Here is a 57671-nt window from a genome sequence, read left to right on the forward strand (position 1 = left end):
GCTGTTGTCGGGCTTCCACGCTACGTCCCATTGTCTCTAGCTGTTTCGACTGTTCTAGCGCACGAGCCACTTTCTCTCCTTGCTCTGCTGGTAACGTACGAGTCACCTCTCTCACTTGTGGCTCTACTGCTTTCACATTTGGGGCGTTTTCGACTTGCTTCCGCACCTCTGCCACTTGTTTCAGCTGGGCTTCTTTTGTTTCTACCTTTGGTGCTGGGGTATTCGCTCGTACAGCTTCTTTTGCTGTTCGTACGACGTCCGAAACCACTTCTTCCTCCACCGCACGTAATGCTTGCACGAGCTGTTGACGCGCTTCCACGCTGCGTCCCATTGTCTCTAGCTGTTTCGACTGTTCTAGCGCACGAGACACTTTCTCTCCTTGCTCTGCTGGTAACGTACGAGCGACCTCTCTCACTTGCGAATCCACCGCTTTCACCGTCGGGGTAATTTCTGCTTGCTTCCGCACCTCTGCCACTTGTTTCAGCTGCGCTTCTTTTGTTTCTACCTTTGTCGCTGCAGTATTCGCTCGCAACGCTTCTTTCGCCTCTTGTAACACTTCAGTTGTGACTGCTTCTTCCACTACACGTAATGCTTGCATCAACTGTTGACGCGCTTCCACATTGCGTCCCATTGTCTCCAGCTGTTTCGACTGTTCTAGCGCACGAGCCACTTTCTCTGCTTGCTCTGCTGGTAACGTACGAGTCACCTCTCTCACTTGCGCCTCTACTGCTTTCACATTTGGAGCGTTTTCGACTTGCTTCCGCACCTCTGCCACTTGTTTTAGCTGGGCTTCTTGGCTGTCTACTTTTATCGCTAATGCGTTCGTGCGCAACGTTTCTTTCATTTCTACTTCTGTTCGTATATCCGTTTTTTGTCCCACTGCTCGCAATGCTTGAATGAGATCAGTTTTCGTCTTTTCTCCTAGTCGTTCTACACGTTCAATCGCTTCATATAATTCATTCGCTTCAATGCGTGGCAACACCGTTTCTTTCAACTGACGAACAGCATCTTCTATCGAGCGAGATGTGCGAACAATTCGTTTCGCTTCATCCATCGCTTGTTTTTGTGCAGCTGGAGACGGCCGTACCGACACATCTTCTGTTTTCTCAACAGAAGCAAACGCTTCAAGCAATCGCTGTTTGGCGCTAAGTGGCTGGCCTGAGCGATACAACTGTTCTGCTTCTTGTAACGCTGGACCGAGCGTTTGACGAACGACATCACTCTCTTTTGCAATAGTGAGCGCTTTTGCAACGATCGGCTCACGTTCGATTTGTTGACGTACAGTTTGTAGCTGTTTTCCTTGCGTTGTTGCTCGTTCAGTTTGTACATAATCTATTCTCTTTTCATTCGCCTCTGCCAAAGCAACAGCTTGCATGATGCGACTGCGGGCAAACATCTCGTGTCCGCGCTCTTTTAACAACGTCGCCTCTCGAACGGCTTTTGTGATTTCGTCATGTCCGTTCTCCTCTGCAAACTGCTTTGCCGATTCAATCGCACGATCAATGTTTCGCTCTCGTTGCAGTTGTGCACGTAGCTCACTGACCGTTTGCGACCGTTGCTTTGCGATTGGAGTAAATGAAAAATGTTCATCAATCGCCCGAACGATATCATGTAACGACTCGCTTAACGGCTTGCCGTGGAGCGCTTCATGAACCGCTTGTAACTGCTTCATCGTCATATCAAGCTTTTTGCTTGCTGCGATTTGAATCGTTTCTAACTTTTGTTCAACCGTTCCTTTTCCTTCTGCTAAAAACGTGCGTAACGACTCCACCGTTTCTCGAGTGAGCGGCAATTGCTTTTGTGCTACCATCGTCACCGCCTGGCGAAGTTCAGGCGTTTCAAACGTTTCAGATGATGATGTGGAGGTCGGTGTCACAATCTTTCCTTCGACAATATCCCCATCACTACCGGTTACTTGTACTTTCACTCGTCCAGACGGCGGCACGTCACCTTCAAAACGAAACCGAATATCGACACCTCGCAATTGCACGATCGCTTCTTTTTCACCTACTTGTTCTTTCACAACTGCTTCGTACACATCTCCTGCTTTTAACGTCACAGTCGTTGAAGATGACGATGTCGAGCGATAATGTCCGTATCCGCGAATTTCCATAACGACTCATCTCCGTTCTCCAATATTCCTATTTTTTATATCGACCATCGGTACGATGTTTTCAATGGGAGTTTGTTCCCAACTATGAGCGGATGAGCGTAAAAGAAGAAATGTCACGTGCCCCTGCTGCATAAAGAACGTTGGCCGCTTCATGCACCGTTGCCCCTGTCGTATAAATATCATCAACGATGACAATGCGCTTTTCGGCTACATCTTCTCCTGTCAAACAAAACTTGCGCCCGACAAAACGTTCACGCCTCGTTTTTTTCGATTGTTTTTCATCATCAATACGTCGCAAGGCAAAAATCATTGGCAATGATAGAAGCGAAGCGATTGCTTCTGCTTGATTAAATCCGCGTTCAGCTAATCGAGAAGGGCTAAGTGGAATCGGTACGAGGAACACATCGGAAGAAAAATGTTCGTTAAACACAGCACAAACATCATGGCGAAATGCTTCAACGAGCGCATAGTCTCCTCGAAATTTAAAACGATTGATCACTTCTTTCATCCAGTCGTCGTATATATAGACGGAATAGTTTTGTTTCAAGGCGCTTTTGCGCTGTTTCCACTTTATACAATCGGCACATATCGGTACGTCACTTAAACGGCTACATCGTTCACAACGATTTCCTTCAAGGCGAATAAAGCGAGCTCGACAACGCGGACAACAAACATCCGCTTGACGAAGCGTGAAAAGCATAGCAAACGATATCGGAGGCATCCATTCATCATGACAAATGAGACACTTCATTTGTCAATCAACCCTCGCTTTCGTGCTTCATCGTTCATCCGTATAATATGGCGCTTTGCTGCTACCATCGCTTTCGTTTTTCCGAAATGAAAAAAACGAACATCACCTGTTGGATATTGCGCGCTTCGACCAACACGTCCAGCGATTTGCACGAGCGCACTCTCTGTAAAAATCGGTTGCTCTGCACCTAACACAGCAACGTCAATGTTTGGGACCGTTACCCCGCGCTCTAAAATGGTCGTTGTGACAAGAAGAGGAATTTTTCCACGCCGAAAAGCAAGCACTTTTTCCTTTCGTTTCGGATCTTCAGCATGTACCCCTTCAATGTGAGGATGAAATTGTTGTAAGAATGTAACAACTTGTTGTAAAAAGTCAATGTGAGGAACGAATAAAAAGGCTTGTTTGTTTCTTTCGAGATGCTCGTTTACCCATCGAACAACACATGAAGGCAACTGCTTGTGGCGCCACTTTTTTTGCCAGTTGCCGCACCATTCAAAGGTAGGGACAGGAAGCGGATGACGATGATACCGAGCGGGAATTGTCACCGCTTTTCGTTTTCCGCTTGTTACTTCACGTTGCCATTTTTCATTTGGGGTTGCGGTTAAATAAATGAGTGGGGAGTTCGGTTTTCGGGCGCGTTCGACCGCATAGGAAAGCATCGCATCCACACTATACGGAAATGCATCGACTTCATCGACAATCATCACATCAAAAGCGCGATAATACCGAAGCAATTGATGGGTCGTTGACACCGTCAGCGAAGCGAGCTTGCCACGGTCTTGGCTACCGCCGTATAACGCTGCGATATCGACAGACGGAAAAACATTTGCAAGGCGCGGGGCTAACTCCAATACGACATCTGTACGCGGAGCAGCAAGACAGACGCGCTTTCCTTGCGACAACGCCATATTCATTCCTGCAAATAGCACTTCTGTTTTTCCGGCTCCACATACCGCCCAAACAAGCAAAGATTCGTTTTGATCAATCGCATGACAAACTTCATCGGATGCGAGTTGTTGAGCTGGAGATAATTGACCGTTCCATTGTAGCGGTGAAGAAAAAGAGATGGAAGGAGTAGAGCCAGTCCAAATGACGAGCGGATTGCATTCGCTACATCGCCCCATCATTATACATTTACGACAATACGTACATATACGTCCACAACGAGCGCACGGAAAAGAAGCAAAAAGCTGTTGGTCCTCGTTGTCGCATCGCACACAACGATAACCTTTTTTCGTTTTGACGATGCTTTCAACAATTTGAACATAGTTCTCATCATAAGGAAAAGAAAGTTCAGACTTTAGCAACTGTTTGCCTGCCATATACAAACAAATCACCCCCAACAAAAAAGAAGTGGACAAGTCGCCCACTTCTTTTATTCGCGCTAGTCAAAAAAATTCCTGTTTACTTTTTATACCAACCAAATCCCATCGCACCTTCTCCTAAATGCGTGCCGATAACAGGTCCGAAATAGCTAAGGAAAAATTCAACGTGCGGATATTGTTGCTCGAGCTTTTCTTTCCATGCGCGTGCTTCTTCTTCACGGTTCGCATGAATAATGACCGCACGCATAGGAACGCCGAGCATCGCATCTTCCGCAAATAGCTCTTCCATTCGGCTTAACGCTTTTTTACGTGTACGAATTTTTTCAAACGGAACGATCACTTTATTAACGAAATGCAAAATCGGTTTGACTTGCAGGAGGCTGCCGATAAACGCCTGTGCGCCGCTTAATCGACCGCCGCGCTGCAAATGCGATAAATCATCGACCATAAAATAAGCGCGCACCGATCGTTTCATTTCATCTAACCGAGCAATAATCGCTTCCGGATGCGCACCTGCTTGCGCCATTTCGGCTGCTTCGATCGCATAAAATCCTTGCATCATGCAGCTAATTTCTGAATCATATGCATATACACGAATGCCTTCGACCATTTGACCAGCCGCAACCGCTCCTTGATACGTTCCACTAATACCGCTTGATAAATGAATCGAAATGACCGCATCATATTGTTTCGCAAGCTGTTCGAACGTTTCAGCAAATAGTCCAATCGGCGGCTGTGATGTTGTCGGCAGTTGTTCACTCGTTTTCACTTTATCAAAAAAATCTTCTGCGCTTATATCGATTTCTTCTCGATACGTCTCCGTTCCAAAAACGACACTCAAAGGAATGATATGTATATTCAACTGTTCGCGAATATGCTTTGGGATATACGCTGTACTATCCGTTAAAATCGCCGTCTTCATCGCTTCTACCTTCCTTGTCCAAATTTTTTCCTATTTGCATTGTACTACATTACAACTACGATTGCATTGAAAAAGGTTGTCGAATCGATTTCGACAACCTTATTTCACTTCGACCCAGCCGTTTTTAATCGCAACGACAACCGCTTGGGTACGGTCGTTGACGTTTAGTTTTTGTAAAATATTGCTCACATGGTTTTTTACTGTTTTTTCACTAATATAAAGCGCATCAGCAATACCTTTGTTGCTTTTTCCATCCGCCAATAGCTGCAACACTTCACATTCCCGACGTGTCAATAAGTGATACGGACGGCATACGTCTTGTTTTTGTTTTTCTTGTCCTGCCCCTTCTTGCGCAATGAGGCGACGATATTCTTTTACAAGATTGTGCGTCACTTTTGGATGTAAATACGAACCGCCTTCTGCGACGACACGAACCGCTTCAATTAAAGCGTCGGCATCCATTTCTTTTAATAAATAGCCCATCGCACCAGTTTGCAAAGCGTGCATGACATAGCTTTCATCATCATGGATGGACAAAATGATAACTTTCGTATCCGGATACGCTTCAATGAGCTGACGAGTCGCCTCTACACCGTTTACATGAGGCATATTAATGTCCATAATGACGACGTCTGGCTTATATCGTTCTACAAGCGTTAGCGCTTCATTGCCATCGCTTCCTTCTGCAACAACTTCAAAATCTTGTTCAAAATCTAAAATACGTTTAATTCCTTCTCGAAATAACTTATGGTCATCAATTAACACAATGCGCGTTTTCATTGTTGTTCCCCTTTCCCTTCTGTCTTACGGAGCGGAATATGCATCGTAACAATCGTTCCACGTCCAAGTTGTGAGTAAATATGTAGATTTCCTTCCAGCCATTCGATACGCTCACGCATACCCATTAATCCGAACGCTTTTTCTTTTTTTTCATTCGGATTAAATCCTTTTCCGTCGTCTTTGACGACAATGAGCAGACTATCTTTTTTTAGCTCCATTTTTACTTGAATCGTCTTTGCCTCCGCATGCTTTAGCGCATTTTGCACCGCTTCTTGCACGAGACGAAAAATAGCAACTTCAAAGCGATCAGATAAACGCCTCACTTCTCCCATATATGTAAACGTAATCGTTGTTTTATGATATTCTTCGATCGTCTGTAAATATTTTTTTAACGTCGGAATTAAACCGAGGTCATCAAGCGCCATCGGACGTAAATCGTAAATGATGCGGCGCACTTCATATAACGCGGAGCGAACCATTTTTTTTAAATCGCGCATTTCACGAATCGCTTCTTCCGCACCGCGCTCACGATAAATGCGCTCAATCAAATCAGAACGCATAATGACGTTCGCAAGCATTTGCGCAGGTCCATCGTGAATTTCCCGCGACAGGCGCTTCCGTTCTTCCTCTTGCGCTTCAATAATGCGAAGCCCAAATTCTTGCTTCTCGTTGGCACCAACAATAAATTCACTCAGTTCGCGAAAATCTCCATTTAAATAGTTAAGCACAACGGTCACTTGACCAATTAAATGATCCGCTCGCTCAATCGTTTCTTTCACAGCGGCTAGCCGTCTTTCTAGGTCATCACGACGTTGCCGCAATTGCTTTTCCCTTTCTTGTGCCATAGCTAGTTCCATTTGGAGCGAATGAGCTTTCTCGTACGCTTGTCGAATTTCAGCTTCCGTATAGAGCGAGAAATTTTTGCTGACATCGGATAATCGTTGTCGCGCTAAACGTGCTTTCATTTCTAATTTATCCGTTTGAGCGATGACACGTTTTACTTCTTCTTTCGTTTGTCGCATCTCTTCAAGCAGTCGCTCATGTTCTTTTCGCGATTGTTCACTAATATGAAAAATCTCCGCTTTACTTTTGTCAACCGTTTCAATCATTTTTTTTACAATTCGGTCCAGCTCTTTTGCGTTTATTTTCTTATTGGACATATACACCACCTAAAGAAAAAATGACCAAAAGTCAATAAAAATAACTTTTCTGACTTTTATTCGAATGTTATTCTTACTTTGAACATTTGATATATCGTTTTATAATTTTTATTATAGCACGTTTCGTCTATTTCCATCAGCATTTTTCGACAACAAACGCACAACATTCCAAATAAGCATTTGAGGTGATTACACTTTGTTAGAGGCATACTATACGGTAAAAGGATATGGAGAGGCAGAAATGGTCATTGAAAAATCGCGCTTTATTTGTTATGTCGAACGAGCGACAACAGAAGAAGAAGCCGTTCGCTTTATCCAACAAATGAAGAAAAAACATTGGGATGCGACACATAACTGCTCTGCGTATATCATCGGCGAACATGACCATATTCAAAAAGCAAACGATGATGGGGAACCAAGCGGCACGGCAGGCGTTCCAATGCTTGAGGTGTTAAAAAAGAAAAAGCTAAAAGATACGGTCGTTGTCGTCACACGATATTTTGGCGGCATTAAACTCGGCGCTGGCGGTCTTGTGCGTGCTTACGGCAAAGCGGTAACCGAAGGACTAAAAGCAGCAGGCATCGTCGAACGTAAACTCATGCGCATCATGCATACAACCGTTGACTACACGTGGCTTGGGAAAGTGGAAAATGAATTGCGCGCCTCCACATATACAATTAAAAACATGCATTATGCGGAACACGTGACGATTGACACATATGTCGAGGAAAAACAAAAAGACGATTTCCGCACATGGATGACAGAGCTGACCAACGGAAAAAGCACGATTACAGAAGGCGAACACGTATATGTAGAGTTTGATGTAAAGGGATAAAAAATTTTCGTTTACGACTGCATAAAAATTTTGTAAAATGATGATTGTTTACATGTCGATATTTGTTGAACTTTTAAAAAAGGGGAACGACTATGCAAAATAGACGAGCATATATGAAAAAAAAGAAGAAAAAGCGAAAGAAAATATGGACTTTTGTGTTGCTCCCATTACTTCTACTTCTTATCGGCGGAGGAGCATACGCGACGTTTCTTTTCAATAAAGCGCAATCCGTCATCCAGCAATCATTTGAACAAATTGATGGACGCGAAAAATCAGAAAAACGAATGAAAGAAGTGGATCCAAACTCAGACAACATTTCTGTTTTATTTATTGGGGTAGACGATAGCAGCATTCGACAAAAGAAAGGAATGGGCGCGGTACGTTCCGATGCGCTTGTCCTTGCAACATTTAACGTGAAAGATAAAACGGTTAAATTGCTTAGCATTCCGCGCGATTCTTACGTTTATATTCCAATCGAAAAAAAATATGATAAAATTACGCATGCCCACGCATACGGTGGGGTAAAAGCAACAGTTGAAACAGTCGAAGAATTACTTGATATTCCAGTTGATTATTACGTTAAAATGAATTTTGAAGCGTTTGTTGATGTTGTCGATGAACTTGGTGGCATTGAATTTGATGTTCCTTATGAGCTGCGCGAAATGGACTCAAAAGATCGCAAAAATGCGATTCATTTAAAACCGGGCTTACAGACATTAAATGGGGAAGAAGCGTTAGCACTTGCAAGAACACGTAAATATGATAACGACATTGAGCGCGGCAAACGCCAGCAAGAACTGATGAAAGCGATTTTCAAAAAAGCGATGAGCATTCATTCATTAACGAAATTTGACGATATAATGGAAGCTGTCGGTAAAAATATGACGACAAACTTAACATTCGAAGAAATGAAAGGTTTCTTTGCTTACGCAACAAAAGGAACAGGGGCAAACATCGAAACGCTTCACCTCAAGGGAGAAGATGCACGTATTAGTGGCGTATATTATTACCGACTTGACGAGGTAACAGTAGATGAAATTAAACAAACGTTAAAGACACATCTCGATGTATCATCTTACCAAGCAAGAACGGAACAATTCGCGCAAGAAAAATAAGAGGGTGTCCAGCGAGACACCCTCTTATTTTTATGAAATTTTTCTCATACCACGAACCATTTTCAGTAGCGGGCGATAGTCTTTCCCGACAAGCCCAATTTTCTCAACCACAAGCTCAACGACAAGTAAAACGAACGCGATAACGAGCAACGCCCCAAACATCGTCGCTTTCGATAACACAACAGCAGATACACCGAACATCGCTGCCATACCGTAAATAATGAGCACCGTTTGACGATGGCTATAGCCAAGACGCAACAAGCAGTGATGCAAATGCGATTTGTCTGGCGCCGATAACGGCTGTTTGTTGACGATGCGTCGCACAATCGCAAACAGCGTGTCCGAAATAGGTACCCCTAAAATGAAAATCGGGATAATCAACGAAAACACCGTAACATTTTTAAAGCCGAGAAGCGATAAAACCGAAATCATGTATCCTAAAAACAACGCACCTGTATCGCCCATAAAAATTTTGGCAGGATGGAAATTATATAAAAGAAAACCGAGCGTGCTTCCGAGCAATAATAAACTCATTGCAAAGACGAACACATACGTATTCCCCATCGTCGCCGCCATTCCGGCAATCGTCACAAGCGCAATTGACGACACACCAGCGGCTAAACCGTCTAAGCCGTCAATTAAGTTAATCGCATTTGTAATACCAATAATCCAAAGCATCGTAATCGGAATACTTAATAACCCAAATTCCAAATGACCACCAAACGGCAAGTTAATGAAATCAATACGAATGCCACCGTATATCACAACAATTGCTGCAATGATTTGACCGAGCAACTTCCATTTTGGTGACAGCTCATATATATCATCAAGCACGCCCGTTAATACGATGATCGTCGCACCAATAACGATCGCTGTCGCATATGGACTAGCTGGTTGTAATACAAAATAACCGACGATAAAACTAATAAAGATCGCTAATCCGCCTAAACGTGGCATAATTTTTTGATGAACTTTCCGCTGGTTTGGCTTGTCTGTTGCACCAACACGAAACGCCAACCATTTGACAACAGGCGTAATTAACACAGCTACAACAAAACAAAGAAACAAGGTGAAATAAACCATAGGAAACCTCCCTATTTGTTAGCATTCCCGATTTTTCAATCCATTATCGTTTAAAAAGTAACACTTTCTACCATCTTTTCTCACAAACCTATCAGACATTATACCATAAATTTTAAAATCGACAAATGGAAAATAGAAAACTAGAATTTTGTTACATTTTCGTCCTTTTTGTTGAAATCATTTGTTATAATGTGAGATAGATAGAGTTAGGGAGGAGAAAATCGGTGAAAAAAAGAACGATCGTTATCATGTTGCTTGCAGCAATGTTGACCGTATCTGCATCAAAAACGCTAGCAAATAGCGAACCCGTTTTAGCAAGCGTCGAATGGGTACTATCAAAAATTAATCCGTTAAATGACCGCATCACAAAGCTTGAGCAGCGCGTTCAGCAACTCGAACAAGAAGTAGAAAAGCTAAAACAACAGTTAGAGGCGGCGAAATAATGATGAAAAGCATTCGATGGATCGTAGTCGCTTTTAGCCTGTTTCTTTTTATCCCAACATCCGTTGATGCTGCGTCATATCCAACTCCCGTAAAGGTAAAACTATTGCCGACAGCAACGTTTCTTGCAACAGTGAATGGAAACTATCAGCTTATTGATTTAAAAACGAAACAAGTCATTCCGTTTACAAATCCAATAGCATTTTCGCAAACGAATGGGGCGGTTGTTGCCACGATCAACGGTTCTTCTTATACATCAACAAGTGGCTTTTTATTAGATGAAGTGACAAGAAACGATCAACATGACGTCACAATCGGCAGCATTCAACAAGCAAACGGCACATCAGCACCTGTGAAATATCGCGGTTCTTTTGAAATTACTCCGGGGGCGACCGCACCAAACTTATTTAATACATTAGATATGGAAGATTATTTAAAAGGGGTTGTTCCCGGAGAAATGCCATCATCTTGGCATAAAGAGGCGTTAAAAGCCCAAGCTGTGGCGGCTCGCAGCTATGCGTACGCCCAATTAAAAAGATCATCGTTTTTACAAATGACCGTCGCAAGCCAGGTGTACGGAGGAAAATCAAAAGAACAAGCGGCATCAACAGCAGCAGTTAATGAAACAGCGGGCGTATATGCAACATATCAAAACGAACCGATTTCTGCATATTTTCACTCCAGTTCTGGTGGAAACACAGAAAATAGCGAAAATGTCTGGAGTAGCACCGTTCCGTACATTCGTTCTGTTTCCGATCCGTATGATCGCCATGCAAGCAACCCACATTACGGATGGAATGCAAAAGTAGTAGCGAATACAGTCTCTTCAAGATTTAAACTAACAAATGAGCAAGTTGTGTCGCTTCGTGTAACGCAAAAAACAAATGTCGGAAGCGTTCAACAAATGGAAGCGATCGTGTATAACCCAACAACAGGACAAAAACGAGTCGTACAAGCTCGCCCTTCTTTCGTTTCATCTGCTGATGCGTTTCGTTCATTTTTCGGCGTCTCATTAAAAAGTATTGCCTTTGACGTCAAAGGAAATGCAAATGTAAAAGTCAAACGAGCAGATGGATCCGAACAATCCGTTGATCATATTGCAGGTTACACGCTTCAAACAAATAGCGGTCAAACAATCATAACAAATGGAAATGTTTCGATTCGTACAGAAAACGAGACGATGTACTATCCAACCGCTCCGACTGAGTTCACATTTACAGGCGATGGATGGGGACATCGACTTGGCATGAGCCAATGGGGTGCGCGCTCGATGGCAGAAAAAGGATTTACGTACGATCAAATTTTAAAGTACTATTATAAAGGCATTGAAGTGAAAAAAATCAAATAGGCTGTGCATGTGCACAGCCTATTTGATTTGTATCGCGCGATGCATAAATGTTGCAAAATGAGCGCGCGTCGTTGGTTGCTCTGGATAAAAATAACCGTTACTTCCTTCCGCAATGCCGTGTTGGGAAATGATGCGAATTTCTAATGCACCTTGTGTCCGATCGTGAACATCTTTATACCCTGCATACGGAGCAGATGTTGCTTGCAAACGAAAAGCACGTTGAATAATCATCGCCATATGTTGACGTTTCATTGACTCTTGCGGGGCAAAACGATTGTTTGGATACCCTCCAACAAAACCTGCCTCGTAAGCTGTCATAATTTCACGGGCAAACGGATGAGAATTTGGTACATCGGCAAAAATCGATGGCTTGTTCGACAGCGGCAGTTGAAACGCCCTGACAAGCATCGCAGCAGCCTGTGCACGGGTAATCGCTTGGTTTGGAGCGAACAACCCATTCCCTACACCACCAACAATATTTTCACGATATAAACGGGTGACTGGTACATACGCCCAGTGACCGACTGGAACATCTTTAAACACTTGTGGCGATTCCGCAGCTGTTTTTATTTTTGCTAGCTGTTGTTCGAGTTGCTTCATTTTTTCATCGATTTGATTTAAACGGCTATCCGTATCTGTTAACTGTTGTTCCGTCCATGGCGCTGTTGCTATTTCTTGTTCTTCGCTTGCCCCCGCATGTTTCTGCTCGCACGCTGCTAGTAAAAGCACGCTAACAGAAACAACGGAGAGAATCCATCTTCTCACCTTCCCACCCCCTCTATTGCGATGTATAATATTTCACAATACCTTGATAAATGGCTTCTGCATATATATTTTGATACTCTGCCGACGTTAACTTGGCACGATCTTCAGCATTTGAAATAAATCCAAGTTCAACGAGCACGCTTGTCACGCTATTGTTGCGCAACACATACAGACCGCTATTTTTCACACCGCGATCAACCATATTCGCCATGCGAACAATTTCTGCTTGAATGTATTGTGCTAATTTTTTACTTTCCTCTCCGTTCGGATTCGTCGATGAATCGTAATACACTTCTGCTCCTTTCGCACTTGTATTTGTCGCTGAATTTGTATGAATGCTGACAAACATTTCCGCGTAGTTGTTTTTCGCGATATTCACGCGATCTTGCAACGTCGGATAAACGTCCGTTTCTCGCGTCATAATAATGGTTGCACCTGCTTTTTCAAGTTTATCTTTTAACAATTTTGCTACTTCAAGCACGATCGTTTTCTCGTTCGCTCCACCAGCAACTGCACCAGGATCTTTTCCACCATGCCCCGCATCGACGACGATAATGCGCCCTTTCACAGGAGAGCCTGCGATATTTCTCAATTTTAAATATGTTTTATGAACGTAAGCAAACTGACCGTTATAAACAATTTTCGCCCAATATCCGTTTATATCGTACACATCAACAACTTGCCCTTTCTGCAATGTTCCAACAAGCGTTCCCGTCGTTGACGGCGTTTGTCGAACATTGAGCGTAGAAATCGTCACCGTTCCTTGAATATTTGTTTTTCCTTGTTGAATTAAATCTGGTAACGGCAAGCGAAATTGATCGTTAATCGTCCGAGCTAACAATGTCGCAAACTCAGCACGCGAAATGGCATCTCTCGGAAAAAATTGACCATCTCTTCCGTTTGCGATGCCATGATAATATAAACGGTTAATATGCGCTAACGCCCAATGTCCTGCTGTATCTTTAAATACCGCCGCAGATTCTACCGCCGCCCCTTTACTTGGGAGCGAAAACGCATTGACGAGAACGATACTCATTTCAGCACGTGAAAGACTATCATTTGGACGAAAATTTGCCGTACCGTCTCCTCCCATAATGCCAAGTTGCACCGCCCGCGCGATCCAACCGCGCGCCCAATGATTTAGTGGAACGTCTTGAAACGGCAACGCGCCATCTTGCCATTCTGTTTGCCCGAGAGCACTTACTATCATTTTTGCTGCTTCTGCTCGTGTCACCATTTGCGCTGGACGAAACTGCACTGTTTGTCCGACTTGATAACCGTTAATAATTTGCTCACTTGCTAAAAAATCAATTTCATTTTTTGCCCAATGATTCTCCCCGACATCAACAAATCGTCCTTCTTGCTTTACTTCTGTATTTGCCCAACTGTACGAAGGAACATAAAAAAAAGCAAGAAAAACGAACAACAAACCATATACGTGACGTTTCCCCAGCATCTTCTTCTCCCTTTCGACATTTTTCTACCATTAAGCATAACAAACAATCCTAGCCTTTTCTATACCCGACAAAGCATATTTTTCTGTTCGACAAGTCGCATGATCTTTTTCGACAAATAACGACACAAAACGACAATTTTATACAACAAAGTTATTATTTTTGTAGTGATTTTTTTAAATAAAAAGGCTATACTTACTTATGCGATAAGGTTTTGGTTGCTAAGTCAGCCTCCCCGCCATTTCCCAATGGCGGGGCTTTTTTTTTACGATCATTTTGTCGAAGTTTGTCGAATAAGGGAAGAAGTGCGGATAAGTATGGCACACATTTCTGCTCTCGTGATCGGATCATTCGGACGGAAAAAGGCATGTTTCGCAATCAATCCTCGTTCCGCTAACAATTGCACCGCAATCCACACATCTTGTTGCTTCACATCTTGAAACGGATAAACAGAACGAATCTGCTCATTCTCGAGCTGAAGCGCACGCATAAGTAGTAAAGCCATTTGTCCACGCGTCAGTTGCTCGTGTAAAAATGCCCGTCCCCCATTTCCTTTCACAATTCCTTTTTCCGCAGCCGTTGCTACAGCAAGTGCATCAACTGATGTTAATGGTACATCAACAAAGGAAGACTGCAAGATGGATGGTGTCTCCCATCGAAATAAGCGGGAAAGCATCACGACACTTTGTCGACGTGTGACGGGATCATTTGGGCGGAACGTACCGTCTGGAAGCCCGCGGATAACCTGTAATTGCTGGGCTTGCATGATCGCATCATACGCCCAATACGTTTTTTTTACGTCAGAAAACGTTGTCAGACGAATGGGAACAGAATGAACGTCATAGGCGACGACCCGTTTTTGATCATCGGTAATGACAACCGCTACATCTCCTTGTTGTTTAACGATGTCAAACAAACGAAACGACATCATCTCCTCGTCCACAACAAACGAATGAGCCAGCTTTCCATTGACAAATAAATGACCATCCTTTCCAAGAAAACGGGAGGAGATGCCAAGGAAATATGTGCGGTTTTTTTCAATTGGCTGTCCTGGCTGTAAATTTAGCCAGTCAATACCTAATGGAGCGGATAACGTGATCGCTTCTTTCCATTGAATGACCCCATGTCCGGTATATATATCATATCCACGCCAATACACATCTTTTGCTGTTTTCCATAAACGTTTCCGAAACTGAATAGCATCTTCTTCTGGATACATCGCCTGCAACATCGCAAGTAATGCCGAAACGTGCGGTGCTGCCATCGATGTTCCTCGCATCGTACGATAGCCAGATAAATATGTGCTCATTAAAAAATCTCCTGGTGCGCTCACTTCCACATCCCAACCATAATTTGAAATAGAAAGCGGCATTTGTTGTCGATCAATCGCTGAGACGGTAATGACCCCCGGGTAGCTTGCTGGATAAATGTTTGTCGTCGGCATATGACTATTTCCTGCCGCTGCGACAACATGTACACCTTTTTTCACCGCTTCTTCAATGACGGACTTTAACACTTCCGTTTCCCCTTGACCGGCTAAACTTAAATTAATAACTGAGGCACCTTGGTCAAGTGCATATTTTACTCCTTTTGCAATTTCAAAATCACCGCCGACTCCGTAACGGTCTAACACTTTGATTGGCAAAATATCGATTGGCGCATCGCCAATGAGCCCCGCAATTCCTTTTCCGTTATTGACGCGCGCAGCTAAAATTCCCGTCACATGCGTTCCATGTCCAAATGTGTCATCGGCATATTGCTTCTTTTCCGCGTAATCAACGCTTATACTATATAACACATGATCGCTTAAATCTTCATGCAGCACGATCCCAGAATCAACAACCGCAACAAGAACATGGTCGACTCCTTTCACCTCAACAATGCGTGGGGCTTTTGTCCAATTTCGCGCTGTCACGTATAGATGAATCGTTGAAGAAGAACGAGGGATTCGTACATCTAAACGTGAAAGCTCTCCTTCATTTTCCCCCAACGTCGCCCCTTTTTCATCTTGTACTTCTATACGCCATGGCCCTTCCACATGATCGACTGTGACAGAAATACGAGATAATTTCTCTTCCCCAAGCGCGACGACAATATGTTCGCCGTCAAACGGCTCACCATCGTACACGTATGTTTGTCCATCGACTATCATCTGTTTACCGATTAGTCGATTCACAGATGTCAGCGAAGGCATAGACCAATGAATAAGCGGCAAAGACCATTGTTCCGAAAATAACGGATCATCAATAGCTGCTCGCTTCGCTTTATTTTTTTCCATCTTCAAAATAAACGGTAAACGTGATACCGCTTTTTGTTCCTCTTCTGTTAATGCAACTTTCACAAACGTCCCCATCGTATCAACAACGTACGGTTGAAGATATACAACGTCCGATATCCGTTGAACTTGAACGATCCACTCTTCTTTTTCACTCGCCCAAACGACTTGTGGAATAAAAAGAAAAATAAATAATATCCATAACCATCTGCTCACCCCTATCACCTCCCATGCACTTTCATTGTATCGTGCCAAACACGACATGAATAGACAAAAATCGCAACTAAATAAAATAGCAATTTCACTGAAAAATAATAGTTTTTTAATATTTTAGTAAAAAAGATTTGTAGAATTTTGTTATAATGAAGAAGATTCATAATGAAGTAGAGGAGGAAAAAAGATGTATAAAATGAAAAAATGGCTCATCGTTGCTTGTATGTTTGCTGTTGCCTTCGTTCTCCAACCGCAAACATCGGAAGCAAGCGAGCATGTGACGCGCGGAGAATTTATACAACAACTCATCACAACACTTGGCGTCGATGTCAAAAGCGAAGTGAAAGAACTTCCCTTTACAGACGTCGATCCGCAACTTGCGCCATACGTCGAAGCAGCTATTCGCCTCGGCATCGCAAGTGGAAAAACGGAAACAACATTTGCGCCAAACGAAAAAATAACACGTGAACAAGCGTATGTCTTTCTCATTCGTTCATTACAACTTCGTCATCATTACGCAACGAACGTATTTAAACTGTATAAAGACGAGAAATTTATTAAACCGTGGGCACAACAGTCACTTGCTGCATCACTTCATCTTGGTTTACTTCAAGGATATAGTGATAAAACAATTCGACCGCAACAATGGCTCACATTAGAACAAACTAAAGCAATACTTAAGCGATACGAAACAAATATTGAAAAAATTACATTCATTCATACAAACGACACGCACGGACGCATAATCGCCAACGCACAAAACGGTGAAATGGGCTTTGCTAAAATTGCAAAAATTGCCCAAGATGCGCGCCAAAAAAATAAACAAACGCTCCTTGTCGATTTAGGCGATACGTTCCACGGCACGACATACGTGAACTTAAATAGCGGGCAAACTGTCGTTGACTTGATGAATGCGATGAAATACGATGCGATGGTTCCAGGCAACCACGATTTTAACTACGGTCAAAACCGTTTGCTTGAGTTAAAACAAGCTGTACAATTCCCAGTCGTTAGCGGAAACATTTATAAAAACGGACAACCATTTTTACCTGCCTATACGATTAAACAAGTCGGCAACAAAAAAATTGCTCTCGTTGGTTTAACTGCAACAGATACAGCTGTAAAAACGAATCCTGCAGGCATTGTCGGCATCACATTCGCAGATGAAGAAGCGACATTAAAACAACTTGTAGGCGAGCTAAAAGGAAAGGTTGACCATATCGTCGTATTATCTCACGGTGGTTTACAAACAGATGAGAAACTTGCTAACAACGTATCTGGTGTAGACGTCATTCTCGGTGGTCATAGCCACGACACAATTGAAGCACCGAAAAAGTTTAAATACGCATACGTCTCCCAAGCATTTGAATACGGAAAAGCACTTGGACAAACAAACTTATTATTCTATAAAGGCAAACTTATTGGCGTCAACGGCTTCTTATATCGTGACAGCGCAACAAAGCAAGAAGACACAACTGTTCGGGCGATCGTTGATACGTACAAAAACAATATCGACGCTACTTTACAACAAGTGATCGCAACAATTGACGTCAACTTAGACGGTGAACGTGCAAACGTACGCACAAAAGAAACAAATCTTGGCAACCTCATTGCTGATGCGATGCGCCAAACGCTTCAAACTGATGTTGCCCTAACAAACGGTGGCGGCATTCGGGCTTCCATTCCAAAAGGGGATGTCACACGCAATCATATTTTAACGACATTACCATTTGCAAACACGCTTGTGAAAGTATCGATGAGCGGCGCCGATTTGAAAAAAGCGCTTGAACATGGCGTCCGCCTCTATCCTGAACAAAACGGTGGCTTCCCACACGTTTCAGGCATTCGTTTCACGTTCGATGCGACGAAACCAGCTGGCTCACGTGTGACATCCGTTCAAATTAACGGACAGCCGCTTGATGAAGCGAAAACATACACCGTCGCAACAAACGACTTTATCGCCAAAGGCGGCGACGGCTATGATATGTTCGCCGCAAGTAAAATAGAATTTGATAGCGGCGAATTATTAAGCACCGTCGTCATGAACTACTTCCAATCACAAAAACCGATTCCAACGGTAGAAGGTAGAATTACAGTAGCGAATCAATAACGACAAAGACGTCCAAACGGGCGTCTTTTTTACGTTTAATCCCAAAATACGTGACAAAAGGAAATGATATGGTATAATGTGTTGGGAAGGAGTGGTAGTTTTGTTTAAAAAAATGATTTATGTACTCGTTGCACTCATTAGTTTTTCAACGATGGCGACATCTACGGAGGCAACAAGCATTCGACCTGTGCATATCCCAATCATTTCAAATGGAAAAGCACTACAAACAGATGCGTCGCCCGTTATGGTGAACAATCGCATTCTTGTCCCATTTCGAGCGATCGCTCAAACGATGGGGGCAAATGTTTTTTGGAATGCAAACACAAAACAAGTGACCGTTCAAAAAAATAAAAAGGTTATTTTTCTTACTGTTCAATCGTCCACAGCGACAATGAATGAGCAAACCGTTACACTTGACGCCCCGCCGATCATTTACAAAGGGCGCACGTTTGTCCCTATTCGTTTTGTCGCTGAAGCGCTCGATGCTAACGTTCAATGGACAGGAAAAGATGTGCGCATCTCATGGGCAACTTTACAAACAAGTAAGGGAGCAGTATATGTCAACCAGACAAAAATTGCAAACAACACGATGACGGATGGATTATATACATACATTCCGTTAAAAAACTTATTAACAGCTATCGATGTAAATGCTGATTGGATCGAAACGGATGAATCATTAACTATGCGATTATCTCGTGGACAGCTGACCATTTTCGCAGGAAAAAAACAATTTATTGTTGATGACCAAGAGATTGTAGCACCACTGGCACCGATTCGACTGAATGATGAATGGTACGTATCAGCTTCGTGGGTGATGACTGTTTTTGGGGCACAAATGACTCGTAGCGGCAATAGCGATTTATTTTTCTCTATTCCACGAACAACGTTTCGCAGCCCATTACTGCCCGTCAATGAAACAGCCATCACTGTTCCACAGCACGTCACAACACCAAACATGACTGACGACCGTCGTCTATTACTGAGCGATAATCCAGAAGTGTTAACACCCGCTTCTGTACCAAATCAACAAGCAACGTTGGCAATTGATCACGTGCAGGGATCTATTCAAACGATGGATCATCGCGTATTCGGTTGGCACGTCAACGCCTTAGGCACTCATGCGACAGTTGCAATGATGATTGACAACCTTTCATCTAGCGATATTGTTGTAACGAATATAAGAGGAACATATCGGACAAGTCCAAATAGTTGGGGGCATTACGATGTCGGATTACCACTTGCTGAAGCAGCATTGCGTCAATCGTTCGCAACCGTCCCAACAGTGAAAGTGAAAGCGGGAACAAGCGCAGTCATTCAAGCATTTGACGTCTCAAACAATCAACTGCTCGGCTTTTTATATGACTTTACTGTGCAACAAGAAAACGGCATGGCAGACTATCGTATTCGCACAGTCGTCACCAATTCATCCGCTAATTTCTCAACGATCTCTCCAACGCTCGCACCGCTTGATTCGTATGCAACTCATCCGCGCGGCGTATGGAAAGGAACGACATTAGAAGCGACATTGCCGACATATACGATCGATAGCGAACCTGTTGCTTACAGTATATCAAACGGAAAAACGGATCATCTTCTTTCCGTTTCCAATGCATTAAGCAATCCGAACGAAACGGTGCACAACCCAGGTCATTACGGCTTAACATATCGTCTATCACTTCCAATTCAAAATGAAGCAGGAGAAATAAAGACCATTCGCCTTCGTTTTAGCGGACGCGGCGGCGCTTACTGTGGGGTCGTCAAAATAAACGGTGTCGTTTATCTCATCCCACCGCTTCAACCGATTACCCAGTCTGCCTATATCGATTACACCATCTTTTCGAATCACGACGTTCTTTCGCTTGAATTGATGCATGCAGGCGGGGCCGCACTGCCACTTGGGATTGAAGTTTCGACGGTGAGGTGAAAAAGGATGTCCGAGCTGGACATCCTTTTACTTGTGTAACAATCGCAGCATTCCATATAACATTTTTGCGGCTTGCGCTCGTGTCGCTTTTCCTTTTGGGTCGAAAACTCGTTGACCGTTTTGCATTTTTCCGTCGATAATCTGTAACTGTGTAGCCAATTGTACATCCTCACGAGCATAAGATGCAATGGTTGAAACATCAGCAAACGACACATTTCTCACTTTTCCTTCTTCTAAAATTTTCTCATCTTTATATTGAATCGCACGTACGATCATCGTTGCCATTTGTTCACGTGTAATTGGAGCATGTGGGTCAAACTTTCCTCCATTTCCACGAATAATACCAGCTGCACTAGCCGCTTCAATTTCAGCAACTGCCCATTTCAATTTTTCGCTCACATCTGTAAATGTTCCTTTATAGGATGTCTTTGGTAAATGTAATGCTCTTGCCAATAACACAGCAAACTCCGCGCGTGTCACACTTCCGTTTGGAACAAATTCATTTTCTTTCATTCCTTTAAGAACCATTCGCGATGCTAGTGACTCAATATACATTTTTGCCCAATGAGTTTTTACATCTGCAAACGTTTTGAATTGCTCGATGACCGCATATGTGGAAAAGTGAGATACAGAAACAACCCATTCTTCTCCTTTTAATGCCCCACCAACATACTCCCATTGCTTCATGTTTTCATTCCAATAATATGCTGCTGTATAATCAGCATTTTTTATTTGTTTACCAACATTCATACGAATGTCGATTGGTTTTTTAAATAAGCGATCGTATTTTTTCCCATCTACTTGAATAGAAAAATCATATGCACGGTATGCTTCACTTTTTTGCACAGGTGTGACTGTAACCGTCACATTTGCACGCACATCGAACGATTGTAAAACAGCTGGTGAAAGCGCTACCGTTGCACCACTTGCTTGAATAGCTAACGGCTTATTCGCTTTTACGATTTCCTCAACTATTGCTGCAGAAACAGTTGCTTGTTTTTCCACTTGAACCGTCACAGTTGGTACAGATGATTGCAGTTGCTGACGTACCGCCTCATCTACTTCCTCTCCATTTGACGGAACAGGTTGTGGTGTCGGTTTAGGCGTTGGAACTGGACTTGGTGACGGTGCTGGACTTGGTGACGGCGTCGGACTCGGTGTTGGCACTGCTGAGACAGAAAAACTTTTTTCTACCGATTTCCCTAACGCATCAACTTTGACCATGTAAGAACCTGTTTCAATGACACGGAATGTATGCGTATATTGACCATTATTATTTGAAAAAACATTTTCTTGCTTTAATGTTGTTCCGTTTTTCGTCCATGTCACTTGCACACTTGTACTTAGTGCTTTTCCATCTTCTTTTACTATGCCGGAAACAGTAACTGTGTCCCCTTCCACATAAGAAGAAGCGTTTAATTCTGCAGTCAATTCAATTACTTTTTCTTTTTTCGGTTCTTCAACGGCAAATGTTGTTGTCGCTTCCCCGCTACTTGCTTTTAAAATGACAGTATATGTACCATACGCTGCATGATCTCTTAATGTAAAAAACGTCTGTACAGCACCATCAGCACTAATTTCACTATCGTTCCACTGATATGTGTATTCAACCGATTGGTTAGGACCTCGCACAGTTAATGTCGGCTTCGTCCCTCTTCCTTGTACATTTCCAACAATATTTACTTTCTCCCCGCGTACATAAGCAGATTTATCTGTTGATACAGTAACCCCTGCCGCCCATGCAGGAAAAGAAGAAAAAATGAGCAACAAACATAATAAAGTTGCTATTGCTTTTTTCATCCATAAATCCTCCCTTAATTATAGCATAGAAGAATGGCTTGCTGTCTGTTCGACAGAAGCCATTCTTCGTTCATTTAAAACTCTCCTGTTTGTTGAAGTAAGCGATACAACATAACAGCTGATTCTGCACGTGTTGCATTTGCTTTTGGTCTAAATACTAGCTTGCCGTTGACAACCGTACCACGAATTAATTGTAAAGATGCGGCTAATTGAACATGCTCACGTGCATACGGTGCGATCGCAGATTCATCAGCAAACGTGATCGGCCCATTGCCTTTTGCGTGTTGATTTTTGTACGCAAGTGCACGAACAAGCATCGCTGCCATTTGTTCACGTGTAATGACATCATTCGGTTTAAAGGCTCCATTACTTCCTTGCACAATGCCAGCACGGTATGCAGCTTCAATGTATGGCGCAGCCCATTCCATCTGTGATGAAACATCTGTAAACACACCTTTGTATGAGGAAGTTGGCAACTGCAATGCACGTGCAAGCAATACCGCAAATTGAGCACGCGTGATCGCTTTGTTCGGCTCGAACCGATCTTTTGCCATACCTTGAATAATTGAGCGAGAAGCAAGGACTTCAATCTCATCCTTAGCCCAAGCTAATCGGCTTGTCACATCGTTAAACGTTTTACTTTGTTCTAACAAAACAAACGTGCCGAATGCGTGGAGTGAAACAACAAATTGTTTTTTCGACTTGTCGTATACACCGCCAACGTATTCATACGACTGACCGTTAAGGCGATATACAGCTGCTTTCCGAGCATCAACAGGTGTAGATGTGACGTTAAATGTGACTTTGATAGACTCTTCACCGAGTATATGCTGACCATCCAACGTTTTAACTGACAGTTCGTATACAGGTGCAATGACTTTGCCCTCTGTCTCTTGTTTCACATCTTTTACACTCACAGATAGTTTTACATTAGCTTTCGTAAATGATTTCAACACTTCTTTTGTTAAAGCGATCGTAGCTCCGTTCATCTCGATCGACATAGACTTTCCGCTAGCTAACAACGCTTCAGCCAACTGTTTTGCCACTTGTACACTAAGTGTATGAATGTTTTGTTCTCCTTGTTTACGTTCCACAGCAATGTTTACTGTATCAACGTTTTTCGCCATTTCTAACACACGTTCTGTAGATAATTCAACCGTCTTCTCGCCATTTTCGATCACCTCTCTACCAACACCTGTTGATGGTGCGGGTGTTGGAACAGGGCTCGGTAATCCTCCAGAACCCGGGCTCGGTGTCGGATTTGCTAGCTGTTGCTTCGTTACAAAGGTATACGTGTAATCAGTCATCGACTTCCCAGCATAATCTTTTACTTGTGAACCGATGACCACTTCATATGTCGTACTATGTTTGAGTGGTACATTTGGTTTAAATGTAAATGATTGAACGAGTTTTTTCGTTCCATCTTCAATAAACCAACCACTTTCACCTTTGCTATCTAGTAAACTACCATCTTTTTTGCTTTCATCAGACTTATATCCGTTGAAAATGCGTTCATATGTGAACGTACCGGATACTTTTGTTTTTTGTCCGTTGTTCACTTCATATACGCTCACATATTGTTCAATAGACGCTTTGTCCATTAGGCGATCAAATGTGACACGTATATGTGCATTCGTGTCTACATTTTCCGCATTCGTCGCAGGTGTTGCTGTTTCGACGCGCGGATTGCTTTGACGAACAAGTGGCACGTTCAATTGTGTTTCTGCTGGCGGAACGTTCACAATGCGCGACGTATACGTCTCATAACCTTCTTTTGAGAAAACAACACGCCATTTACCATTGATGACATCCCAACCATATCGTCCATTTTCATCTGTCACTTGCGGGTTCACCTGACCGTAAAGTTCGGCATTCCATTTCACCCACTCATCACCTTGTAGCTGTTGAACTTCCGCTATTACACCTTCTAAACGGTTGTCCATGCTACCTTCAAACACATAGCCTGATGGGTCAATAAGCACAATAATTTGCATTAGTGGGAGACGGATTTCTTGCCCCTTGACTTTAAAAATGAGCTGTAACATTTGTTCACCGTATGAGCTCCAAAAACCTAGTTTTGAGCCGCTAAACGTGAACGTTCTACCGTCATTTCCTTTTTCCATTTTGTACTGTTCACCTAAAAACTCAATCCATGCTTCATCGACTTCATCACTAAATACAATTTTCGTATCTAACGGTGTCCCTTCAACAATCGCAAACGAAGCGACGCCCGTATAAGGATTAAGCGATACCGTTCCGTTCCATCCTGCAAATACTTCTGCCTTTTCCACTTTTGGAACAGATGCATCGTATTGAACAGTGGAAACGCCAGACATGTGCTGCTGACCATTCTCTTTTACAACCGCATATAACTGGAACGTTTCTTTTTCTTTCGTGATCGGTAAATTCACAGTCGCGAACCACCAACGGCCTTCTACTTTTGTTTCGATTAGTTTTTTCCCATCTGCATATACTTCAACGACTGCGTTTGGCTTTGCTTTTCCGTATACTTTGATTTGTTTGTCTGCTGTTTGTGCTGGTGCTTGTAACGTAACAAACAAGACACTCGTTGTCGCTGATAATTCATCTCCATTTCCAACTTTTGCGATAGCACGAACGAAATCATCCGCATTGTCTTTCACTTTTACTTGGAAAGTAATAGATCCTGATTCACCAGCTTTTACTTTAGGAATGATCACTTTGCTGTCCGTTAACGTCTCTTGTTGTCCGTTTACAACAAATGAGTTACTGACAAGCTCAACATATTCTGGCAAAGTAATCTTCACAGGAACGTTCTCTTCATCTGCAGTACCGTTATTTCGATACGTTAGCTTATAATCAATTGTTTTGCCTGGTACGATCGTGTCAGCAGACGCAACGAAGCGATTTCCTTCACCTACAAAGCTTCCTGTTCCTTTTGTAAATGTAAACGTGACGGTTTGTGACTGTTGGACATCAACTTCTTGTTTAATCGTCTTTCCGTTATACCATGCTTCAAGTTTGTACGTGCCTGGTTGTAAGCCACGGATTTTAAAATAACCATCTTTATCGGTACGTGCCCAACCTGCATATTGTCCATCTGTATTGTATGCATATACATACACATGTTTGAGTGGCTTGGCTCCTTCGTACACACGTCCATCGATATACTTCGCTTTTTCTAACGTAATGATACCAAGATCCAGTATTTCACCATCATTCGCTCCATCAACAGTCGCCCTCTTTTCGACATAATCGGTTGCTGAGACGACATATGTGATTTTTTCATTTGAAGACAAACCTTTAATTGTAAATGTACCATCCTCTGCAAACGACGCGTAGCCATAACTGCTATCCGTATATGCATACATATACACGTTTGTCATTTTGTCGTAATCAGCAATTTTTCCTTTCACTGTAAGCGCTCTATCCAGCGTAATTGTCATATCATGCTGATTTTTTGTAATATCTACTTTTTGTTCTTTCGCAATATACCCAGGTACACTTGTATATAGTAAATAGCCATCTGCAACAACGACATTTGGAATTGTTACACTTCCATCTTCGTTATATGTAACTGGGTATGTCGAATGGTAAAAACCAAAATCGTAATTCGATGTGCGATATACGTCATATTGGTATAAATAAAAATACGCATTCGGTTCTTTAATGACATTTCCGTCTCTATCTTTAAACGTTAGCTTTACATCAACGACTTCAATATCTTTTTTGTTTAATGTGAGTACAATCGGTTCTTTTGCATAATTTTTTTCTGGATGAATCATGACCTTTGTTTTCAACGTTTCGTACAACCCATTTCCGTGCACGACCAATTTATACTCTCCAGCTGGTACGCGTTTTAATGCACGATCATCCCAAGAAACGAACTGCCCTTTTTGATTAATGTATCCGCTAATCCATGCGCGATCGTTATACATGTCAACATATAAGCGATCAGATACGACCTTTCCATTTTGATCAACAAAATGAATGCGCACTTCTTGTGGTAAGTGAATGGTTATTTGCTCTTTTTGTCCGTAATATAATTGAATCGTTGAAACAGCGTAGTTCCATTCTTTCCCATCATAAATATCGATACTATAAAATCCCTCTGGCAATCCTTCAAGTGTGAACGTACCATCGGATTGAATAGACGTCGTGTATGCTCCAATTTGTACTTTTCCCTTTGTTAATGGCTCACCGTTTATACGCACATCTCCTTCAACAATTGCACCAACGTACTTTCCAACGTACTCTGTTAATCCGTTCGTTTTTTGTCCTTTTCCGTCTGTAATAAACGCCACAACTTTATCAACGAACTTCATGCCTTGTTCAATTGGGAACACTCCAACGTATGCTTTTCGTTCCGCATTGTACGTTAAATCAACTTCTTTTTGTTTCCCGTCATAATATATAACCGCTGTTGCTTTGTAACCTTCTTTATATGAGCCGTATAATTCGATATGAATATTCTTACCAATTTTTAAATAGCCTTGTTCTGTATGAACTTGCAATGTCGTTGCTGCAAATTCTTCCGTTTTCCATTCTGCGATCGCTTCGCTACTATTCCCTATTTGGTCAACTGCAACAACTTTAAAACGATATGTCGTATTTGGCAACACAGGCGAATGGCGATACTCTTGACTATTCAAGCCGGACTGAAGTGTTTGCCACTCCCCACCATTCACTTGAAGCAAGACATTATAGTAAGCAACGTCTTTATCTTCATTCCAACTTACAACGAGTTCGTTATTTTCTTCTTTGATCATCACTTCAGGCTTTGCTGGCGGTGTCGTATCAACTGTAACTGTCACAGGTTTAGATGAGTGTTCACCGTCTGATACAATTAAAGAATACGTTCCATCTGCAAGTACTAGTTCAGTAGAAAAATGACCTGTTGCATTCGATTTCGTTTTTGTAGATGTAATAACTGTTTCTCCTTGTTTCGCCTCCACAGTTAAATCGACATTTGCCTTGGCGTATCCTTGAACATACACTTTATTACTACCACCAACCATTGACCCATCTTTTGGGTAAACGATGATTGGTGCTATATTTTCAGAAACAGTAAACGACGTATATGCTTTTTCACCTGTTCCTGTCACTAATTCAACTTGATATACACCCGTAACTGCTTGATTTAATGTAAACGATGTAGTGATCGAACCATTGGGTTGAATATCTGCATCGTTCCATTGATACGTATATACAACATCATTTGTTGGAGATGTGACTTTTAACGTCGGCTTCATCCCGTAACCAGCTTGACCTTTTTTACGTACGTAACCGTTAAACTTCACTTCACTATTCGGTGAATATATCGTTTGATCGGTTTGAATATGAACTTCTTTTTCTGGAACAGGTTGTGTCGTTCCATCTGATATAGTAAACTTCTTTTTCCAGTACACATAATTTCCATCTGGAAGTGTAAGTTCGTAATATAATATATATGTGCCATTTGGTAAGTTAGCAGTTTGCAATCTAGTATAATCTACCATGACATATTTTTCTTCATAAGCAACGTTATTCCCTTTCTCATCGACGATACGAATGGACGGTTTAATACTTTCATCATATCGTCCATTAATCATCTTGTTAACACTTCTTAACTTGAAATCTCCTTGATGAAGGGTGGTATGGATAAAAATATCATACCCCTCAGAATTTTTGGAATAATAAATATCCGATTTCTCAGTAGTTACATTTTCACCTAAAGATAACGTTCGAGCCGCTGAAAAATCTTGTTGAATAGATTCCATATTGTATATCCAACCTTGTTCATCAACAAACTCAAAACTTATCCTATAATTTCCTGGCGTAACATATAAGCTGGAAACATAATTGTCCCACAATCCAACATAAGAACCACTACGTTGCTTTTCTCTCCAAACAATAAAAGATCTTATTTTTTTGTCACCATTTACTTCAACCTTCGAAAGATTACTAAATGAATCTATAAATGATAACATATGGTTTTCTTGATTCACGTCAAATTGTTTGTATACAACATAACCATTATTTTCATCGTCAAATCCCCGATAACTCACAGTCATCTTTTGTGGACGAACAAATATTTTTCTTTTTATATCATATGCATAAACTGTAAAATCGCTATGTGTTGTTGATAAATAATACTCAGCCGAAGCCTCTTTAGTAATCGGGGTGTCTTCTTCTGTCACTTCGACTGGAACGAGGTCAGTCGACAAAGGTAACGTTTCTCCATTGATTAATGTCTTTAGTTGTTCATATGTCAATTTTCTTGTATCTGCATATACGGCATACTCGTTTTGTTCGTTTTTCATATCGATAGAGAAACTCAGTTCATACGTTAAATCTGGTTTTAGTTTGTCAACGGGAATAACTAAATTCGCTTGGTCACGCTCGCCATTTAGCCATTCCCAAAAAGAATAATAAGTATCTCGCTCTTTGTAACCTACTAACCAGCCACGTGCCTCTCCTGTAGGTTCATATCCATCTGGCAATTCGATTTGAATCGTTTTCTTCTCCTCTTGCGCATATACAGCAATAGAAGGAGCAAAAGATGAAAAAATAAGCAACATGGCTAGTAGCGTATATAACGCTTTCCTCACTGCGACATTCCTCCTTTTTTAGTAAGGAGGGGAAGCCCCCTCCTTTATTCTACTTGGAATCGAACTTGATCTTTGTTCGCTTCAGCGATTGCTTTTTGATCCCATCCTGACCAAACGAATGCTTCTACTGTATACGTGCCTTTCGCAAGGGATGAAAGCGGCAATTGCATACCAAGACCATTTGTTCGTTGTGGATCAAGTTGGTCGATCGTTAAGAAAGCACGTCCAACAACTCGGCGATTTGCATCAAGCACTTGTAAAATAACGAGCGGCTTGACTGGCGCATACTCTAAGTTTTGAACACGGGCCATGACGTAAGCAAAACTAGATTGATTAAATGATGTTTGTTCTTCACCGTTTTCATTTAATACTTTTACCGATTCAATTAACGTTTCGTAATTGTACACAACGAATGTATGGACTTCTGAATCAACGAGCTTACCTTCTGCATCGTACGCCTCAAACGTCACAGTATATGTGCCGTTCATCGCATCTTGTGCCACTCGATAAGAGTAAAAGTACTGTTGCCCAACTTGTTCTGGAAGTTGTTGCTCTTCACCCATTGGATTTTTCACTTTTACTTTCCATGTCACTTCTTCGGTTGCATACGCACCTATCCAAGTCGGACGATTTGCGCTCACAAATTGATTTGGCTGTACATATGTGTTTGTAATCTCTACGTTTGGTGGCTGTTCTCCTTCCGCTAAACGATAAATCGATACAACTTTTTGTGTCACATGACCACCGAGATCTTTTAATGTGAGCACGAATGTATTGAGCCCTTCTTCTAACTGTAACTCTTGCGTATACGTATGTTCATAATCTTTCATGACAAATGGGCTTTCAAAATCTACCCCATAAGCAAAGTCATCATCGACATAAAATTGCATATGACGGTAATTATCTTTTAATTTTACTTGCAAGTTAAACTTGTCCACATCATGAGTCACATACTTCGGCACACGTTCTACAAATTCAATTTCCCCCGGTGTAGAATCGACAAAAACTGTGCGATTAATTGTAATCGATTGACCTTTTTCATCCGTTGCAGTCACTTGAATATCTTTCACACCGTCACTTTCAAATGACACAACTGTAGAGAAATATTTTCCGATCATTGGGTCGTTACTTACTTTCACTTTCTCTCCATTCACAGTAACTTCAACGTTTGACACATCACTAATAGATCCAAATACGTGTACATCTTTTGAACCATACGCGCTAAGTGGTTCCGGTGAGAATAGCGAAATGACTGGCGCCTCTTCATCGGCTACGACCGTTGAAGCAAAACTGACATTTCCAGCGTAGTCAATCGCAGCTACAGTCACTTCTGCGTTCGTGTACACTTGTGGAAGTTCTACGCTTGTTTTTTCTTTTGACAACAACGTTTCACCTGCAATCGATTCACCGTTGACAAACACATCATAGCCAGCGATGCCCGCACCATTTTCAATGGCTTCCCATGAAATTGTATTTGTTTTTTCATCATAATCAACTGATAAAGTCGGCGCTAAAGTATCGACAATAACTGGAATTTTCTTTGACTGCCAGCGCGCATTTGGATAATCGATGACTGCTTTCAGCTCATACGCATATTCCCCATCTGGAACAACATGAAATTTTACTGTTCCATCCCATAAACGACCATCCATATAAGAAAACGGTCTTCCTCTGCCACCATCAAAATAGTTTTTACGCACATTATATTCAGACTTCACGCGACGAAGTTGTTTATTGTCTTTAACAATGTTATACTGCACTTCTTTTGCATTGCGTAAAAATGTTGGCAGTGGCTGAATGTAATCCATAAAGCCATCGCCATTTGGCGAGAATGCATACTTTCCTTCTTCGTTTGGCATTAAAAACGATGTCGTTTCATCCATCATCGTTGACCATCCATAAAACGATGACTCGCCTAGATCAGCAATGCCATCAAAAATATCTAGTTCATCCCAATGACCGTAAAAACCGACATATGGGATCGTTAAATCTGGCTTATTTTCGTTTTTCAACTGGACGAAGCCCTCGACAAAAATATTTTCATGAAGTTCTTTTGCCCCATCAGTTGTTGGTATTTTCGCGTTTGATAAATCAATTTTGATAGAAAACGTTTTTTTGTCGTTCGCTGGCACTGTAATGCGATCAACTTCTTTTGTAATGACCGCACCTTCTATATGGCGTGCAGCTAAAGCGTTATATTTTCCATTCACAAGATCCGTTAACACATTCGCCTTCACGTCGTATGTGACATCTTCATTTGACATGTTGTATGCCGTAAACGTCATTTTAATCGACTTTTCAGTAAAATCACCAAGCTCTACTTTCGCCTCACCTGTTGTTGTATTGACGACATATACTGGCGTTGTGACCGCTGCATACGTTTGCATCATTCCAGCCCCTTGACGGCGTGGCGAGAATGGGTAACCTTCTTGATCAGTAATGATATTTGCTGTATTCATTAGTAAAATTTTAGCTAGTTTTGCCCGCTCTTTTGTTCCCATATTCGGAAATTGTTCTTTTAAGTGTTGCATTACAAGTGCTGCACCACCTGCCACATGTGGCGCTGCCATAGATGTTCCACTCATATATCCATATTTATTATTTTGAAGCGTTGAATAAATGTTTCCACCTGGCGCAGAAATTTCAGGCTTCAACTGTAAACTTGGCGTTGTTCCCCATGATGTAAAGTCTGTCATCCGACCCATTTTTGGATCTTCTGTTTTACTTTTCGTCTCGACCGTCATGGCAATCGAACCACCAGCTCCAGCAATAAGCTGTTCGAGCCCCTGCCCATCTTTTGTTTGGATTTTCATAAATGGAATGAGATCCCATCCACCTTGATCTTTATAAAAGTTCGGGTTGCCATTATTGTAAACAATAATTCCAATGGCTCCGGCTTCCTTAGCATTCATCGTTTTTTCATAGAAAGAAATTGCACCACGTCGAACGAGGACAACTTTTCCTTTTACATCAATTCCTTCATAATCTTCTGCAAAACCGTATGCACCACCAAGGGATACTAACTCAACTGGTTCATCGCCAAATACTTCCACCCAGTTATCTGCCCCATAACCTACAACCTGAACATTATCGACATTCACGAACGTCTCATATAAATATCTCTCATTGCCTGTAGCGGCAACTTGAAGAGCATTTGCTGCTAACCCCGGAGCACCAACTGTTCCGATATCAGGGTTTTTAGCAAGCGGATTTCCAAATCCGTAAGCGAAATGACCTGAGTTGCCTGCTGATACTGATACGACAATACCATTCTCTGTTGCGCGTGCAATCGCTTCGCTCGCCATATCTTGTTCATTATAAAATGCGGCTGCGCTTCCTAAGCTCATGTTAATAACGTCTGCACCTAATTTAATCGCATCGTCAATTGCCGCTACATATACATCATCATATGTATATGCATACATCGGATCGTTGCTAAACACTTTCATCGCTAGCACTTGCGCTTCTGGGGCGACACCAGAAATTTGACCGTTTGCCGCAGCTGTGCCAGCTACGTGCATACCGTGCATAGAAGCTGCCGGACCAAGATCACGAATTTCATCTGTTTTATCGAAGTAGTTGTATCCGTACGGTACTTTTTCTGTGAAGTATTTTCCTGGGAGGTGATGTTCACTAGCAATTTGTTCAACTTCATCTTTTGTTAATGCTTCTTCCGTTGTTTCACTTAATTTCATATCTTGGTGGGATGGATCAATACCTGTGTCAATAATCGCAATGACAGTACCTTCGCCACGTAGGTGTGCGTCTGCCCACGTTGCTTGTGACTGAATAAACTGATGACTTGTTTTCATATTTGGCATCGGTTGTGGTCGCTCATATGCGTTGACAAGATGAACAGCTTTGACCGATGGTAAACTTTGAATTTTTTCAATATCACCATATTGCACTTCTGTACTAAATCCGTTTACAACCGTTGTAAACGATTGTTCGACATCTACATCAACACCAGATTGTTGAATTTGTTGCAACGCTTCTTTTTGTTTTTGTTCTGCTTGTTTTTCAAGTTGCTCTCGCGTTTGTTCTGATAGATCTTTATACAACTTGCCTTGCTCTGTTGCATATTGTAGTGGCGTTTTTCCTTCCACCTCAACAACAACACGTACATGGTCTGTTTCTTTCCACTCTACTTTTTGCGGAAGTTTTTTTAATTGTTTTTCTAGCTTTTTTTGCACAAGTTCTCGTTGCAATTTACTAGAAGACGAGACAACGGATGTCGGTGAACTGGACGATTCACTCGCCCAAGCACTTCCAGCGAACATACTTGCCATTAACACCGTTGTCGTCATAACACTAAAAGGCTTTTTCCACTTCACTTTTTCCTCTCCCTTCTCTTTTGGAAAAATAAACTTATAAAACTATAAAATACATAAAATATTATAATATTCTTTTTTTTCTATTTCCTCAACAAAAATTCGACATTTTCCGACATGAAGAAAGACCTCCCGCACGGAGGTCTTTCTTCATTTACATCAACTTTGCTTTTGTCAAAAACTCACCTAATACTTTTGCCATTTCCGCACGTGTCATATGGCTTGCAAAGTCAAAGATTCCATTATCTCGTCCTTGCATGATTCCCGCTTGATATACAGCTTCAATCGACTCTTTCGCCCACGTTGGCAGTTGTTTTGCATCGCGAAAATCTGTCACTTTTTTCGTTTTGTCTTTCGTTGCCCCATCGTAGCCAATAAACGAAAGGTTTAGTGCTCGTTCGATCATGACAGCTGCTTGTGCGCGAGTAATCGGTTCATTCGGCGCAAACGTATTTGCTGTTTTTCCTTGAATGATTCCGAACTTGACTGCCGCTGCTAATTCCCCATTTTTGTTAAACCATTCTGTCCCTTTCACATCGGCAAATCGACCATCATATGCTTCATTTGGCAATGCCAATGCGCGTACGAGCAACACAGCAAATTGCGCGCGTGTCATATGCTCAGTTGGTCGGTATGCTGTTTCCGTCATACCTTTCACAAGCTGTTTAGCTGCCAACGTTTCGATATATCCTTTTGACCAATGTCGATCGATATCGCTAAATGTATGTGTTCCTTCAACGACGACATATGTCGAATTCGTCAGCGATTTCACCACCGCTTTGTTTCCAACAAATGTTGTCGGTACTGGAGTAAGCGAACGATCATCGTTTACGCGCACTACAATGGAACGGCTTGCGTTAACCGACTGCTTTAATACGATTTCGCGTTCGACATATTGAGTAAAGCGATCAATAGCTTGTTCTTTTCCATTTGCCTTCGCAACGACGTGAAACTCGATCGCATCAGACAACACTTTCACACGTAACTGTGGAGCGTCTTTTACTTTCATTTCGATGGAAATGCTCACTTGATCTACCGTTGCTCCAAGCTGTTTAGCCACTTGATCTACTGCTTGCTTCACTTCTTTTACCGGCAATTTATACACAGCTTGTTCACTCATACTAACAATCACCGCATCGGATTGTTTATCGGCTGCTTGAACAAACAACGCCGCAGGTACGTCTACTTTTGTTGCTACATCTTTAACGAGCGAACCTGTTGAAATGACAACTTGTTTCTTTTCATTTGAAAGTTCATTGACAATCGTTGCAACATCGTTCGACGAGACGGTAGCAACTTTTTCCGCTACTTTGCCGTCTTTTTCTTTCGCTTCTACTTTCGGCTGTAAAACAATCGTGCCGTTCTCGCCTTTCACTGGCGTTGTTCCGCTATCTGGTGTTGTGCCACTGCCTGGTGTTGTGCCACTGCCCGGTGTTGTACCACTGCCCGGTGTTGTACCACTACCTGGTGTTGTGCCACTGCCTGGTGTTGTACCACTGCCTGGTGTGGTTTCTTCTTGTAATACTCCTTCACGTAATTGTTTTGTGTCGATATTTAATACATAATTTTTCGTGTTTTTCGCAATGGCACCACCGTCATTTTTGAAAATTTCGGATTTGCTTCTTTCAGATGGTTCAATGTGGATCGCTACTTCTTTTTGGCTTGTTGCTGGTGTGAACGTGTACGTAAATGACATGTCGTCTTGAATCGTTACACGTTCTTTATTAATGGTTAGCACACCATCTTTAATCGCATTTCCTTTTATAGTGACACGATCACCTTCTTTGATGACATCTTCAACAACAACAGGCATATCAATCCAACGTAAAATGTAATCTTGAATGACCATTTTGTTATTGCCTTGATTGTGCACAGTGACTTTTAAATCTGTACCAATCGCACCATATCCGTAATAGCTGACGTCATCATCTGTTTGATCGTCACGCGTATGATCAGCTAGCCCTTCTTGATCCCACGAGCTGCCTTTTACGTATTTGTAAATAATTGTTTCTCCTTCTTGAAGTTCTGTCGTAAACTCCCAATCAGGTGTGACCGCTCCACCACGCGTCATTTCCCATGCACCTGTATTCCAACCGTTGATACTATTTGGAATCGTAATGCGCGTATCTAACGGCGTATAGCTTGGCGCTTTCACTTTAAACGTTACTTGAACCATCACGATGTTTGGTGTAATTTGGACGTCATTTGATGCGACAAAGTTTCCAGCACGGTCATACAACTTTACGACATACGTATATGTTTTTCCGTTCTCTACATCATAATCCGTAAATGATGTGCCGATATCCGTTGTTGTATGAACGATTTGACCATCACGCTCAATGACAACCATATATGCATCATTGTCATCACGGTCAACGAACGACCATGTTAAATTCACTTGACCAGATTCTACTTCCGGCTGAACGAGTTGAATATGTTCTGCTGGTGGTTGCGTATCTTCAGTATTTGCTGTGAGCGTAAATGTTCGTTCACTTGTATACACCCAATCGCCGCCAAGGTTTGTTGTAAAACCGTAACGATACGTATATGTTCCTGCTTGTAAAGGAATAAACGACGCACGGAATACGTTTGCTTCACTATCTTGACGATCATACACCGCTTGTACGTCTTCCCACTTGTCACTATTCGGCTTTTTCACTTGTAAAACAGCTTGAAGACCATCAGCTAGCCCATGTTTCGTTACATCAGTAATTTGCGCTTTTGCTTCCACCGTCATTGGCATAGCTAAATCGAGCAGACCATCGTTCACTTCGGAAAGTAAAGCAACGTTCTCTTCTGTTAATCGATAATGTGGTACAACGCGATTTGTTTCTACCTTTGCCGATTCATTTCCATTTTCATCTAAGGCTGTAATCGCAAAATAATATGCCGTACCGTTTTTCAAGTGATCAATAACAACCGTCTTTTCATTCGTTTCTTTCACAAGCGTATAGCCTGCACCTTTTAATGTGGATTGATAAATGCGATACGCTGAAGCATCGCCTTCCCACGCTAACGTCACTTGACCAACCCCCGGCGTCGCTTGCACGCTCGTTACTTCATTCGGTAGATGAACAGTGACTTCTCCAAATAACATGCGACCGTCCATTGCTGGAACTTGTAACGTTACTTTTCCGTTTGTTACTGTCACGTCATACGAATGATGCAATGCATCTGCGAGCGTCGTTTCGTTTGGAATAAGTGAAGCGACATCCAATTCAACCGTTTGCGCGCTATTGCCACGGTTAATCGCAATCAATGCGACATCTTTTTCATATTGACGCGCAAAGACGTATACGTCTCCTTTCGCATATACCGTCTCAATTGTCCCTTTTGCTAGTACATCTTGATGCGTTGTGCGAATTTCTCCTACTTTTTGATAATGTGCAATTAATTGCCCATCTTCACTTCCCCACGGATACGTACGGCGATCATCCGGATCTTTTGAGCCTGTCACTCCCGCTTCATCACCATAATAAATTGTCGGTGCTCCTGGATAGCCCATTTGTAAAATGGCAGCGAGTTTCAATCGTTTTTTGCCAAGTTCTTCATTATAATTCGGGTCAAGCTCTGCACGTTCATACGAATCCGTTCCATTTCCAAGTAAGAAAACGGCACGCGCTGTATCGTGTGAACCAATTAAGTTCATGAGCGCATAAAATGCTTCTTTCGGATAATCTTCACGAATGGCTGTTAATCGGGCATCAATATCTTCCGCTTTCCCGTTTCGTAAAAAGTCTAACACGGCTCCACGAAAACGGTAGTTCATCACTGAATCGTATTGATCACCTAGGAAGTATTTTGACGCATCATCCCAAATTTCACCGAGAATTAACGGCTGCTCCCCATTTTTAAGCGTTAGACCACGATCATAGTCACCTTGCAACAATTCTTTACGAAACTCACGCCAAAACTCTGTATCGACTTCATTCGCAACATCTAAACGCCAGCCTGAAGCTCCACGTGTAATCCAACTTTTTGCAACCGAGTCGTTTTCATAAAAAATATAGTTGGCAAGTTGTTCGTTGTTTAACTCACTTGCGTATGGCACTTTGTTTCCAAGAACCGATTTAAACTCTGGCAAACTATCAAATCCCCACCACGATTGATATTTGTATACGCCGTTCACCTTTTCGTTTTCAATATTGAACCATAGGTGGAAACCATACGGGCTAAATTGTTGCCCTTCATTTTTAAATTTTTGCTCGACTTGAGCACGCGCTTCTTGTTCTGATAACCCTTTTTCGTTCATTAAGTCATACACAGCGGACCAATATTCGTAAGCCCCGACCGTTGGATACGTTCCATATCGGTCAAAATAAATGGAATCATCCGACACGTGATTAAACACACCGTCTAAAATGAGGTGCATGCCACGAGATGCAACCGCTTGCACAAATGATTGAAATTCTTCAGGCGTTCCAAACATTGGATCAATTTCTTTATAATCATGGGCATCGTATTTATGGTTTGACGGTGCATGTGCAATTGGATTTAAATATATCGTATTTACACCAAGCGATTGTAAGTAATCAAGTTTTTGTTCAACCCCGACAATATCGCCACCGAAAAAGTCGTTCGACCAAATGCCATCCCCATCATATCCTGGAGTACCTTTCATACGCGGATTGTCAGGAAGTTGTGACCACTCACGATGTTCGATTGGTTCACTTCCTCGTGCATTTTTTTTTGCAGAATCATTGTTTGGATTACCGTTAAAGAAACGATCAGGGAAAATTTGATAGACAACCGCATGTTTCATCCAATCAGGCGTTTTATAGTTTGGATCATACACAGTCAGCTGGAATAACTCTGCATTTTTATCGACCGCTCGTCCCCATTGACCTTCTTGCGTATCTTCACCATATTCTGCTTTGGCTGCACCGTCCATCGCGATGAACTTATAGCCGTACAATCCTTTGTCATCTGGTGTAAACGTCGCTTCCCAATATTCATCGTCACCGATGACACCGACTTTACTCATTGTATATAACTTCGCTGTGCCTGTCGTTGTATTTTTCACATATACGTTCGCTTTTGTTAAATCGCCTTTTTTCGCAGCTAGTCGAAGCGTGACACTCTCTCCTGCTTTCACGGCACCAAACGGTTGGCGATATAACGAATCCCATGTATTATGTTTTAAACGATCCTTTTGCACTGCCCCATCTGAACCAGTTGGGCTGTAGTCGGTATACACAGATTTTGTTTTCGCATCGAAGAAAAATGTTACCATCGTTTCTTCGAGTACGTTTAACTTCGCATTTTCTTGTGGATAGTTCTCGCTCCAGTTATTCCCTAACACTACTTTATATTCATACGTTCCTTTTGGCACACGTGCAGTGAACGTGTAAATGGAGTCAAAATTATCATCGACGAGAAATGCTGTTGACGTTTCTGGCGTCCAACCATCGACTTCTTTTTCATAGCCGATCGCAGGCAAAATCGTGCCGACTAACCGCGGTTGTTTTTCTTTCGAAATAGGTGTATACCATGTCGAATCAGCAATCGCATGTGTACGATCATGGTAATAAAACGTCACTTCCGTTTCTCTTTCTAACGCAAGTGAAATATTGCTTCCATTTCTGCCACCAGCTCCATAGTTTTCATCCCAACTACCGTTTATGGCAATTTTGTATTCATACGTACCTGCTGGAAGTGTTCCGGTAAACGTATACAATCCATTTCCTTCATGTGTCATCGTTGTTGCCGCTGCTTTTGGATCCCACTCACCTGTATGTCCCAATTCATCTTGTAAGTTACCGACAAGTGTTACGACACGTTCTTGTTGAACAGGTTGACCGACAACAACGACACTATTTTTTCCGCCATATCCGTCATCTGCCTGGTTTGCATTTAACGGATCTGTTATCCAGTTTCCATCAACAACAAATTTGTACATATACGTTCCGTTCGGAAGCGTTTTTGTTACAGACCAAACACGGTCGCTTTCTTTTGTTAAGGCAATCTTTTTGTCTCCATCTGTTTGCCAGTCGTTAAACGATCCGGCTATGAACACAGACTGCTCTTCTCCTGTACCGACATAACGGAATGTCACGTCATTTCCGTTTACGACAGGACTTTGCACGTTTTCATTAGCGCTAACGATTGCACTAAATGAAAACAACTGTGCAAGAAGCAAAAAGATTGAGAAATAGGCAACATACTTTCTCCATCTTCTCCCCACGATCTTTTCCTCCTTTTTTTAAATTGTTTAATAAGTGAAACCGTTTGCACAAAGAGGTATAGTAAGGGGGTGACAAACAGTTCCACTTACCCATTATCGTACATAAAAAAGGAGAAGATTTCAATAAAATATTTTGAATTTTTTATGGATTTAATTTGTAAATGACCAAGGTATAAAAAAATAGCTCCCATGAGGAGTCAATTAGGGAGACGCGACTTTAAGTTTAAAATTTCCTTTTCATGCTCAATCATTTTATCAAACATGACATCGAATCGGCGTTGTAAATATGAAACAGTCACATCGACGGATTTTTTAATGTTTGTTCAATCGATTCGCATAAGAGCTTGATTATTTTTCGATATGCGTATTTCTTCGAGAATTTGTTGCTTTGTCTTCTCCATATTTCCAAGCATTATAGTATATTAGAAAGTGTAATTAATTTATAATTCCTAATAAACACAGTAGCTTTCTTTCAGCATGACAAGTACACAACACCATGATTACGTATGTACACCTTCGCCAGTTGATTGAAATAGACATGATAAATCATCGATATGATCGTTTTTTGTCCAAACAACGAAGCGAACATCTTCTAATGACTGTCCAATCTTTACAAATGCCCCGTAACGATATTGAAGGGTAGGCGAAACCAAATACGCTCTAATTTTCTCTAAATCACTCGCATCAGAACGAGAAGAAGAAGAAAACCATTTTTTTATCTCTATCACAAGCAAATTTTCTTCTGTTCCACGCTTATGAACAATAATATCGGGGAATACAGATTTTCCCCTTGATTCACCATTATCGTAAATTCGCTTCACATCCCCACAGTCCCGATTATATTCCACATCAACATCCCATTCGTAAAACACCGTGCTCAAATGAACTGCTAACCAATGTGCAATTGAACGCTCATGTACATCGTCACATATTAACTCTTGATCATAATAATACAAACGACGAAGCGCATTTCTTAAGCGGCTCTCAATAACAGACTTTGTCATCTTCAAACACCCCACCTTTTTCATTCCATCCATCCTTATCTCCCCCTATCATGCTATTTATTGAACCAAGATGCTAAAAAGCTTTTTGCAAAAAAGAAACAGAGAGCCATGTGACTCTCTGCTTCTACCAATCTTCAACGAGTGACTAGACAATTATTTTAATTTAATTGTAATTGTCACAGCCGTTGTGTTACCTGCTTTGTCATATAATGTTCCATTGAGGCTAATGGAACTACCTAACTGACGTAATGTACTTAACGCTATGTCATTACCTGATGCACCAATTAATGAAGGTGAAATTGTTGCCACACCATTATTAAACACTACTTCTTTTATTCCCTCTACTCCTGGAATAGAGAATGTCAATTTTTTAGCATCCTCAGCCGTAATCTCTACACCCGTAAACAATACAGAATCACCTAAACTTGATACATCAACAGAAACTTCTTTTCCATCCTTAATTTGGGCTTCTACAGTACCTGACTGGTCACCGTCTTTATAAGTAGCTTTTGCACTTTTGAGTGTAGCGTTTACTACACTAAACACAAACTCGTAATCGCCTTGCAACACAGATCCTTGTGCAGATTGTAAGTTTCTGTTCACAGTAATTGTGTTAGATTTCTCTAATAACGTATTATCTGGAAGTGTGATAACTACCATTTCGTATCCATTTTCAACATTGTTATCGCTATCTTGTACTTCAATCTTTGTTCCTATCGGTAGGTTCTTACCGTTCAACGTATATTGAGCTGGATTTGTTGCATCATATACTCCACCACGGTATTGAACACCCGAAGTAAACGTAATTTTCACAACATCCTTTGTAGAGTCTGCAAGATCGCCTTTAACTTCTTGGACTTTAAAGATTTGACTTACAGAAGTTTTAGGAACTTTAAATTCTTTTGTTAGGGAAGGTGCAGTATTTCCTACGTCATCAGAGATCGATTTAACAACAACTGTCCAATTTTCATCGTATCCTTTATTGACTAAGTCTTGCAGAGAAGCCTTCACGTTAAACGACATATCACTAGAGTCTGCATATCCCACAACTTCCCCACTAATAGTAACTAACTTTCCTTTTTCATCTTTACCAATGAAATCTACTAATGTTTTAGGTAAAGAACCTTGTTCTTGTGCGATTGTATCACCACTATCATCTCGTACATTACCTAATTTTACTGGCTCACTCATTTTTACAGTGAAAGTCGTTTTGTCTGTTTCACTTTGAACGATATCTAAAATTTTTGGACTTTCTGTATCTGGTTGGTTAAGTGGTGAGCCTGCATAATTGAGATCAAGAATGATTTCAGCGTTTTTCTCACCATTTGCTTTATTTGTTACCGCATCTTCTGCAATAACAATACGGAACTTATCATTGTAATAGTTAAGCTTTGTCGCCTGAGTATTGTAGATTACTGTCCAGTCTTCTTTTAATTCTACAATGTAAGAAGAAGGTTTGTTAGAATCACGTTTCACAAGTAAAATTTCTGAAAGATTGTTTTTCCATCCCTGAAAACGTCCGTTTTTGACTGATGGAGTGACTTTTTCGTATTTCTTTGTATCTTCGTTATAAAATTCTAATTGGAATTTACCTGTAGATAATAAATCCGCTTCTTTCAAAATCTTATCAAATGTAATTCGGAATTGCTCAGGTGACTCTACTTTCACCTCTGCAGTCGGTTTTGTCGTATCTTCAATCACATGGAATGTCAAGTTTTGTGTCGTACCAATATTTTTAACATCCGTTAACGCAGCAAAATCTTTTACTGAAGACACTTGTAAAGAATGTTGCCCCGGTGTAAAGTAGCCTACTTTTGCTTTCTCATTTTCTTTGAAATTATCATTTAACTCAATTGTAACGATATGACGCTCATCTTTACGTGTTTTGGCATCAAAGTCCCCATAAGTAACTTTGAAATCTTTCCCTTCTACAAATCGACCATCAATTACAAAGTGAGCAGAGTCAACTGCCTCAGAGAATACAACCTTAATCGTGTTCAATCCTTCTACCTGAACAGATGTCACTTCAGCTGGACGTGCATCTGTCAGTATGAAAGTTGTTGAAGATGTTGATAACTTCCCAATAGCATTTGGAACATTTGCGACGACAGTGACTTCTTTGTTATCTGTTAAATAATCATCTTTTTTAAGAATAAGTTCCACAGCTTTTGGATTGTCTTTAACTAGTTTAAACCCAAGAGGCGTCACCTCTTTGCTTCCCTGCTTTACAACAAAATTGCTATCTTTTAATTGTTGTTCAGTTGGTGTTTTGTCAAAGAATACAGTAACACGATCAGCTTGGTTTGACTCACCACCAACAAGAGTAATTGTTTCAACTACACCGCTAGCAGCTGGTTTAAATGTAACAACCCCACTTCCGAACACTTTACCAATTAAGTCCTTGTAGTCTCCTGAAGCTTCTATGATTTGAGCATCGATTTTTGCAACAATATCTTTCGCACTAAATTCGGATGTCAAAATGACAGTTGCTTTACCATTTTGAATCGTTACACGTTTTTGTGACAACGTTCCGTATGTTGTATTTAAATCTAATACAATATTATCTGCTTTCGCATCGACTTCATTTGTTCCCTTGCTTACAAGTTCAAACGTAACAACTGTATTGTCTGCACCGTTCGCTACTAAAGATGCATCTTTCGTAGTCACGCGAACACCCCAAAGCTCTGAAACAGCTGGAGTTTTGAAAGATTTTGTTCCAAAGCTCACCGTTTTACCATTTACTAAAACATCTTTTACTACAACTGTATAGTCTTTTCCGTACTCGAGATTTGAAACTTCTAAAGTTGCCTGCTTTTTATCTGCACTTAATGTAGCAGAAACAACAGTTGCACCTTCAATGGCAAAGTTTTCAGCTTTTACTGCATCAACAGCGGTATTAAACGTTACTACTAATTTTGTTTTTGATAAAACTTCTACTTTTTCAACAGTCGGAGTAACTTCTTTTTTCACATCCATCGCACGTACGACGAATGAAGCGAATTGACCGCGTGTTACGTTTTGTTTTGGCATGAATTCAGTGTTTTTCGTTACACCGTTTGCCTCTAATGTTTGAATGTATTCACGTGCCCATGAACCAGCTTTGTCAAGATCAGTAACTTTTGTTGTGTAGTTTGCTGGTTTTGTTAACTTGAACGCTTCAACAACGACTTTCGCCATTTGTTCGCGAGTGATGTTTGCGTTCGGGTTGAAGTTACCTTTTTCATCTCCGCCCATGACGCCAGCAGCTTGCACGATCGCAACCGCTTCTGCTAATTCAGCTTTGCTCGCTGGAACGTCTGGGAAGCCTGCACCTTTTTGAGTAACACCCGCATCTTTTAAAATGCGTGAGAAGATGATCGCAGCTTCACCGCGTGTTAACGGTTTGTTTGGTTTGAATGTACCGTCTGCATATCCTTTAATGTAACCTTTTGCTACTAATGTAGCGATGTCATCTGCATGCACGCTTCCTGCTACGTCTGTGAAAGAAGCTGCACTTGCTGCTGGCGCGATCGCTGAAGCAACAACTGCCGCAGAGACTGTACCAGCTAAAAATTTGCGATAAGACTTTGGTTGGTAAGCCATCGACATATTTCCTCCTTTTGTTTCTGTTTCTATTTAGCTCAGCTAAATTTAAGAGATTATGTATGTTCTCTCTATGAAACTCTTAAACTTAGCGAGTGAACGACTACAAACTACATTATAATTTTTTCCATACATCATGTCAACCATTTTTTGAACAGTTTTTCTTTGTTGGAATAACAAAACTGTTTCACATGTAGTCTTCCACCTATTCACCATTTTACCTAATGTTCGACTTTTTTCAATACCTTATTACGTAACTTTTTTACAAAAAGTTTTGTTACATAACTGTAAAGTTATCATTATCCTATTTATGATACACTTGGAATAGTGTGAATATGTCGAAATGACGAGAATAATGGCGGAGTGGGGTGTGACGTGTGAAGAGATTTGTTTTTGTATTCCTTTTGTTTTTTCTTTTTCCTTCCTTCGCTTATGCAAACGAAAGTTATGAGCGGCTCGTTCCACTAGCAAAAAAATACGTTGGGGTGCCGTATCAGTTCGGAGGAAGTTCGGAAAAAGGGTTTGATTGTTCTGGGTTCACGCGGCATGTGATGAGCGGACTCGGCGTGACGTTGGCGCGCACAACAGCGGAACAATATAAGCAGGGGAGTGCAGTAAAGAAAGAAGATTTACGAGTCGGTGATCTCGTCTTTTTTGAGACGTATAAAAAAGGGCCGTCGCATGCAGGCATTTATATTGGAGACAATCAATTTATCCATGCGAGTTCATCAAAGGGAATTATAGTGACTTCATTAGACGACTCTTACTATAAAAAACGATACATAGGGGCAAGGCGAGTACTTGCATACGTGCAAGCGGCTGGACAGTTTCAAGATGTCGGAGGCAATTTTTGGGCAAGTAAAGAAATTGAAGCGTTAGGAAAAAAAGAAATCGTGCTTGGGTATGCGAAAAGCTACTTTAAGCCAGATGAAACGATGACGCGTGCAGAAGCGGCAGGTGTGATGGCTACATATTTCAATTTCGACATGAACAATCGAAAAGAAATGTTTTCTGACATACCGAGCGATCATTGGGCTGTCGGTGCGGTGAACGCCCTTGTGAAAGAAAATATTGTCGATAAAAACAATAAGCAGTTTCAGCCAGATGACCCGTTAACGCGCGAACAATTAGCGATGTGGTTTGCGGAAGCTTGGAAGTTGAAGCGCGGAGCGGATGTGCCGTTTACTGATGTAAAAGAAACAGATGCAGCATATGATGCGATTGAAAAACTCGTCGCATCAGGCATTGCAAGCGGCTATGAAGATGGGACGTTTCGACCGAAAGATACAGTGACGCGCGCGCAATTTGCAGTATTTTTCTATCGTGCGATACACGCGAAATAGCGAGGAAGGACAAGCCTTCCTCGCTATTTTTTTTGCAATGTCCGACTAAGAAAGAGCGCAAATTGTCCTCGTGTGACAATGTCGTTTGGACGATATGGATTGTTGATCGTTATTCGATTATAAAACAACGTATTAATCGGTTCATACGCCCAATGAGAAGGAGAAACATCAAAAAACGATTGATTTACAGTCGGGCGTTCATATATATCCGCATATACACGAGTGAAAATCGTTGCCATTTGGGCGCGGGTAATGTAATCGTTCGGATATAGCTTTCCGTTATATCCTGTAAGCAGCCCGTATGCCTCAGCAATCGCCATTTCTTTATACCACGCATCGCTCGGTTTCACGTCTTTTGCTTTGACGACATATCCTTCAGGCAGCGTCAGACTTAACTCACGAATAAGCATAAGGGCGGCATGGCGGCGGAGTAACCGTTCGTTCGGACGATATGTGCCATCTGGGAACCCTGAGATAATGCCGCGTTCATACAATAGTCTCGCCGCCGCTTGCAACTCCTCCCCGATGACATCTGGGAAAAGTGGAGGGGTAACAAGAAGCGAATCAATCGTCCCATATTGGACGCGTAGCGTCGCCGAACCGCGATTAAATCCTTTTGTCGTCGGCTGGACGACGCGAAATAGAGCGGTATCGACCATTGTTGATCGAAACAGCCACGACACTTGGTTGTTTAACGTTGTACCGTCATACGTCGTTTCATTGACTCCTTTCGGCACGCTTCCGATATAAACGGAGGCGTAGCGTCCATTCCCCTCTTGCGCGTTCACGTATGCGGTTGTATCAGCATATGTGTAAAGCTTGAGCGCATATACGTTATTTTTCACCGTATAGTTTGTTAGAAATAGTGAAAGCGGTGGCATCGGTTCATACGGGGCACCAAGCTCGTTTTTCCAATACGTTTGTAAAGCTGGAAGTTCAAACGGTGTCGGGAGATGAACGTTCATTTGCATATGTCCTTTTAATGCATTTGGTGATCCGAATAATTGTACGTAATCTTCTGCGAGTATTTCAGGCATATACCATTCGTACGCTCCACTTCCATCAGCGTGAACAGACGGATAGCGAAAAAGTTCGCGCGCCGCAGCGTATCGCGACTGGAGCCATTCGTTCGGAAGGCGCTGTTCTTTATTTAACAAGTAATAAAATGTAAAATGATGTCCGTACTCGTGCGCGAGTGTCATCGCCATTTGCTCGACGGTCGTCCATTCGTTGCCACCGTATAAATGAATGTACCGATTTGGAAGCAAGGCAGGCTTTGGGCTTATTTGATATTGAGCAAAATATTGACCGAGGATGTTTGCACCGGCAGGATAATCAGGGAAAATTTTGACGCTTCCTAACAAAGCAAGCTCAGCGCCATGTTTGTTTTTTAATAGTTCTTGCTCCAACAGAACGAGCTTCGTCTTCGTCCAATAAGGGCTATAGCTTTCAAACGTGACGCCGCTTTCCCCTTTATAGCTAGCGATGAGCGAATAGTAGTTTTCATAGCTTTGCGCCTGCGCTTTTTTCGTTAAATCAACGACATGGGCGTGGACAGGCGCGTGAAAAAAGAATAAAAAAACGAACGAAAGCCAAATGAATCGCATGCGCTGCACGTCAATCACCTCGTTATCTATCAATCTACATTTATGTTAACACGCCAAACGCGATGATGGAAAAGAAAAAGAAGGAAGGCTGCCTGTATGCATAGGCAGCCTTTGTATTTATCTCTTCGTTATAGAGAGCGTATATGGGTTGGCATTTGGTCTGGCAAGTGATTCTTCAACAACGACGTAGTACGTTCCTTTTTTCAAGGAAAGCGTACCAATTTCCGCATCGCCATCACCGTAATAGTCATACGTTTGAACGAGGCGACCTTTCGCATCGAAAATGGACATGACGCCATCCATCGTGCCCGGTACATTGAGCTTACATGTAAATGTTCCATCTTGTTCAACGACGAATTTGTAATAATCTTTATCGCCGTAATCAACGATGTTCATATATCCACGTGCTTCATATACATTTCCTTTTTTATTGAAAGAAAGCGGCTTGGATGGCACGTTGTTTTTCACGACGGAAGACGCATCTTCATCTTTTTTATTGAGCGATTGAATACTAAAGTTGTACGACTGAAGCGATAGTCCGTCCCACATAAACGCGTTAACGACAAAGAAATATCCGACATTTTTCTTCGCTTGGAACGAGCCGTTTACATCGTATAACGGACTCCATCCACTCGGATAAAACGTGACAGCTTTTCCGTATTCGTCTTCATCAATCGTCATATTTCCGTTCGTATCTTCGACAACTGATATAATCGGAATTAATGTGCCACGCAATTGTTTTGGCAATGATGCGTTCGGTTTGCTTGGTTTTGCGTAAAGTGTCATTCGTTCGCTCGCTTGCCGATGTTTATAGTAATAGTAATCGACATCATTTGGAAGGACAAAGTTTCCTGTTTTCGTTTCATTGACGTTCACGACCGTCGCTTGAATCGGTTCGTTATTTTTTTCGTTCACATCTTTCGGTGCATCGACGAGTTTTTTCGATGTGATAACATACGGATGAGCTACCGGTTGGTAATATTCGTTTTGCACCGACATGTAGTACGTTTTTCCTTCTTCCAAAATGAGCGTCCAGTTCGTTTGTTTCTTTCCTGTCATCCAATCAAACGGCCAGAAAGAGTTCACAGGGATGAAATCATCTTTTTTCTCATCGTATTCAAAAAGCATCGCTGATGGCGTCATATCGTCAGGTGTGGCAAACGAAAACTCGTACAGAGCGGTTGCTGGGACAGTGAAGCGATAAAAGTCTTGATCGCCACTAAACTGAATAAACGCTTCGACGCGATCACCAATGTTGTAAGGACGAGCATTTTCTTTAATTTGCTGGATTTGTTCTTTTTCAAAATAGCTCCAGCTTCCGTCATCGCCAATGATGATGATATCGTTTGGCTTACGCATTTGTTCTTTTATTTTTTCCATCTGTTCAACAGCACCGTTGCCCATTGGCATCGGCTCGCGTGTTGGGAAGTTGTCTTCATCTTGCGGCAATGTAATCGCCTCGGCGCTGAGTTGATACGGAATTGCCGACCCTGTGACTTCTTTCGCTTGATTGTTTGACATAAATATCGGGTAAAATGCTGCGATCGGTTCACTTGAAGCTTCAAGTACGTATTGTACGTTCGGTTGCGCTTCAAATGTCACCGTCTCCCCTTTGCCGACACCGTTATTGTTTCCGATGACGATTGGAAATGACATTTGTTTATATTTTTCATTCGGATCAACTGGTCGGTATAGCTCTTCTGCTAAATATATATTTAGTGAAGAGTCAATGCCTGGAACTGGCGACAATTGAAACTTCACGATCGTCGGTTCAGCAACAGTAAAAAGGAAATAGTCGCGGTCGCCTTCTTTCGCATCTTTTTCTGGCACAAACGTTAAGTTTTCTAAGGCAAAAGGCAGCTGGTCAATTGCAGCTGGATTTTCCTTTGTAATGCCGTCATCCGCAAGCTCCACAAATGACTGAACAACTAGCGTGTACGTTGATTTTCCTTGTAAGCTATAGTTGCCATTTGCATCTGTTACACCGATCGCAAGCACGCCAGATTGCTTCGCTGTAAATAGTTTCGCTTCCACCTCGCCTGCACGACCGTCATTCACTTGAACTGGCTTTTCAGACGTTGTTTTTCCTTCTGGATAAAAACGAAAAACAAGTTTATAGTCGTATAATTCTGACCCTTCGAGTAGCGCTTGGACGCTTTCACCTTGTTGTACGTTCATTTTTATCCAATGCATTTCTTCCGGTTTTGTCAGCGAACCTTTTTTCACGTACGGTTCTTTCGCATCAATAACAGGCGCTTTCGCTAAAATCGTTTCATCGTTCCATTTTTCTTTTTGTGGCACATTTTTGATGTTATATTGCAACGCTGCCACTGGATTGACTAAACCGTTTCCGTACGTTAAATCATATCCTTTTTCCCCTAAATCGGTTGCGGTGCGCTCTAAAATCCATTCGACTTGATACGGTTTTAAATTTGGGTACTTCGATAAAAGAAGCGAAGCGACGCCTGCGACAACTGGCGATGCCATCGACGTTCCACTTAACTCCGCAAACGAAGACCCTTTCGTATAATCGTAAATAGGGCTGTACACGTCAACACCCGGTGCAACAATGTCCACAGACGGACCGTAGTTTGAAAACTCAGCAAGTTTATTTTTGCTGTCGGTCGCCCCGACGCTAATGACTCCTTCGTATGAAGCTGGGATGGAGTACATATCTGTCGCTTCGTTTCCTGCTGCGGCAACGACCGTAATGCCAGCATCAATGGCTTTTTGAACAGCTTCTTCTAAAATCGGCGAGCTAAAGTAGCCACCGAGACTCATATTAATGACTTTTGCTCCTTTTTCCATCGCATATAAAATGCCTTGGGCGATCGTATAGTCGCTTGCCCCCCATCCGCCACCGAATACGTCAATTGGCAAAATTTTAACATTCGGGTTGACACCATGTGCACCAATGCCGTTGTTTGCATTTGCTCCGATAATGCCAGCAACATGCGTTCCGTGCACGTCTTTGATCGGCGCACCAGCTGGGTTTATCGCATTGTAAGCAGGGAGAACACGTCCTTTAAGCTCTGGATGCTTCGTATCCATCCCTGTGTCGATGACAGCAACCGTGACACTAGACTTTCCAGCAAGTTTTAACGCCTTATCCATATTTAAAAGCGATAATAAATACATATGATCTGCTTTCGGATCAGCCGAACCGAGCCGTTTGTATGTAAAGCTTGGCGTCACACTTTTGACGGCTCTTAGTTTTGCGTAATTTTTCATCACTTGCTGCATCTCTTTTCCTTTTTGCACCGTCACAACATCATATTTCAATTGCGGAAACGACTGCTTCAATGTCGCTCCTAAACTACGATGCACAGCAGCTGGAATGACTTCATTGTACTTCACGATCAATGTATCGGTACTCATTTGATTTTGCGCATCTTCAAACCGTTTGTAAGCAAGCGGCACCGATGCTTTCGCCGTTTGTTTTTTCCATTGTGCAATCGGCGGTTCCGTCGATGCTTGCGCAACTGTCGGCACGATAAGCGATGAGGCTAAACTAATCAATAATGCAGTTTTCTTCCATTTTTCCATGCAAATCCTCCTTAAAAGAATGTAACATATATATTCGCTACAGAAGACAAATACACCTACAATAACGAAAAAAAGACAAAAAAGTTTCATATTTTGATAATTTTTTCTAATAAACTTACAATATCACCCAAAGATAAAAAAGTAAAGAAAAATTTTCCGAGGTCGTGAAACATTTTGGGAACAATGGTATACTGTACGTTGAAACGATTTGATTTACAGCGAAGGAGAAGGTTCCCCATGTTGTCTTACATAAAAAAACTCGTAAACAGCGATGAACGAAAACTGAAAAACTACTATAAAACCGTTGCGCGTATCAACGAGCTTGAACCGATATTTGAAGCATTGACAGATGACGAATTGCGCGCAAAAACAAATGAATTTAAACAGCGACTAGCGGAAGGTGAATCGGTATTCGATATACAAGTCGAAGCGTTTGCGACTGTCAGAGAAGCATCGAAACGTGTGCTTGGCATGCGCCATTTTGACGTTCAGCTCATCGGCGGTCTTGTGCTTGCCGAAGGAAATATTGCGGAAATGGCGACAGGTGAAGGAAAAACGCTCGTCGCTTCCGCCCCGAGCTATTTGCGCGCGCTTGAAGGAAAAGGAGTGCATGTCATTACCGTCAACGACTATTTAGCGAAGCGCGACCGTGATTTAATCGGAAAAATTCATGAGTTTTTAGGGCTGACCGTCGGCTTAAATTTGCCACAAATGTCACTAGAGGAGAAAAAAGTGGCATATCAAGCCGACATTACATACGGTGTCGGCAATGAGTTTGGCTTCGACTATTTGCGCGATCATATGGTATATCGTGTCGCCGATCGTGTCCAACGCCCATTTCATTATGCGATTATCGATGAAGTCGATAGCGTATTAATTGACGAAGCGAAAACCCCTCTCATTATCGCAGGAAAAACAGGCGTCAGTTCGGAGTTAAGCTATTTATGCGCCCGCATTGTAAAACATTTCGTTCGCGATGAAGATTACGAATACGATGAAGAAACAAAAACCGTCAACTTAACGGAACAAGGCATTGAAAAAATTGAAAAAGGGTTCGGCATCGACAACTTATACGACTTAGAACACCAAGTGTTGTATCATTACGTTATTCAAGCGTTGCGCGCATACGTCATGTTTACACGCGATGTCGACTATATCGTGAAAGACGGAAAAGTGTTGCTCATTGATATGTTCACCGGCCGTCCGATGGAAGGACGCAGCTTAAGCAACGGTCTTCATCAAGCGATTGAAGCCAAAGAAGGATTAGAGTTAACAGAAGAAAATAAAATTCAAGCATCGATTACGATTCAAAACTATTTTCGTCTTTATCCGATTTTATCAGGGATGACAGGAACGGCGAAAACAGAAGAAAAAGAGTTTCAAACATTGTATGGCATGGATGTTGTCCAAATCCCAACAAACCGCCCTGTCATCCGTCAAGACTTGCCCGATCGCATCTTTGCGACAGTCGAAGCGAAATATAAAGCCGTCGCAAAAGAAGCGAAGCGTGTGCATGAGACAGGACAGCCGATGCTCATTGGTACAACATCTATTTTACAGTCAGAAAAAGTGGCGAAATATTTAGCGGAAGAAGACTTACCGTTCCAGTTGCTAAACGCCAAAAGCGTCGAACAAGAAGTGGAGTTGATTTCACGAGCTGGTCAAAAAGGACAAATTACAATTGCTACAAATATGGCAGGACGCGGAACAGATATTATGCTTGGAGAAGGCGTCGCAGAGCTTGGGGGCTTATACGTCCTCGGTACAGAACGACATGAAAGCCGCCGCATTGACAACCAATTAAAAGGACGTGCAGGTCGTCAAGGCGATCCGGGACGCTCGCAATTTTTCATTTCGCTTGAAGATGACATGTTCCGTCGTTTCGCGAAAGAAGAGCTAGAAAAAATGAAAAAATCATTACAAGTGAATGAAGAAGGCGAAGTATTAAACAAAGAGGTACATGAATTCGTCAACCGTGTACAGCGCATTTGTGAAGGAAGCAATTTCTCTGTACGGGAATATAACTTAAAGCTTGATGACGTATTAAACGAGCAACGGCGCACCGTTTATACGCTCCGCAATCGCATTCTTGAAGCTAACGATGTCATTCCCATTGTCGTTCATATGGTGCCATCGTTTCTTGAACGAGAAGTTACTTATACATGCCCAGAAGACGTTATTCCAGAGGAATGGGATATTGCTCGGCTAGTACAGACCGTTCAAACAGTGACAAACGAACACATCGATGTAACTGGTATTGTCGATCAAAAAGAAGTGGAAGCGATCGTCCAACAAGCGATCTCGGCATGGAAAGAGCGCGTTCATGCGTTGGAATACACTGAAGAACATCAATGGGCATTGAAACGTGCTTTACTTTCGCTTATCGATTTTCACTGGACAAAACATTTAGAAGCAATGGAGTTATTGAAAGAAGGAATTGGGTTGCGCTATTACGGACAAGAAGATCCGATGCGCCAATATGCAAAAGAAGGGTTGGAGCTCTTTACACTCATGTATCATCGTTTAGAAAAAGATGCTTCCCAACAACTTGCCCAGCTACTTAATTCGAATTGAAGAAAGGAGATGGAACGATGATTCCATTTTTCAAAAAGAAAAAACAAGGTGAAGATAGTATTATTCAAGCTGGACAATTATTTGATGGAGCCGATGAACAACAAGATGAAGACGTGCACACAACGTTATCGATACACCCACTCATGTCGCTAACGACCGAACAAAAATATTATTTTCAATACGTGAATAACGAATTGCCACCGTTGAAAAAAAATCAAGTGTCGCTATCCGGAATTGAATGGAAAAAAGAAGGCGATTGTTATGTTGTTACAGCACTTATCCGTAATGCTTTAGACAAAGCTATTCGATTCGATCAAACTAGACTTTTATTTATTGGAACCAACGATGAAATTATTAGCAGAAAAACATTTCAACTGAGCGAAATGGGGGAAATTCCACCTCGAAGTAGTCGACCTTGGTTTTTTGTTTTTAATAAACACGAACTACTTTCAGATAAAATACCTAGATTCGGATGGAAACTCTCTTTTGAACTAAGGAAAAAGCATTCTTTAGAACTAGATGATAGTTGGGAAAACTCATTGTCTGAGGAAGATAAAAAGGAATTAGAACGTCTTGTCCGCTCTCTCCCTCGTCTAGCTGAAAATGAGGTGAATATTGTAGGATTACAAGCGACAACTGATGAAGAAGGTAACCTAGTTGTAGGTCTACTTATTCGGAATGGAAACCAAAAGGATATTCAATTCAAAAAGTTACCTCTTGTCGTGGAAGATGCATCAGGAGAAGTTATTGCTCGCGGCTTATTTACATTGGATTTACAAATAAAAGCGAATACAAGTAAACCGTGGACGTTTATCTTTCCAAAATCACTTATCCTGAAAGAAAAAATTGATCTAAGGCAATGGCAAGTTTACTCCCCACACCCATAAAGAAAAAGAGCTGATGTTGTCATCAGCTCTTTTTCTTTGCCTCTGGCCACCAACCGCTCTCTATCGTAAACAGAAGGAAATAGTACTACAGTTATATTTTAGCATCATTTTTTGTGTTTAACAAACATAATTTTCGTTTTTTTGGTATAAATTTTTCATCGCTATAACTTTCAGTTAAAATAAACAATATTGAATTTTCTGCCCAGAACGAATGGAAACCGAGCGGAATGTACATAGGATGGCTCGTTCTTCAGTAGCTGTGAGGTCATTCATCGGTGCGGAGATGTAACGTTTCTCAACATCATTCCAACGTCGTACACATATTTGGGCTTTTCCTTTTCCAAACAAAAACGTAATAACAATCATTAATTGATCGTCTATCGTTTTAAAAAATAAAAATAAGTCATCTTTTGTTGTGCACGTAATCATCCGATAACGAATTGGTTCTAGTGGCAGCTTGTCTATTGGTGAAATAAACTGAAGTGAATCAGAAAAGTGAATAGGCTCAATCGTTCGCGATTCGTGAAATGGAGGATTCGGTTTCTCTTTAATGAGTACTTCGCACATTTTTCCTCCTTTTTTCGCTTGATGAACAATGTAATTTGAAAAATAAATGTTCACGATTCATCATCTCCTTCAAGTTTTTCCAATGTATATTTTTACATTTTATGAATATTCAATCAACTTTTTTCGACAAACAAACCCGTCGATTTTTGTTCTAAAAATGAACATTTTTTATTTTGTTTATAAAAAGAACAAAATAATTTCCGCTCTTCTTCTATCGTAAAAAGAAAAAGGGAATTTGGTGGAAGATAATGTTGCAACATATTGGTGAACAAATTAGACGCTTGCGAAACGCTCACGATTGGACGCAAGAGCAATTCGCACAACGATTAAATGTATCTCGTTCTAAAGTAAGCAAATGGGAAAATGGTGAGGTGCTCCCTGATTTACAATCGCTTATCGATATGAGTGAAATGTTTCGTGTCAGCGTCGACTTTTTGCTCGGAAAACATCCAACAGATGAACAGCTGTTACAAGAAGTACGATTGGCATATGGAACGAACGAAATGAGCGATGAACAATTATCGCTTATTCGTTACATGAATGAACAGCGCGAGCTCGCGAAGCGACTATATGCCCTGCAGTCGTTGCCTGCCCATAAGCGAAAGCGAATTGAAGGAGTCGTCATAAAGATGATTGATGAAATGATTGAAGCGTTGAAATAAAAAAGGGGCGTTTTTCTGCCCTTTACTCAATGCCGATTAATTTTTTTAAGCGATACACATCTGCTTCTGTTTGCCATTGTTTTTGTGCATGCAGTTCAAATTTATCGTGTAGCTTGTCCACTTTTGTTTCTACCTTCCCAATGCGCACATGTAACTCTTTTATTTCTGCGCGTATTTCTTGCTTGAAGCTCTCCATTTCTGCACGCATTTCTTGCTTGAAGCTCTCCATTTCTGCACGCATTTCTTGCTTAAAGCTCTCCATTTCTGCACGCATTTCTTGTTTGAAGCTCTCCATTTCTGCGCGCATTTCTTGCTTGAAGCTTTTCATCTCTTCTTTTAAGCTTTCTATTTCCCCACGCATTTCACGTACTTCATAAAGCAATTCTTTTACCGCTTGTAAAATTTGGTTCTCCACTTTCTATTCACCCCTTTCTGTTCGTTTCATCCCCTAGCATATCACTCCCTTGACATGCGGTCAATTGAAAAAAGAGGCTAGCGAAGAGGATGCTAGCCAAACTGTGAGGGAGCAGTAAGAGGACACATTTTGGAAGGAAGTTGAGAGGAATTGTTTTTGATCACCTCCTCGATTCATATGATACAAAAATAAAAAAATGATGTAAAATTTCGATTTTTCAATTTTCAAGCCGATTTTTTTGTTTTTTTGCCGTTTTTCGGTCATTTTTGACAAAAAAAGCGCCCGAAAATTCAATTTTCACTTTTTCTTTTCTTTTTTTGTTACGTTTCGCCCATATGGTATAATAAAAGCAACTATTGTTGCGAGGTGGATGTGGTGAAAACTTTTAAGCTCGTTGCTCTCACGCTATTGCATGAGCAAAAACAAGACATTCCGCTCATTGATGGTTTAATGATTAATAAAGAAGATGAACATCAACGTTGGCTCATCGAGGCGTATGTCGAGCAAACATATCGTGAGCTGTTCACATCGTTAAAAGAGAGTGAGGCAACGTTTGATGCACTTGTGACCATTTCGCGCAAAACGAATGATCCTGCTCATGTGCGTGCAACCGTTCGCTCCGTGACGATGATGGGAGAACGAATGAGCGTATTAATGGATGCAACACTCGTTCAGCGCTCGAATTTAGCGGAAGTGGTGCTAGAAGATTTAGTTCAGCGCGGGCTACATGGCGAAAAGCTCCTGCAACAATTTAAACAACAAATGCATACAAAAAGAGGCTAACTGTTCTAGCCTCTTTTTTGTTTGGCAACCACGACGTATCGGTTTGGGGCATCGCCTACCCAGCGAAACGGATAACATGTAATTAACGTTAGCGTCGGGTGCGCTTTTGGGGTGAGCACTGTTTTGTCATCTGGCTTGACGATGCGAATATGTTGAACGACATACGTCCACGTTCGATTATTCGTTCGAATAACTAGTTCATCCCCTAATCGCATGTCCTCGAGCTGACGAAATACTGTATCACGATGCCCTGCCAAAATCATATGATTGCCTTCACCAGGAAGCGCACTTCGTTCATCGTATGCGACACCTCTATGTAACTGTTGCATACCTTTGTAAATAGGGACGGATATGTTTAGTTTCGGAATAAACAACACTCCGATGGCATCATCTTGTTGAACAACAGGGGCGTTGCTTTGTTGAACCGCTTCATATGCTTTATGCCACCCCATAGCGTTTGCCCAAATGAAAGAAGCGCTAAATAAAAATAACGCTATTGCAACGGCTCGCATCGTTTTCCCTTCTTCCATAACACAAAGCTTGCAAAAAGTAAAACGACACCAATCAATATGTTTGTTCCGTATGAAGAAGCGGTTTTTGGCATGCGCGCAATAAGTAAGCCGCTTTCTAAATCAAGTGCCATCATGCCAATGTGGGCGAGCTGTTCGCTCGCATCAATGAGCGCACTTGATCCGATTCGCTCGTACGGAATATATAAATCAGCCACCAATGTTCCGTCGTCATCGTACCATTCCATTACAACAGGCGCGTTGACCGTTTGAAATTGCTCAAACGAAATGGGTTTTCGTCCTTGTTCGTTTACTTCATACACTTTTGCTTGAAGGCGGTAAAGCGAAAGCCATTCGTTCCAAAGACGTTGTAGCGCTTCTTGTTCTTGCGTTGTTAACGGTGTAGCTGGATCACGCAATACGAGCATTTGCATTTGTTCATCGAGATGCTCAAGCGTTTGTTTCGCAGACGGAGGCGTCCGCTCCACTAATCGATGAATTTCATCTTCGGTTAGCCCAATCGTTGCTAAAATGTCTGTCATTGCTTGTATCGCATCGTAACGATCACGATAAAACGATAAGGCATATGCTAAATCTTCGATGAACGTATATTGTTGGAGCTGTTCACCAAAATGTCCGAGAAGCGCTTCCGCTTCTTCTTTCGTCATATCGTACCGTAACAACAACGCAT

Annotated in this window: 32 protein-coding genes and 2 pseudogenes (1 of these 34 running past the window's edge); 11 read left to right on the forward strand and 23 right to left on the reverse strand. The window is 41.7% G+C overall.

Annotated features, from left to right (window positions below):
* The 6 genes and pseudogenes from ACYQY7_RS03950 to ACYQY7_RS03975 all read right to left on the reverse strand — a co-directional run.
* Positions 1-2113 (reverse strand): annotated as a pseudogene (locus ACYQY7_RS03950) (metal-dependent peptidase); the annotation flags it as partial.
* 82 nt (positions 2114-2195) lie between these two features.
* Complete coding sequence (locus ACYQY7_RS03955) at positions 2196-2864, reverse strand: phosphoribosyltransferase family protein (protein ID WP_461200826.1); 669 nt, start codon at positions 2862-2864, stop codon at positions 2196-2198.
* Positions 2861-4186, reverse strand: a complete 1326-nt coding sequence (locus ACYQY7_RS03960) for a DEAD/DEAH box helicase (protein WP_461200867.1) — start codon at positions 4184-4186, stop codon at positions 2861-2863. Before ACYQY7_RS03960 ends, ACYQY7_RS03955 begins: the two co-directional genes overlap by 4 nt.
* A gap of 82 nt (positions 4187-4268) precedes the next feature.
* Positions 4269-5111 carry a DegV family protein gene (locus ACYQY7_RS03965; protein WP_461200827.1) on the reverse strand — a complete coding sequence of 281 codons (843 nt, stop codon included), beginning with the start codon at positions 5109-5111 and terminating at the stop codon, positions 4269-4271.
* Positions 5112-5210: 99 nt separating this feature from the next.
* Positions 5211-5891: a response regulator gene (locus tag ACYQY7_RS03970; protein ID WP_461200828.1), complete on the reverse strand. Its 681-nt coding sequence runs from the start codon at positions 5889-5891 to the stop codon at positions 5211-5213.
* Entirely contained in the window at positions 5888-7051 is a 1164-nt protein-coding gene (locus ACYQY7_RS03975; protein WP_461200829.1) for a sensor histidine kinase, read from the reverse strand. The genes ACYQY7_RS03970 and ACYQY7_RS03975 overlap by 4 nt, the downstream gene beginning before the upstream one ends.
* 196 nt (positions 7052-7247) lie before the next feature.
* On the opposite strand from ACYQY7_RS03975, the gene ACYQY7_RS03980 reads away from it, so the two are divergent.
* Positions 7248-7886, forward strand: coding sequence for a YigZ family protein (locus ACYQY7_RS03980; RefSeq protein WP_461200830.1), 639 nt, complete (start codon positions 7248-7250; stop codon positions 7884-7886).
* A 92-nt stretch (positions 7887-7978) separates the two neighbouring features.
* Positions 7979-9001 carry an LCP family protein gene (locus tag ACYQY7_RS03985; protein ID WP_461200831.1) on the forward strand — a complete coding sequence of 341 codons (1023 nt, stop codon included), beginning with the start codon at positions 7979-7981 and terminating at the stop codon, positions 8999-9001.
* Positions 9002-9031: 30 nt separating this feature from the next.
* Here the strand turns inward: ACYQY7_RS03985 and ACYQY7_RS03990 are convergent, their stop codons facing one another.
* Positions 9032-10084 carry a glycosyltransferase family 4 protein gene (locus ACYQY7_RS03990; RefSeq protein WP_461200832.1) on the reverse strand — a complete coding sequence of 351 codons (1053 nt, stop codon included), beginning with the start codon at positions 10082-10084 and terminating at the stop codon, positions 9032-9034.
* Between the two features lie 224 nt (positions 10085-10308).
* On the opposite strand from ACYQY7_RS03990, the gene ACYQY7_RS03995 reads away from it, so the two are divergent.
* Both ACYQY7_RS03995 and ACYQY7_RS04000 read left to right on the forward strand, forming a co-directional pair.
* A complete protein-coding gene (locus ACYQY7_RS03995) occupies positions 10309-10527 on the forward strand; it encodes a hypothetical protein (RefSeq protein ID WP_461200833.1) in 219 nt (72 codons plus the stop codon).
* A 2-nt stretch (positions 10528-10529) separates the two neighbouring features.
* Positions 10530-11873 (forward strand): SpoIID/LytB domain-containing protein, encoded by a 1344-nt coding sequence (locus ACYQY7_RS04000; RefSeq protein ID WP_461200834.1) that lies wholly within the window; start codon positions 10530-10532, stop codon positions 11871-11873.
* 18 nt (positions 11874-11891) lie between these two features.
* Here the strand turns inward: ACYQY7_RS04000 and ACYQY7_RS04005 are convergent, their stop codons facing one another.
* The 3 genes from ACYQY7_RS04005 to ACYQY7_RS04015 form a co-directional block, all read right to left on the reverse strand.
* On the reverse strand, positions 11892-12638 hold the full coding sequence (locus ACYQY7_RS04005; protein WP_461200835.1) for an S-layer homology domain-containing protein: 747 nt from the start codon (positions 12636-12638) through the stop codon (positions 11892-11894).
* Between the two features lie 13 nt (positions 12639-12651).
* Complete coding sequence (locus ACYQY7_RS04010; RefSeq protein WP_461200836.1) at positions 12652-14094, reverse strand: N-acetylmuramoyl-L-alanine amidase; 1443 nt, start codon at positions 14092-14094, stop codon at positions 12652-12654.
* A gap of 269 nt (positions 14095-14363) precedes the next feature.
* Positions 14364-16583, reverse strand: coding sequence for a S8 family peptidase (locus ACYQY7_RS04015; protein ID WP_461200837.1), 2220 nt, complete (start codon positions 16581-16583; stop codon positions 14364-14366).
* Positions 16584-16767: 184 nt separating this feature from the next.
* Here ACYQY7_RS04015 and ACYQY7_RS04020 point away from each other — a divergent pair, with 184 nt between their 5' ends.
* Positions 16768-18690: a 5'-nucleotidase C-terminal domain-containing protein gene (locus tag ACYQY7_RS04020; RefSeq protein WP_461200838.1), complete on the forward strand. Its 1923-nt coding sequence runs from the start codon at positions 16768-16770 to the stop codon at positions 18688-18690.
* Between the two features lie 91 nt (positions 18691-18781).
* Positions 18782-20617 carry a stalk domain-containing protein gene (locus ACYQY7_RS04025; protein WP_461200839.1) on the forward strand — a complete coding sequence of 612 codons (1836 nt, stop codon included), beginning with the start codon at positions 18782-18784 and terminating at the stop codon, positions 20615-20617.
* A 27-nt stretch (positions 20618-20644) separates the two neighbouring features.
* Here the strand turns inward: ACYQY7_RS04025 and ACYQY7_RS04030 are convergent, their stop codons facing one another.
* From ACYQY7_RS04030 to ACYQY7_RS04060, 7 genes and pseudogenes are all read right to left on the reverse strand, one after another.
* Positions 20645-22417: an S-layer homology domain-containing protein gene (locus ACYQY7_RS04030; RefSeq protein ID WP_461200840.1), complete on the reverse strand. Its 1773-nt coding sequence runs from the start codon at positions 22415-22417 to the stop codon at positions 20645-20647.
* Positions 22418-22491: 74 nt separating this feature from the next.
* Complete coding sequence (locus tag ACYQY7_RS04035) at positions 22492-28986, reverse strand: carboxypeptidase regulatory-like domain-containing protein (RefSeq protein ID WP_461200841.1); 6495 nt, start codon at positions 28984-28986, stop codon at positions 22492-22494.
* Positions 28987-29030: 44 nt separating this feature from the next.
* On the reverse strand, positions 29031-33320 hold the full coding sequence (locus tag ACYQY7_RS04040) for a S8 family serine peptidase (protein ID WP_461200842.1): 4290 nt from the start codon (positions 33318-33320) through the stop codon (positions 29031-29033).
* Positions 33321-33471: 151 nt separating this feature from the next.
* The gene (locus tag ACYQY7_RS04045; protein ID WP_461200843.1) at positions 33472-39501 is read right to left on the reverse strand and encodes a pullulanase X25 domain-containing protein; all 6030 of its coding nucleotides are present in this window, start codon (positions 39499-39501) and stop codon (positions 33472-33474) included.
* Positions 39502-39698: 197 nt separating this feature from the next.
* Positions 39699-39884: pseudogene (locus ACYQY7_RS04050) on the reverse strand (hypothetical protein); the annotation flags it as partial.
* A gap of 117 nt (positions 39885-40001) precedes the next feature.
* Positions 40002-40505: a hypothetical protein gene (locus tag ACYQY7_RS04055; protein ID WP_461200844.1), complete on the reverse strand. Its 504-nt coding sequence runs from the start codon at positions 40503-40505 to the stop codon at positions 40002-40004.
* 153 nt (positions 40506-40658) lie between these two features.
* On the reverse strand, positions 40659-44087 hold the full coding sequence (locus tag ACYQY7_RS04060) for an S-layer homology domain-containing protein (RefSeq protein WP_461200845.1): 3429 nt from the start codon (positions 44085-44087) through the stop codon (positions 40659-40661).
* 377 nt (positions 44088-44464) lie between these two features.
* Here ACYQY7_RS04060 and ACYQY7_RS04065 point away from each other — a divergent pair, with 377 nt between their 5' ends.
* Positions 44465-45430, forward strand: coding sequence for a C40 family peptidase (locus tag ACYQY7_RS04065; RefSeq protein ID WP_461200846.1), 966 nt, complete (start codon positions 44465-44467; stop codon positions 45428-45430).
* 23 nt (positions 45431-45453) lie between these two features.
* Here the strand turns inward: ACYQY7_RS04065 and ACYQY7_RS04070 are convergent, their stop codons facing one another.
* The gene (locus ACYQY7_RS04070; RefSeq protein ID WP_461200847.1) at positions 45454-47046 is read right to left on the reverse strand and encodes an S-layer homology domain-containing protein; all 1593 of its coding nucleotides are present in this window, start codon (positions 47044-47046) and stop codon (positions 45454-45456) included.
* 108 nt (positions 47047-47154) lie between these two features.
* Positions 47155-50583 (reverse strand): S8 family peptidase, encoded by a 3429-nt coding sequence (locus ACYQY7_RS04075; RefSeq protein WP_461200848.1) that lies wholly within the window; start codon positions 50581-50583, stop codon positions 47155-47157.
* Positions 50584-50820: 237 nt separating this feature from the next.
* Between ACYQY7_RS04075 and secA2 the strand changes: the two genes are divergently transcribed.
* Both secA2 and ACYQY7_RS04085 read left to right on the forward strand, forming a co-directional pair.
* On the forward strand, positions 50821-53157 hold the full coding sequence (gene secA2 / locus ACYQY7_RS04080) for an accessory Sec system translocase SecA2 (protein WP_461200849.1): 2337 nt from the start codon (positions 50821-50823) through the stop codon (positions 53155-53157).
* A 17-nt stretch (positions 53158-53174) separates the two neighbouring features.
* Positions 53175-54044 (forward strand): accessory Sec system S-layer assembly protein, encoded by an 870-nt coding sequence (locus tag ACYQY7_RS04085; protein ID WP_461200850.1) that lies wholly within the window; start codon positions 53175-53177, stop codon positions 54042-54044.
* A 174-nt stretch (positions 54045-54218) separates the two neighbouring features.
* On the opposite strand, the gene ACYQY7_RS04090 is transcribed toward ACYQY7_RS04085, so the two are convergent.
* Positions 54219-54668, reverse strand: a complete 450-nt coding sequence (locus ACYQY7_RS04090) for a hypothetical protein (RefSeq protein ID WP_461200868.1) — start codon at positions 54666-54668, stop codon at positions 54219-54221.
* Between the two features lie 191 nt (positions 54669-54859).
* Between ACYQY7_RS04090 and ACYQY7_RS04095 the strand changes: the two genes are divergently transcribed.
* Positions 54860-55273, forward strand: coding sequence for a helix-turn-helix domain-containing protein (locus ACYQY7_RS04095; RefSeq protein ID WP_461200851.1), 414 nt, complete (start codon positions 54860-54862; stop codon positions 55271-55273).
* Between the two features lie 22 nt (positions 55274-55295).
* Here ACYQY7_RS04095 and ACYQY7_RS04100 read toward each other — a convergent pair whose 3' ends face one another.
* Positions 55296-55688, reverse strand: a complete 393-nt coding sequence (locus ACYQY7_RS04100; RefSeq protein WP_461200852.1) for a coiled-coil domain-containing protein — start codon at positions 55686-55688, stop codon at positions 55296-55298.
* A gap of 375 nt (positions 55689-56063) precedes the next feature.
* On the opposite strand from ACYQY7_RS04100, the gene ACYQY7_RS04105 reads away from it, so the two are divergent.
* On the forward strand, positions 56064-56471 hold the full coding sequence (locus ACYQY7_RS04105; RefSeq protein WP_461200853.1) for a YwpF-like family protein: 408 nt from the start codon (positions 56064-56066) through the stop codon (positions 56469-56471).
* Positions 56472-56476: 5 nt separating this feature from the next.
* Here ACYQY7_RS04105 and ACYQY7_RS04110 read toward each other — a convergent pair whose 3' ends face one another.
* Entirely contained in the window at positions 56477-56983 is a 507-nt protein-coding gene (locus tag ACYQY7_RS04110) for a sortase (protein WP_461200854.1), read from the reverse strand.
* Positions 56965-57671 carry the 3' portion of a processed acidic surface protein gene (locus ACYQY7_RS04115; RefSeq protein ID WP_461200855.1) on the reverse strand. 217 nt of this gene lie beyond the right edge of the window, so 707 of the gene's 924 nt are visible here — the last part of the coding sequence; the start codon falls outside the window, past its right edge; the stop codon is at positions 56965-56967. The genes ACYQY7_RS04110 and ACYQY7_RS04115 overlap by 19 nt, the downstream gene beginning before the upstream one ends.

This window comes from Anoxybacillus sp. TBDG-1 (assembly GCF_054815885.1).

Coding starts and splice junctions, on each gene's coding strand:
- ACYQY7_RS03985 (WP_461200831.1), top strand. CDS start 7,979: ATGCAAAATAGACGAGCATATATGAAAAAAAAGAAGAAAAAGCGAAAG.
- ACYQY7_RS03990 (WP_461200832.1), bottom strand. CDS start 10,084: ATGGTTTATTTCACCTTGTTTCTTTGTTTTGTTGTAGCTGTGTTAATT.
- ACYQY7_RS04000 (WP_461200834.1), top strand. CDS start 10,530: ATGAAAAGCATTCGATGGATCGTAGTCGCTTTTAGCCTGTTTCTTTTT.
- ACYQY7_RS04075 (WP_461200848.1), bottom strand. CDS start 50,583: ATGGAAAAATGGAAGAAAACTGCATTATTGATTAGTTTAGCCTCATCG.
- ACYQY7_RS04010 (WP_461200836.1), bottom strand. CDS start 14,094: ATGCTGGGGAAACGTCACGTATATGGTTTGTTGTTCGTTTTTCTTGCT.
- ACYQY7_RS04095 (WP_461200851.1), top strand. CDS start 54,860: ATGTTGCAACATATTGGTGAACAAATTAGACGCTTGCGAAACGCTCAC.
- ACYQY7_RS04060 (WP_461200845.1), bottom strand. CDS start 44,087: ATGGCTTACCAACCAAAGTCTTATCGCAAATTTTTAGCTGGTACAGTC.
- ACYQY7_RS04110 (WP_461200854.1), bottom strand. CDS start 56,983: ATGCGAGCCGTTGCAATAGCGTTATTTTTATTTAGCGCTTCTTTCATT.
- ACYQY7_RS03965 (WP_461200827.1), bottom strand. CDS start 5,111: ATGAAGACGGCGATTTTAACGGATAGTACAGCGTATATCCCAAAGCAT.
- secA2 (WP_461200849.1), top strand. CDS start 50,821: ATGTTGTCTTACATAAAAAAACTCGTAAACAGCGATGAACGAAAACTG.
- ACYQY7_RS04055 (WP_461200844.1), bottom strand. CDS start 40,505: ATGACAAAGTCTGTTATTGAGAGCCGCTTAAGAAATGCGCTTCGTCGT.
- ACYQY7_RS04020 (WP_461200838.1), top strand. CDS start 16,768: ATGTATAAAATGAAAAAATGGCTCATCGTTGCTTGTATGTTTGCTGTT.
- ACYQY7_RS03960 (WP_461200867.1), bottom strand. CDS start 4,186: ATGGCAGGCAAACAGTTGCTAAAGTCTGAACTTTCTTTTCCTTATGAT.
- ACYQY7_RS03970 (WP_461200828.1), bottom strand. CDS start 5,891: ATGAAAACGCGCATTGTGTTAATTGATGACCATAAGTTATTTCGAGAA.
- ACYQY7_RS03955 (WP_461200826.1), bottom strand. CDS start 2,864: ATGAAGTGTCTCATTTGTCATGATGAATGGATGCCTCCGATATCGTTT.
- ACYQY7_RS04085 (WP_461200850.1), top strand. CDS start 53,175: ATGATTCCATTTTTCAAAAAGAAAAAACAAGGTGAAGATAGTATTATT.
- ACYQY7_RS03975 (WP_461200829.1), bottom strand. CDS start 7,051: ATGTCCAATAAGAAAATAAACGCAAAAGAGCTGGACCGAATTGTAAAA.
- ACYQY7_RS04030 (WP_461200840.1), bottom strand. CDS start 22,417: ATGAAAAAAGCAATAGCAACTTTATTATGTTTGTTGCTCATTTTTTCT.